The organism is Pseudomonas sp. R4-34-07, assembly GCF_003852375.1.
GTDB lineage: Bacteria > Pseudomonadota > Gammaproteobacteria > Pseudomonadales > Pseudomonadaceae > Aquipseudomonas.
The window spans coordinates 5,427,484-5,485,154 of sequence record NZ_CP027760.1 but is presented as its reverse complement, the minus strand read 5'-3'; the positions used below and the strand labels follow the sequence as shown (position 1 = coordinate 5,485,154).

Genomic DNA, 57,671 nt, shown 5'->3' with positions numbered 1-57,671 from the left:
CACGGCGGGGCTGCGGCAATCGACGGCGATGACTTTGCCGGTCAGGTGCGCAAGCCGCGCCAGGGCCGTGCTGTCCAGGCGCAAGACACGGTTGAGGCCGTGTTCGACGCTTGCCAGAAGACCTGCGAGCAACATCAGGGCTTGATACCGCGGTGCAGGGCGACGATGCCCGAGGTCATGTTGTGGTAGGTCACGCGGTCGAAACCGGCTTCCACCATCATCGACTTCAGGGTTTCCTGGTCGGGGTGCATGCGGATCGATTCGGCCAGGTAGCGGTAGCTCTCGGCGTCATTGGTGATCAGCTTGCCCATCAACGGCATGAAGGCGAACGAGTAGGTGTCGTACACCTTGGACATCAGCGCGTTGGTCGGCTTGGAGAACTCCAGCACCAACAGGCGGCCACCCGGCTTGAGCACGCGCAGCATCGAGCGGATCGCGTCTTCCTTGTGGGTGACGTTGCGCAGGCCGAAGGCGATGGTCACGCAATCGAAGTGGTTGTCGGGGAACGGCAGCTTTTCGGCGTCGGCCTGGACGAACTCGATATTGCCGGCCACGCCCTTGTCGAGCAGGCGGTCACGCCCAACCTTGAGCATCGAGCCGTTGATATCGGCCAATACTACCTGGCCGGTCGGGCCCACGAGCTTGGAAAACTTGGCCGCCAGGTCACCCGTACCGCCGGCGATGTCCAGCACGCGATTGCCGGTGCGTACGCCCGACAGTTCGATGGTGAAACGCTTCCACAGGCGGTGCATGCCGCCGGAGAGCACGTCGTTCATCAAGTCGTACTTGGCGGCTACGGAGTGGAACACCTCAGCGACTTTTTCCGCTTTCTGGCTTTCCGGGACGTTCTTGAAGCCGAAGTGAGTGGTGGGTTCGGCATCGCTGCCTTTGCGCTGATCAGTCATATCGCTGTCACCAAAAGAGAATGCGGGACATGATAATCCCCAGGGCCTGCTTTGTCTTGGCAAGGCTGAAGGTAAGATAGGTGCTTATCGAGACCTTTTGCCGCATCGAAGGTTTCCAGGCACTTATAGAGAGGAGTCATTGCAATGGCCCGTATTACCGTTGAACGTGAGCATACCCTGGGTAAAGAAGGCGCCCGGGCCAAGGCCGACCTGCTGGCGCAGAAACTCAAGGATAAATATGGCCTGGAGTCGTCATGGTCTGGCGATACCTTGAACCTCAAGCGGTCAGGCGTTAAAGGCACCGTTCTGGTCGCCGATGATTCATTGCGTATAGAGGTGGAACTGGGCCTGTTGATGTCGGCCATGAGCGGTACCCTCAAGACCGAAATCGAAAAAGCCGTGGATAAGGCCTTGGCCTGATGTGATGAAGCTTAGGGTGCCGATTCTAATTTTTCACCTTACTTTGTGCCCAAGCCCTCAACTCCTGCGGGCGGTTCCTCCACCCAATTTTGCGTGAGGTGCACCATGGCCAAAGTTATTTTGAAGAAAAAAATCGACAGTCAGACCACTGCCCTGAGTGAGGTCAAAGGCTATGTCCGCAAGATCTGGCTGGCGGGTCTTGGTGCCTACGCCAAGGTCGGCAGCGAGGGTGGCGAATACTTCAAAGAGCTCGTTAAGAGCGGTCAACGTGTTGAAAGTAAAAGCAAAAAAGTTGTGGTTGAACAACTTGATGCTGCCAACAGTCAGATTGACCAAGTAACGAGTAACGTCTCCAGCATCAGCCGCCGGGTTGAAGTGCAACTGGATAAAGTTGAAAAAGCTTTTGACACACGTGTTGCAAGTGCCTTGAATCGAATCGGCATTGCGTCTAAACATGACGTGGAGACACTCTCTGCTAAGCTCGAAGAGCTGACGGCATTGCTCGAACGTGTCGCGCGTAAACACTAAGGAGACATCGGGATGGCTGTTAAAAAAACTACTCAGAAAGAAAGCAGCTCGTGGGTCGGGGAAGTTGAAAAATATTCCCGAAAGATCTGGCTTGCTGGTTTAGGCGTGTACTCGAAGGTTAGCAGTGACGGTGGCAAATACTTCGAGACGCTGGTCAAGGACGGTGAAAAAGCCGAGAAGTTGACCAAGAGCACCGTTGGTAAAAAAGTTGATGCGGCCAAGGCCAGCGCAGGTTCTGCCAAGTCGAGCATTTCCGACACCTGGAGCAAGTTGGAAGAAACCTTCGACAAGCGTCTCAACAGTGCTATTTCGCGACTGGGCGTGCCGAGCAAAGCTGAACTGAAAACGCTGCACAGCAAGGTCGACACCCTGACCAAGCAAATCGAAAAACTCACCGGCGCGAAAGCGACTCCCGTGAAGGCGGCTGCTGCAAACCCTGTGGCCAAGCCTGCGGCTAAAACCGCTGCGGCCAAACCCGCTGCGAAAGCCGCGGCCAAGCCCTTGGTTAAAGCTGCCGCCAAACCTGCGGTGAAGGCTCCAGCCAAAGCGGCTGCAAAATCGGCCGCCAAGCCTGCGGCGAAAACTGCCGCTGCCAAGCCGGTCGCCAAGCCAGCCGCAAAACCCGTAGCCGCCAAAGCTGCCGCCAAACCTGCAGCCAAGGCCGTCGCGAAACCCGCCGCTAAGCCTGCAACTGCAAAACCCGCAGCCAAATCTGCCGCTGCCAAGCCTGCGGCAAAACCCGTTGCGAAGAAGCCAGCGGTAGCGAAAAAACCAGCGGCAGCCAAGCCTGCTGCGGCAACCGCTTCCACAGCCAACTCAGTGTCCGCACCGACCCCTGCTGCTGTGGCCCCGACTGCTACGTCGACGCCGACGCCATCCAGTCAGTCCTGAGTTTTTCCAGGACACAAAAAATGCCCGGCCTGCAGAGGTCGGGCATTTTTTATGGCGCTGCATTTTAAAGATCATTCCCACGCTCCCGCGTGGGAATGCGGCCGTGACGCTCTGCGTCACCTGTGCGCGCGGTTGGCGGACGCGGAGCGTCCCAAGAGGCATTCCCACGCGGAGCGTGGGAACGATCATCCCACGCTCCCGCGTGGGAACGATCTGTTCAGTCAGTGTTATCCAGGTATTTGAGCGCAAATCGCTCGGTCGCCTGCCGCGCCGTCGGCAGCAGATGCGGGGCCACCAGCATCATGATCTGGTAAATCACCACCTGCACCTCGCCATCACGGTCGAGAATCCGTTGGTAATCCAGGGAAAACAGCAAGGTCAGGGTGATCTGCTCCACCAGTTGCCCCAGCGCCTGGGTGTTGCTGACCAGTTGGCCGGCTGCTTTCAATCGCGCCAGTAACGAAGCCAGGGTGCGCTTGAGCGCCGTGAGCAGGCTACGAATGCCTTTCGCCAGCTTCGGCAAACGCCCGGCCAGGTTCGACAGGTCCTGGAACAGGAACCGGTAGTGGGCCATGCGCTCCACGATCAGGTGTAGGAACAACCAGTAATCCTCGGGCACAAGTTGCGCGTCGGCGGGCGGATCGAGCAAGGGCGCCAGCTCAGCCTGAAAGCGCTCGAACAACCCAAGCACCAAAGGCTCTTTGCCGTGGAAGTGGTAATAGAGATTGCCGGGGCTGATCCCCATTTCATTGGCCACTTCCATGGTCGACACGTTCGGCTCGCCCTTGTGATTGAACAACTGCAGGGCACACTCAAGGATACGGTCGCGGGTCTTCATCCAACCTTCTTAGTGGGATCGTTGAGCTCAGCGCACGCGCACGTAGGTACCTGGCGCCGCTTCCATCGGTGGGTAATTCTGGTTGCCCAGGGCGGTGAGGGTTTCGCGTTGCACGCCCGAACGTTGCTGGACCCACGCCAGCCACTGCGGCCACCAGCTGCCTTCGACGTGATGGGCGTCGTAGTACCAGGCGCGCGGGTCGCTGCTCAGCTTGGGGTTCTCGACGTAATTGGCCTTGGGGTTACCGGGCGGGTTGAGGATGCTCTGGATATGCCCGCTGTTGGACAGCACGAAACGCCGCTCACCGCCCAGCAGTTGGGTGGAGCGATACACGGCGTCCCATGGCGTGATGTGATCGTTGATGCCGGCCACGCTGAAGCTGTCTACCGTGACCTTCTGCAGGTCGACGGGGGTACCGCACACCTCCAGGCCCCCTGGATGGCTCAGCGGGTTGTGCTTGAAGAAATCCAGCAGGTCGCCATGCAACGCAGCGGGCAGGCGCGTGTTGTCGTTGTTCCAGTACAGGATGTCGAAGGCCGGCGGTTCTTTGCCCAGCAAGTAGTTGTTGACCCAATAGTTCCAGATCAGGTCATTGGGGCGCATCCAGGCGAACACCTTGGCCATGTCGCGGCCGTCCAGCACGCCTTTCTGGTAGGAGCGACGCTTGGCGGCTTCAAGGGTTTGCTCGTCGGCGAACAACACGGCCGGGCTGTCGATCTGGCTGTCCAGCAAACTCACCAGATAACTGGCGCTGGCGACGCGCCGCAGCTGGCGCTTGGCTTGCAGGTGGCCTTGCAGAGCCGCAATGGTCAGGCCTCCCGCGCAGGCACCCATCAGGTTGACCTCCCGCGCGCCGGTGATCGCGCGGCAGACGTTGAGCGCTTCCTCCAGCGCAGCAACGTAGGTGGACAGGCCCCACTCGCGATGGCGCACATCCGGGTTACGCCAACTGACCATGAAGGTCTGCAGGCCGTTTTTCAGGGCGTATTGCACGAAGCTGTTGGCCGGGCTGAGGTCGAATATGTAGTACTTGTTGATTTGCGGCGGCACCACGAGCAAGGGCTTGGCGTATTGTTTTTCGCTCATGGGCTTGTACTGGATCAGCTCCAGCAGTTCGTTGCGAAACACCACTGAGCCCGGGGTGGTGGCAACGGTCTTGCCCACTTCGAAGGCGTGCTTGCTGACCTGGCGCGGCAGCCCGTTGTTGTGCAGCAGGTCTTCGAACAAGTGACTCACGCCGCGCACCACACTGTTGCCGCCGGAATTGAGCAGTTCCTTGATCGCCAGCGGGTTGAGCAGGGTGTTGGACGGGGAGACGGCATCGTTGAGCAGGGTGAGGGCGAACTGCGCGCGAATGCGGTCATCCGCGCTGAGGGCGCTGTCATCAATCCAGTTGCGCGTCTGTTTTTGCCAGCTCAAGTAGGCCTGCAGGCTGCGCCGGTACAGGGGGTTGAGCTTCCAGGTGGGGTCGCTGAAGCGGTTGTCGTTGGGGTTGGGTTCATGCACCGTTTCACCCAGCAACACCCGGCCCAGTTGGCTGCCCAGGGCCAGGGCGTGGCGTGCGGTGTGCATCGGGTTGCGCAGGCCATGTGCCGCGACGGTGCGCAGGGTCGACAGCAGATCCTGGCCGCGCAACCCGGTGATCGCATTTTGCGCGTTGATGAACGCAGCAGGGGTAGGCGCCGGGTTCGTCACGGGTCTTTCTCGCATGAGCCAACACTCCTTCGTCAAGCCATCAAGAGGCACGCCAATTCAGAACCATAGTCGGTTCCTGGCAAGTTGCGCGGTGGTGCGATCCTTCACACCGCCGGGCGCGGATGTATCACGGCGCGCAGGCGCTCCTCCTCGAGAAATTTCATGATGATCGGCGCCACGGCTTCCGCCCGGGTGATCAGGAATAAATGGCCGTCATCGATGATGTGCAACTGCGCATTGGGGATGCGCCAGGCGAGCAGGCGCATGTTGATCAGCGGGATCAGCGGGTCGTCGTCCCCGGCCAATACCAGGGTGGGCTGGCGGATCTTGTGCAGCCAGTGAATGCTGGTCCAGCCCAGCCCCGCGAACAGTTGCCAGTAGTAGCCCAGCTTGCCGGCCGAGCGCACTTTGCTGGCATGTTCGGCGGCCAGCTTGGCGTCGCGGCGAAACGAGCCGCCATAAATCATCGGCGCAATACGCACCACATGGGACGGCTGGATATAACGCCTGGGGCTGGCCATCAGCCACAACACTTTCGGCTTGCCCGGCACCATCACCGCGCCCGCCGCCGTGGCCGCCAGGATCAGTTTTTTGCAACGTTCCGGGTAGTCATAGGCAAACTGCTGCGCCAGCGCTCCGCCCCACGACACGCCCACTGCGTTCACCTGGCCATAGTCCAGGTAATCGAGCATGCGCGCCGTCAGCTTGGCCAAGCCGGGGAAGCGATAGGGCCGGTTGGGCGTGGAGGAACCGCCTACGCCCGGCACGTCGAAGGCGATCACCTCCAGGTCCGGGTCCAGGGCCTGCACGAACGGAAACACCAACTCCAGGTTGGCGCCGATGCCGTTGAAGATCAGCAGCGGCGTCAAGTGCGGCTTGCCCGGTCGTACCGCCGTGCGGATGGCTTGGCCATCCAGGTCGATAGTGCGGAAGATGAACGGTTGCGGCATGCTCAAGCCCTGTGAAGTATTACAGGAGAAATGGGGTCAAAATGTGGGAGGGGGCTTGCTCCCGATGGCGGTGTGTCAGTCAGCACACCTGACACTGATCCATCTCTATCGGGAGCAAGCCCCCTCCCACATTTGGATCTCATTCCAATCTACCGCTCATGTACATAGGTGCCTGGCGCCGCTTCGGCGGCAGCATAGGTCTTACTGCCTAATGTCGTAGGCGCTTTTTTCAACTTACCTGCCCGCTCCGCCTGCCACACCTGCCAGTGCAGCCACCACGAATCAGTATGCTTGGTCGCGTTTTCCTGCCACTCCAGCGCAGTGCCTGCCAACCCCTCGCTGGTCTGGTAGCGCGACTTGGGGTTGCCCGGCGGATTGAGGATGCTCTGGATATGCCCGCTGCTGGACAGCACGAACTCCACCTTGCCGCCAAACAATTGCGCCGACTTGTAGCAGGACTGCCAAGGCGTGATGTGGTCATTGGTGCCCGCCAGTGAATAGATATCGGCCGTGACTTGCTTGAGGTCGATGGGCGTACCGCACACTTCCAGGGCGTTGGCGCGCACCAGCGGGTTGTTCTTGAACAGCTCGATCAGGTCGCCATGGAAGGCGGCCGGCAGGCGCGTGGTGTCATTGTTCCAGAACAGAATGTCGAACACCGGCGGCTCGTTGCCGAGCAGGTAATTGTTGACCCAGTAGTTCCAGATCAAGTCGTTGGGCCGCATCCACGCGAATACCTTGGCCATGTCGCGGCCTTCAAGCACGCCGGCCTGATAGGAATGGCGCTTTGCCGCTTCCAGCGTCTGTTCATCGACGAACAGCGCCACCTGGGTGTCCAGCGTGGTGTCCAGCACACTCACCAGCAGGGTCAGGGCGTTGACCTTCTTCTCGCCCAGCGCCGCGTAGTGGCCCAGCAGCGCGGTGCAGGTGATGCCGCCGGAGCAGGCGCCCAGCATGTTCACGTCCTCGCTGCCGGTAATCGCCCTGATCACATCCACCGCTTCCTTGAGCGCCTCGATATAGGTCGACAGGCCCCATTCGCGCTGGGCCTTGGTCGGGTTGCGCCAACTGACGATAAAGGTCTGCTGCCCATTGCGCAGGCAGAAACGCGCCAGGCTCTTCTCCGGGCTCAGGTCGAATACATAGAATTTGTTGATCTGCGGCGGCACCACCAGCAGCGGGCGTTCGTGCACCTGCTCGGTGGTCGGCTTGTACTGGATCAGTTCCAGCACATCATTGCGAAATACCACTGCGCCGTCGGTGATGGCGAGGGTCTTGCCCACTTCGAAGGCGCCCATGTTGACCTGGCTCGGCATGCCGCCGTTGTGCACCATGTCCTTTGCCAGGTGGGACAGGCCGTCGAGCAGGCTTTTGCCACCGGTTTCAAAGAAGCGTTTGACCGCCGCCGGGTTGGCTGCGCTGTTGGTGGGGGCCATGGCTTCGGTCATCAGGTTGATCACGAAGTGGCCACGGCTGATGTCCTGTTCCGACAGATTGCTGTCGCCGATCCAGTCGTGCAGTTCCTTGCGCCACGCCAGGTAAGTCTGCAGGTAGCGCTTGTAGAGCGGGTTCTGGCTCCAGGCCGGGTCGTGGAAGCGGCGGTCGTCGCTTTCCGGCACCAGCGCCGATTTGCCGAACATCACGTTCTTGAGCTCCACCCCAAAATGGGCGACATGTTTGACGCTGTGTAACGGTTGCTTGATGGCTTGGGTCAGCACCATCTTCGCCGAGGCCAATAGATCCTTTTTGCGTAACGCGATGATCGGGTTCAACCCCAGGGTGTTTTCCGAGGCCTGGCGTTTCAAGTCATCGTTATTCTTGTTACTCATCTACGACGCTCCATTGTCCGAAAGACGAGTACCGGCGATTGCTGCGCACCCATTTCGATACACGACACCAGCCTGGTACTGCGACTCGGGTGACCGTTGATACCGCATCGTCAAATGCAGGGAACTTGCCAGTTCCATTGGTTACCCGAGTTTAATTTTTTTCGCAAGCGGGCCAATCGTTGGCCGCCAGACAGGGCATTCAAGCAGATGAAATTAGAAAATGCCCTCTAAAGAGCAAGAAGCCTGGGCTAGAGCATCAGGCGCACGACCGACTGACTCGGGTCGCGGGTTTTTCCGGCAGCTTTCAGTTCGGCCAGGTAATCCGCCCACAGCGCGTCCTGACGCACGGCCAGTTGATACAGGTAGTCCCAGGTGAACAGCCCGCTGTCATGGCCGTCGTCGAAGGTCAATTTCAGTGCGTACTGGCCGGCCGGTTCCAGCTTGATCAACTTAACGTTGAGCTTGCCGAATTGCAGGATGGGTTTGCCGTGGCCCTGGACCTCGGCGGAGGGTGAGTGCACGCGCAGGAATTCGGCGGGCAACTGGTAAGCCTCGTCGGGGCCGTAGGTGAGGCCGAGGGTGTTGGAGGTTTTGTGCAGGTTTACAGCAGTAGGAAACTTGGCCATATGAGGTACTCCTGAATAAACCGGCTTAACAATGTGGGAGGGGGCTTGCTCCCGATAGCGGTGGATCAGTCAGCTTATCTGTAGCTGACCCACTGCAATCGGGGGCAAGCCCCCTCCCACATTTGAAGCAAAGCAGTTCTGTGTGAGGCTTACAGGATATACCGCGACAAGTCTTCGTTCTGCGCCAATTCGCCCAGGTGGCTGTTGACGTAATCCGCGTCGATCTTGATCGCCACGCCATTCTGCAAACCTGCCATGTCCCCGGCGCTGAACGACACTTCTTCAAGCAGGCGCTCAAGCAGCGTGTGCAGACGCCGCGCACCGATATTCTCGGTCTTCTCGTTGACCTGCCAGGCAATCTCCGCCAGGCGCTTGATTCCGTCTGCCTGGAATTCGATCCCCAGGCCTTCGGTTTTCAGCAGCTCACGGTACTGCTCGGTCAACGACGCATGCGGCTCGCTGAGGATGCGCTCGAAGTCGCCCGGAGTGAGCGCCTTGAGTTCCACGCGGATCGGCAGGCGACCTTGCAGCTCCGGCACCAGGTCGCTTGGCTTGCTCAGGTGGAACGCACCGGAGGCGATAAACAGGATGTGGTCGGTCTTGACCATGCCCAGCTTGGTGTTCACCGTGCAGCCTTCGATCAGCGGCAACAGGTCGCGCTGTACGCCTTCGCGAGACACATCGACACCACCGGAGTTGCCGCGCTTGGCGACTTTGTCGATCTCATCGATAAACACAATGCCGTGTTGCTCGACCGCTTCCAGGGCCTTGGCCTTGAGTTCTTCTTCATTCACCAGGCGCCCGGCTTCTTCGTCGCGCACCAGTTTCAGCGCTTCCTTCACCTTGAGCTTGCGGCTTTTCTTCTTGCCCTTGCCCATATTGGCGAACAGGTTCTGCAACTGGCTGGTCATTTCTTCCATGCCCGGTGGCGCGGAGATATCGACGCCGGACACCTCGGCCACTTCAATCTCGATTTCCTTGTCGTCCAGCTGGCCTTCACGCAGGCGCTTGCGAAACAGCTGACGGGTGTTGGAGTCCGACGACGGCGCGGCGTCTTCGTTGAAACCCATGCGTGCCGGTGGCAGCAAGGCATCGAGGATGCGTTCTTCGGCGGCGTCTTCGGCGCGGTGGCTGACCTTGGTCACTTCCTGCTCGCGCAGCATTTTCAAGGCGGCGTCGGCCAGGTCGCGAATGATCGATTCGACGTCGCGGCCCACATAGCCCACTTCGGTGAACTTGGTGGCTTCGACCTTGATGAACGGCGCATTGGCCAACTTGGCCAGACGCCTGGCGATCTCGGTTTTACCAACACCGGTCGGGCCGATCATCAGGATGTTCTTTGGCGTTACTTCAACGCGCAACTCTTCGGGCAGTTGCATCCGGCGCCAGCGGTTACGCAGCGCAATGGCAACGGCGCGCTTGGCATCGTCCTGGCCGATGATATGGCGATTGAGTTCATGGACGATTTCGCGGGGAGTCATGGACATAGTGTTTGGCGGCCTCAAGCGGGAATAAGCCTACGGCTTACTCGGCGAGGTCCTGCTCCTCAATGGTCTGATTGTGGTTGGTGAACACGCAAATATCGGCGGCGATACCCAGCGCGGTCTCGACGATTTCACGGGCCGACAGATCGGTTTTCTTCAACAGCGCGCTGGCCGCGGCTTGTGCATAGCCGCCGCCCGAACCCATGGCGATCAGGCCGTGTTCAGGTTCAACCACATCGCCGTTGCCGGTGATGATCAAGGACGCGTCTTTGTTGGCGACCGCCAGCATGGCTTCAAGACGGCTGAGGGAGCGGTCGGTGCGCCATTCCTTGGCGAGTTCGACGGCGGCACGCACCAGGTGGCCCTGGTGCTTTTCAAGCTGTCCTTCGAAACGCTCGAACAGGGTGAACGCGTCGGCGGTCGCGCCTGCGAACCCGGCGAGCACCTGGCCGTGGTACAGGCGACGCACTTTCTTGGCGTTGCCTTTCATCACGGTATTACCCAGGGAAACCTGGCCGTCGCCGCCCATGACGACTTTGCCGTGGCGACGTACTGAAACGATGGTGGTCAAGGGGAGAGTCTCCACGCAGCGGGGCGAAAATGCCCTGATGGAAACTGATATGGGGGTGGTGGAGGGGATTTCAACCGTAGGACGGCAGCGCGGACGAGTGGTGGACTGATCGTTCCCACGCTCTGCGTGGTAATGCCGCAATTGACGCTCTGCGTCTTCTCTTGTGACGCGGAGCATCACGGCTGCATTCCCACGCGGAGCGTGGGAACGATCATGAGGGATGATCAGCGGCTCTGGCGCTGTTGTAACAACAGGTTGCTAAACCCTGCGCCGGCCAATTGTTTCTGCGCCACGGTCAACTGCTCGCGGTTGCTGAACGGGCCTACCAGCACGCGATACCAGGTCGCGTCCTTCACCGTGCCGGATTCCACCGTCACCGCCTGACCCAACAGAATGATCTGCGCCCGCACGCGATCGGCATCCGCCTGTTTCGGGAACGAGCCCGCTTGCAGGAAGAACTTGGTCACCGGTGCGGCCTTGGTCTCTGCCACTGGAGGTGCCGGCGGCGGGGTGATACCTGCCAATGCCGCCTGGGCGCGCGCCGTGTCGATTTTCGCCGCTTCCGCAGGCGTCACCGGCGTGGTCGGCACTTGCGGCGTCGGCAGGGTTTTCTCCGGCACGGCGTCGGGCGGCACGATCACTTCCGATTCCGGCAGCAGTGTGTAGAAGTCGTACTTGGGCTTCACTGGTGCCGTCGGGCTCGGCGCGGTCTTGTTGGCCTCGGCGATCTTCGTGGCTTTCTGCTGCTCCTGTTTGACGCGCTTGACGTCATCGCCCTGGCCGGGCTCCAGCTTCATCAGAAATACCACGAATGCGCCGACCGTGAGGCCGATGGCCATCCACAGCCAGCCCGGAATCGGCTGCTTGGCCGGGGCCTGGTAGCGGCTGGCGCCGCGCTTGGGTGCAGGTTTTTTCTTGGCGGCCAACTTACATGCGCTCCAGAGTTTCCAGGCCCAACAGCTCCAGGCCTTGCTTGAGGGTCCGTCCAGCCAGTGCGGCGAGGCGCAGGCGACTGTGCTTCTGGGCTTCATCGTCGGCGCTGAGGATCGGGCAGTTCTCGTAGAAGCTGGAGAACAGGCCGGCCACTTCGTACAGGTAGGTGCAGAGGATATGCGGCGTGCCTTTCTCGCCGACGCTGTTGAGCACTTCGCCGAACTGCGCGAGCTTGGCGGCCAGTTCCTGCTCCTGGGGCGCGTCCAGCACGATCTGGCCTTGGATTTCGCTGAAGTCCTTGCCCAGTTTGCGGAACACACCGGCCACGCGGGTGTAGGCGTACAGCAGGTACGGTGCGGTATTGCCTTCGAAGTTGAGCATCAGGTCGAAGTTGAAGCTGTAGTCGCTGGTGCGATGCTTGGACAGGTCGGCGTATTTCACCGCGCCAATGCCTACCACGCGGGCGATGTTGCGCAGGTCGGCCTCGGACAGCTCAGGGTTCTTTTCCTTCACCAGGCTGTAGGCGCGTTCCTGGGCTTCGGTCAGCAGGTCGATCAGCTTGACGGTGCCGCCGTCACGGGTCTTGAACGGGCGGCCATCGGCGCCGTTCATAGTGCCGAAGCCCATGTGTTCCATGTGCATCGGGTGAGTGACGAAGCCGGCGCGGCGCGCCACTTCGAACACCTGCTGGAAATGCAGGGCCTGACGCTGGTCGACGAAATACAGCGCGCGGTCGGCCTTGAGCACGCCGCTGCGGTAGCGAACGGCGGCCAGGTCGGTGGTGGCATAGAGATAGCCGCCATCGGCCTTGACGATGATCACCGGCAGCGGTTCGCCCTCGGCGGTCTTGAATTCTTCAAGGAACACGCACTGCGCGCCGTTGCTCTCGACCAGCAGGCCTGCGGCCTTGAGGTCGTTGACCACGTTGATCAGGTCATCGTTGTAGGCGCTTTCGCCCATCACGTCGGCCATGGTCAGCTTGACGTTGAGCAGTTCGTAGATTTCCTGGCAGTGGGACAGCGAGATATCGCGGAAACGACCCCACAGTTCCAGGCATTCCTTGTCGCCCGCTTGCAGCTTGACCACCAGGCTGCGCGCGCGGTCGGCGAACTCTGCGGATTCGTCGAAGCGCTTCTTGGCGGCGCGGTAGAAGTTTTCCAGGTCGGCCAGTTCGTTGCTGGTGATCGGGTTTTCCTGCAGGTACGCCATCAGCATGCCGAACTGGGTGCCCCAGTCGCCTACGTGGTTCTGGCGGATCACGGTGTCGCCGAGAAACTCCAGTACCCGCGCCACGCCGTCGCCAATGATGGTCGAGCGCAGGTGGCCAACGTGCATTTCCTTGGCCAGGTTCGGTGCCGACAGGTCGATGACCACGCGCTGGCTGGCGCCGGCTTTGCGTGCGCCGATGCTGGCATCGGCCAGGGCGGCATCCAGGCGCGACGCCAGGGCCTGGGTGTTCTGGAAGAAGTTGATAAAGCCTGGGCCGGCGATTTCGGCCTTGGTGATACTGGCGTCGGCCGGCAGCGCCGCGATGATTTTTTCCGCCAGGTCGCGCGGCTTCATGCCCGCGGGTTTGGACAGCATCATCGCGATGTTGCTGGCGAAGTCGCCGTGGGTCTTGTCGCGAGTGTTCTCCACTTGGATCGCCGGCGACAGGCCTTCAGGCAACACACCTTCGTTGACGAGTTGGGTGAGGGCTTGCTGGATCAGCTGGCGAATGGTGTCTTTCATGGTGTTCTCTTTCGACCGCAAGCGGCGGCGCGCGATGCGCAGGTGGAAAAACTGGGCATTATCCGTGGCGAGGGCGGGCTTGCCAACCGTTCCAGACCTGTGGAGCTGTTTAAGGGCGTTGTGCCCCCTGTAGGAGCGAGCTTGCTCGCGAAAAACCCGAGGGCGCCGCGTGAAATCAGGATACCGCGTTATCGTTAACGTTTTTCGCGAGCAAGCGCGCTCCTGCAGGGGACGGCTTAATACAAATCTACCGGGTCTACATCCAGCGACCATCGCACTTGCCGGCCGCTGGGCATTTGCTCCAGGGCAAGCAACCAGCTACTTAATAGCCGATGCAGCGGTGCGCGGGACGTTGCCTGCAAGAGTAGCTGGGCCCGATACCGGCCGGCGCGGCGTTCCATGGGCGCGGGCACCGGGCCGAGCAATTCGATGCCGCTCAGACCCAGCTCCGCCAGCAAACGTTCAGCGGCGCTGCAGGCTTCGTCGAGAAAACCTTCGGCCTGGCCCGGTTTATGCGCCTCGGCGCGCAGCAGTGCCAGGTGCGAAAACGGCGGCAGCCCGGCGGCGCGGCGTTCGCTCAATGCCTGCTCGGCGAAGGCAAAGTAACCTTGCTCGGTCAGTTGAATCAGCAGCGGGTGGTCGGCCAGGTGTGTCTGGATGATCACCCGGCCCGGCTCTTCGGCGCGCCCGGCGCGGCCGGCGACCTGCACGATCAACTGCGCCATGCGCTCGCTGGCGCGGAAGTCGCCGGAGAATAAACCACCGTCGGCATCCAGGATCGACACCAGGGTCACCCGTGGGAAGTGATGCCCTTTGGCGAGCATTTGCGTGCCAACCAGAATGCACGGCTGGCCTTTCTGGATGGTGGCGAACAATTGGTTCATCGCGTCTTTGCGCGAGGTGCTGTCGCGGTCCACCCGCAGCACCGGGTAATCCGGGAACAGAATGCCCAGGCGCTCTTCGGCGCGCTCGGTGCCCGCGCCGACCGGGCGCAGATCGACCTTGCCGCATTGCGGGCAGTGGCGCGGCACCGGCTCGACATGGCCGCAGTGATGGCAGCGCAGTTCGCCGTAACGCTGGTGCACGGTCATGCGCGCATCGCAGCGTTCGCATTCGGACATCCAGCCACAGTCATGGCACAACAGCGTCGGCGCAAAGCCACGGCGATTGAGGAATACCAATACTTGCTGGCCGGCGGCGAGGGTCTGGCCGATGGCTTGCTGCATTGGGCCGGAAATACCGCTGTCCAGCGGACGGCTTTTTACATCCAGGCGCAGGAAACGCGGTTGCTTGGCGCCACCTGCGCGCTCATTCAGGCGTAGCAGGCCATACCGGCCGGTGTAGGCGTTATGCAGGCTTTCCAGGGAAGGCGTGGCCGAGCCGAGCACAATCGGGATGTCTTCCTGGCGTGCGCGTACCAGCGCCAGGTCGCGGGCGTGGTAACGCAGGCCTTCCTGCTGTTTATAGGAGCCGTCGTGTTCTTCGTCGATGATGATCAGCCCCGGATTTTTCATCGGGGTAAACAGCGCCGAGCGGGTGCCGATGATGATGTCGGCTTCGCCGTCCCGCGCCGCCAGCCACGACTCCAGGCGCTCACGGTCGTTGACCGCCGAGTGCACCAGCGCGATGCGGGCGTTGAAGCGCTGTTCGAAACGCGCCAGGGTTTGCGGGCCGAGGTTGATCTCGGGGATCAGCACCAGCGCCTGTTTACCGGCTTGCAGGGTTTCGCGGATCAACTGCAAATAGACTTCGGTCTTGCCGCTGCCGGTAACGCCGGCCAGCAGGAACGCGTGGAAGCTGTCGAACCCGGCGCGGATCGCTTCATAGGCGGCGCGCTGTTCGGGGTTCAACGGCAGCTCCGGTTGCGCCAGCCAATGTTCGTGGCGCGGGTCGGGGGCATGCTTGCGGATTTCCACCTGCACCAGGCCCTTGGCGAGCAACAGGTCGAGGCTGTCTTTGCTCAGCATCAGCTTGCTCAACAGCTGATGGGCGACGCCATGCGGGTGCTGGGCCAGGGTGGCCAGGGCTTCACGCTGGCGCGGGGCGCGGGCGATGCGCGGGTCATCCAGGCGGGCGCCGGGCGTCATCGACCAGAATCGCTCCTGGCGCGCTTCGGCCAGTTCGCCCTGGCGCAGCAGCACCGGCAGCGCCCAACTCAAGGTGTCGCCCAGGCTGTGCTGGTAATACTGCGCGGTCCACAGGCACAACTTGAATAGCGCGGGCGGCAGCGGCGGGGCGGCGTCGAGGATGGCGATGGCCGGCTTGAGTTTTTCGGCGGGCACTTCGCTGTGGTCGGTGACTTCCACCAGGATGCCGATCATTTCCCGGCGCCCGAACGGCACGCGCACGCGCATGCCTGGCTCCAGCTGCGCACGCGGCACACCGGCCGGGGCCCGATAATCGAACAGACGGCGCAGGGGCGAGGGCAGGGCTAGGCGCAAAATGGCGTCGGGCACGCGAGAAGTCTCATCTATAAAGGCAGGCGGTGGCGCAGGGGCGGGAGCCTAGCAGACCGACGGTGGAGGTGTCCCGTCTCTGCTGCAGGAAGGAGAGACTTGCGCAGGCGCCGGGATTTTCTGATGAAAGGGCGTGCTCGGCCGTCACCGCCGCTTGCGCGATTGAAAAGGTCTGTTAGAATTCGCGGCCTAATTACGTGCGGTATTCGACAATAGTGTCGAGTGGCGGCACGCTAGCCCGAGGGAGTGCCATGAAAGCCGATATCCATCCAGCGTACGAAACCATCGAAGTCACCTGCAGCTGCGGCAACAAGTTCGAGACTCGTTCGAACCTGTGCAAGCCACTGGGTACTGACGTATGCAACGAGTGCCACCCGTTCTACACCGGTAAGCAGAAAACTCTGGACACCGGCGGCCGTGTACAGCGCTTCGCAGATCGCTTTGGTGCTTTCGGCAAGAAGCCTGCTGCTACTCCAGCAGAGTAAGGCTCAAAGGCCTTATGGGCTTTTGCCAGCTGTTGAAAAAGGCGTCCCTTGTGGGCGCCTTTTTTGTGCCTGGGATTTGGCTCGGCGCCGCCCAGGCCCAGGTGTTTTGCCCGGCGCCGGCCTCCGTGGCGCGTGTAGAAGTACAGCGCGTGGTGGACGGCGACACCGTGCGCCTCAAGGATGGCCGCAGCGTGCGGATGATCGGCCTCAATGCCCCGGAAACCGGCAAGAAGGGCCGCGCTGACGAACCCTTCGCCATCGCCGCCCGCCAACGCTTGCAGGCCTTGGTGAGCGCCAGTGGAGGGCGCGTCGGCCTGGTGCCGGGTCGCGAGGCCAAGGATCGCTATGGGCGAACCCTGGCGCACCTTTACAGCGCCGACGGCAAGAACCTGGAAGCCCAATTACTGGCCGAGGGCCTGGGTTTTCAGGTGGGTGTCGCGCCCAACGTCGACCTCGTTGCCTGTCAGCAGGCGGCCGAGCACACGGCGCGGCAGGCAGGGCTGGGCTTGTGGCGGCAATCGCCAGTGCAAGGGGCGGCCCGGCTCAAGCAGTCCGGCTTCGCTCTGGTCAGTGGCCGGGTCAGCAAGATCGAACGCAATCGCGGCGGAATCTGGATCGAATTGCAGGGTTCACTGGTATTACGCGTTGCGCCCGATCTGGCCCATCAATTCGACACTGCCATGCTCGGTGGTCTGCAAGGCAAGACAATCGAGGCGCGTGGCTGGGTGCAGGATCGCTCTCGGCGGGGTGGGCACAAAAATGACCAGGCACGTTGGCTGCTGCCGATCACCGACCCCAGCATGCTCAAATTGACGCAATGATAAAAATTGTAGACATTTTTTAAGCCGATTGTGAACAGTCAAGCCCTTGTATCCCGTGGCTTTAGACTAAAGTACGCCGTCGCGGGGCCTTGACACCTGTGACCGACCAGTCTTGTAGGGGCTTTACGACACGCGTATCCTCGGCGGTCCGTCGACCAACAGTAAAAGCGGAATGCCGATATGTCTGATTTGAAAACTGCCGCTCTCGAATATCATGCCAATCCTCGTCCAGGAAAGCTGAGTGTAGAGCTCACCAAAGCCACTGCCACCGCCCGCGACCTGTCGCTGGCCTACAGCCCTGGCGTTGCCGAGCCCGTACGTGAAATCGCCCGCGACCCCGAGCTGGCGTACAAGTACACCGGCAAGGGCAACCTGGTTGCAGTGATTTCTGATGGCACCGCGATCCTGGGCCTGGGTAACCTCGGCCCACTGGCTTCCAAGCCGGTCATGGAAGGTAAGGGCGTGCTGTTCAAGCGCTTTGCCGGCATCGACGTTTTCGACATCGAAGTCGACTCTGAAAGCCCGCAGGCCTTCATCGACACCGTCAAGCGCATTTCCATCACCTTCGGTGGCATCAACCTGGAAGACATCAAGGCACCCGAGTGCTTCGAGATCGAAAAGGCCCTGATCGAACAGTGCGACATCCCGGTATTCCACGATGACCAGCACGGCACCGCGATCGTTACTGCGGCCGGCATGATCAACGCCCTGGAAATCGCCGGCAAAACCCTGAGCGAGGCGAAAATCGTCTGCCTGGGCGCCGGTGCTGCGGCCATTTCCTGCATGAAGCTGATCATCAGCATGGGCGCCAAGCTGGAAAACATCTACATGGTCGACAGCAAGGGCGTGATCCAGTCCGAGCGTACCGACCTGAACCAGTACAAGGCGATGTTCGCCCACCCGTCTTCCAAGCGCACCCTGGCGGATGCCCTCGACGGTGCCGACGTGTTCGTCGGCCTGTCCGGCCCGAACCTGCTGAGCGCCGAAGGCCTGAAGTCGATGGCGCCGAACCCGATCGTGTTCGCCTGCTCCAACCCGGACCCGGAAATCTCCCCGGAACTGGCGCACGCCACCCGCAGCGACGTGATCATGGCCACCGGCCGTTCGGACTACCCGAACCAGGTCAACAACGTGTTGGGCTTCCCGTTCATCTTCCGTGGTGCCCTGGACGTTCGCGCCAAGCGCATCAACGAAGAGATGAAGGTAGCGGCCGCCAACGCCCTGCGTGAACTGGCCAAGCTGCCGGTGCCGCAGGATGTATGCGACGCCTACGGTGGCGCCAAGCTGGAATTCGGTCGTGAGTACATCATTCCCAAACCAATGGATAAGCGCCTGATCACCCTGATCTCCGATGCCGTGGCCAAGGCTGCAATCGAGACCGGTGTGGCAACCCTGCCGTATCCGAAGAACTACCCGCTCAAAAGCGTGGATGATGTGTTCAACGGCTAAGCCGTTGTAGCGCACCAACAAAAAAGCCCCGGCTCTCGCGAGTCGGGGCTTTTTTGTGGCTGATCGTTCCCACGCTCCGCGTGGGAATGCACCCCGTGACGCTCCGCGTCACATGTGCTTGACCACAAAGCCGTGCGCGCACCCTGGACGCAGAGCGTCCAAAGCGGCGTTCCCACGCGGAGCGTGGGAACGAGCGTCATCAGAACAGATCGATCGGCGCACCTTCATCCGCCGGCAGCGGGCTGCCCGGTGCAACCCCGTTGCCCAGCTCATTGACCGACGGTGGCGTGTCTTCGCTCTTGAACAGTTCGAAGTAGGCGTTCGGCGTGCTCGGCGAGGCTGCGCGGCCGCTTACCGGGTCGATGCGCAGGCTGAGGATGCCTTCCGGTTCCGGCTGGGTGTGCAGTGGCTTGTCTTTCAGCGCCGCGCCCATGTAACTCATCCAGATCGGCAGCGCGACTGTACCGCCGAATTCGCGACGGCCCAGGCTTTCCGGCTGGTCGTAACCGGTCCATACGGTGGTCACATAGTCGCCGTTGTAGCCGGAGAACCAGGCATCCTTGGATTCGTTGGTGGTACCGGTCTTGCCGGCGATGTCCGCGCGGCCGAGGGCCAATGCGCGCCGGCCGGTACCCTTCTTGATCACGTCTTGCAGGATGCTGTTGAGGATATAGGTGGTGCGGCCGTCCACGATGCGCTCAGCCACTGCCGGTGCTTGCGGCTCGGCCGGCGCGGGGGTGTTTGCGGCAGGCGTCGCGCCTGGGGTCGGCTCGATGGTGATGCCGCCGTTGCTCGGTGCGGCAAGACCATCGGTCGCCGCCACACCATTGACCACATCGCCGGGCACCCGTGGCGGGTTGGCAGTGAACAGAGTGTCGCCGTTGCGGCTTTCGATCTTGTCGATCAGGTACGGCGAGATTTTGTAACCGCCGTTGGCAAAGGTGCTCCAGCCAGTGGCGATTTCCATCGGCGTGAGGGTGGCGGTACCCAGGGCCAGGGACAGGTTCGGCGGCAGGTCAGACTTGGCGAAGCCAAAGCGGGTCATGTAGTCGATGGTCTTGCCCACGCCCATCGCCTGCAGCAGGCGGATCGACACCAGGTTGCGCGACTTGTACAACGCCTCGCGAATGCGGATCGGGCCGAGGAAGGTGTTGGTGTCGTTCTTTGGGCGCCAGACTTTGTCCAGGTACTCATCGACAAACACGATCGGCGCGTCGTTGACCAGGCTGGCGGCGGTATAGCCGTTATCCAGCGCGGCACTGTAGACGAATGGCTTGAAGCTCGAGCCCGGCTGGCGCTTGGCCTGGGTGGCGCGGTTGTAGTTGCTCTGCTCGAAGGCGAAGCCGCCGACCAGGGAGCGGATCGCACCGTTTTGCGGGTCGAGGGACACCAGGGCGCCCTGGGCGACCGGGACCTGGCTGAATTTCAGGCTGTCATCCGCCTGGCGCTGCACGCGGATCAAATCGCCCACCTGCGCCACATCAGACGGCTGCTTGGGCATCGGGCCCATGCTGTTGGTATTCAGGAACGGGCGCGCCCATTTCATGCTTTCCCACGCCACATGCGCTTCGCCGGTGCGGGTCAGCACTTGCACGCCGTCTTTCTTCACCTGGGTGACGATGGCCGGCTCCAGGCCACTGATGGAGCGCTGTTTGCCCAGCTCGGTGGTCCAGGCGCTCAGGGTCTTGCCCGGCAGGCGCGATTCAGGGCCGCGATAGCCGTGGCGCTGGTCATAGGTGATCAGGCCTTCGTGCAGCGAATGGTTGGCAATTTCCTGCAAGTTGCTTGGAACGGTGGTAGTGACACGGAAACCTTCGGTGTAGGCCTCGCTGCCATACCGGCCGACCATCTCGGCACGCGCCATTTCGGCGATATACGGCGCATTCACTTCCGGCGTCGGCACGTGATAGCTGGCGTTCAACGGTTCGGCCACCGCGCTTTCGTAAGCCGCCTGGTCGATCTTGCCCAGCTTGTACATGCGCCCCAGGATCCAGTCGCGACGCTCCTTGCTGCGCGCCGGGTTGGCCAAGGGGTTGAAGCGCGACGGCGCTTTGGGCAGGCCGGCAATCATCGCCATCTGCGCCAGGCTGGCATCACGAATCGACTTGCCGTAGTACACCTGGGAAGCCGCCTCGATGCCGTAGGCGCGGTTGCCCAGGTAAATCTTGTTGACGTACAGCTCGAGAATTTCATCCTTGGTCAGCTGACGTTCAATCTGCAGCGCCAGCAGGATCTCGGTGGCCTTGCGCGAAAAACTGCGCTCGCTGGTGAGGAAGAAGTTCTTCGCCACCTGCATGGTGATGGTGCTGCCGCCGGATTGAATGTGTCCGCTTTTTACCAACTGCGTGGCTGCGCGTACCAGGCTGCTGGGATCGACGCCGTAGTGGTTGGCGAAATTATCGTCTTCGGCCGACAGCAACGCGCTGATGAAATTGGGTGGAATGTCGGCGAAACGGATCGGGGTGCGGCGCATTTCGCCGAACTCCGCGATCAGTTTTTCATCGCTGCTGTAGACCCGCAAGGGAATCTGCAACTGGATACTTCTGAGAGCCTCTACGGACGGCAAACCCGGACTAAGGTAAAGGTAGGCCCCGCTGAGTACGAGCAGCAGCCCGCAGACGATCGCGACAATGGAGTACCCGAAAAACTTCAGCAGACGAATCAAGGCTTTTGGATTTCCAGAGAAATGAAAGAGTTATGCGTCGGGGCATGCATGGCAAACGATGGATCGACCCGGGCAGCAGATAAAAAGCGGGAAAAAACGCTGGGCATTAAAGCATTTTCGCCTTCGGGCGTCATTCGCGCGGCTCAAACAAGTCGACCGAATGCACGCTGCCCGGCGGCAATCAGGCGGTAAGACAGGCAAAGCTTTAGGGAGTTTTATGGGAAAGGGATTTTTCAGGCGAAAACTCGATGTCGTCCTCGGCGTCGACATCAATGACCAGGGTATCAAGCTGGTCGAGCTGGGCCGTTCGGCGCAGGGTTTCAGTATTCAAGGCTATGTCACGCAGGTATTGCCGGCACATGCGATGGTCGATGGCACATTGCTTGACCTCGACGGCGTAGGGCGGGCGCTGCACCAGGCATTATCCCGCCTGCACAGTGGCACCAGGCACGCGGCCGTCGCGGTGGCGGGCCCTTCGGTCATTACGCGGGTGATCGAAATGGACACGGGCCTGGGCGACGAAGAGATGGCCTGGCAGATACAGATGGAGGCCGACCAGTACATTCCTTATCCTCTGGACGAGGTCGCCATCGATTTTCAGGTGCGCGGACCGTCGCCCCAGGAGGCGGGGCGGGTCGAGGTGTTGCTGGTGGCGTGCCTGCGTGAGCAGGTCGAGGCCCGCGAGGCGGCCCTGGCCCTGGCCGGGCTGGTGACACAGGTAGTGGATGTCGAAGCGTTTGCATTGGAGCGCGCTTGCCGTCAGGATTTTGCCAGCTTCACGCCGGGTCATCGAGTCGATGGCGCACAATGGGCCGTCGATGCCCAGGGGATGGGAGTGGCTTGCGGGTTAGCCCTGAGGAGTTTCGCTGGATGACACGAATCAATCTTTTGCCCTGGCGCCGAGCACTGGCGGAGCGGCGCCGCAAATATTTCCTGGCACTGTTGCTGGTATTTGCCTGCCTGGCGCTCGCGGCGGTGTGGTTGGCTGATCAGGTGATAGACCAGGCGATAGACCGGCAGGTCACCCGCAATGTGCGCCTGAACGGGGATGTCGCCGTGCAGGACTCACGCATCAAGACCATCGACGACCTGCAGGAGCGAAGCCAGCAATTGGCGCAGCGCATGAAGGTCGTGCAGGACCTGCACGATGCGCGCTCTTCCGGTGCTCGGCTGTTCGATCAGTTGGCTCGTGCAATGCCCGATGGCGTTCATCTGCATGAAGTGGTCGCGAGTGGCGATACGATCAGCATCCGTGGCAGTGCCGACAGCAATCAGGATATCGCCCAGTTGATGCGTCGGTTGGAGGCGTCACAGGGCGGCCACTCCGCGCGGCTCGAGCGGGTGCGCGCAGAGGGCGAGCGCGGCGATCACGAGTTTCAGCTGATGGTGCGTCAGGGGGAAACCATCGAGGCGCAACCATGAGCCTGCCCAGGCTCGACTTTTCCGCGCTCTCCTACAACGCTGCAAAATGGCCCTGGCCTGGGAAGGCCCTGCTTGGCTGTGCGCTGGCCGGTCTGGTGCTGTTGCTTGGAGAGGGGGTTTACCTGGGGGCCTCGCGGGAGCGACTGCACGGCCTCGAGGCGCGGGAACAGGCGCTGCAAGCGCAGCTCGAAGAAAAAACCGGCTTGGCCGCCGAGCTTGAGGCGTACACCGAACAAGTCAGGGCGATGGAAGAGACTGTTGCGGGCCTTCAGGGGCAGTTGCCCGGTGAGTCCGCAGTGCCGGGCTTGCTGGAAGACATCGCCCGGCTGGCGGTTGCCAAAGGCGTCTGGATCGAGGGCGTCGCGGTGCTGGATGAGGCGTCGCTGCCGTTCCATGTCGAGCAGCCCTTGAAGATTGCCGCTACGGGGGCCTATCACGACTTGGCCGCGTTCGTCAGCGCCCTGGGCGGGTTGCAGCGCATCGTCACGGTGCATGACGTGGCGGTGCGGCCTGAAGGGGCATTGTTACGTCTTGACCTGCTGGCCAAGGCCTATCGAAGTGCGTCCCCAGGCGGCAGCGCGTCCCGGGCGGTCGTCCCGGCTCCGCGCTTTGTTTATGACTCATCATCCCTGCGCGACCCGTTTCAACGCCCTGCCTTGCAGGCGGAGCACACGCCTGGGCGAGCGGCCCTTGCTCCAGACCTCACTCGGCCTCGCGGGCCGCTCGAGGGCATCGCAATCGAGCAGTTCGCCATGGTCGGTACGCTGTCGGGCGGTGGACGGACCTACGCGCTATTGCGTGCCGGACCGACAGTGCACCGGCTGGCGGTCGGTGACTACCTCGGGCCCGATCATGGTCAGGTCATGTCCATCCAGGACAGTCATGTCGAGCTGATCGAGCGCTTTCCCGATGAACAGGGCCTCTGGCTGGAGCGCCCGCGAACCCTGGTACTGAACGTCAACTCATAACGGAATCAAACCATGAAAAGGATTTTCTCGTGCTTCGGTGTGGCGCTATGGATAGCGTTCACGGCGCCGAAGGCCGCTGCTGTACCCAATCGCCTCGACCTGATCCACTTGCCGCCGCCCGAAAGCGCAGCTTCGGTCGGCTACACGGGCGACAAGCTGAATCTCAATTTCCAGAACATCGATTTGCGCGCAGCGCTGCAGCAAATCGCCGATGTCGCAGGCCTTAACCTGGTGGCCGGTGACGAGGTGCAAGGTTCGATCACCCTGCGGCTCAAGGAGGTGCCCTGGGAACAGGCGCTGGATCTGGTGCTGCAAGCCAAGGGGTTGGACAAACGGGTGAAGGCCGGCGTATTGCTGGTGGCGCCGGCTGACGAATTGGCCGCTCGCGAACTGCTGACGCTGGAGGCGCGCAAGCAGATGGCTGAGCTGGCACCGTTACGCCGGGAGCTGCTGCAGGTCAATTATGCCAAGGCAGCGGACCTGGCCAAGCTGTTCCAGTCAGTGACCGGCTTTGAAGGCGCGACCGACGAGCGCGGCTCGGTGGCGGTCGATGACCGCACCAACAATATCATCGCCTACCAGACTGGAGAGCGGCTGGAAGAACTGCGGCGGATCGTGGCGCAGTTGGACGTGCCGGTGCGCCAGGTGATGATCGAGGCGCGCATCGTCGAGGCCAATGTCGATTACGACAAAGGCCTGGGCGCGCGCTGGGGTGGGCGGCTCAATCGCGGCAATTGGAGCGCCGGCGGTATTCCCAAGCCCCAGGCGGACGGCGCGCAGCCACCAGAGAACCCACCCAGCTCACCCTTCGTCGACCTGGGTTCGCTGACCGGCACCTCGGGCCTGGGACTGGCCTTTATCACCGACAACCTGCTGCTGGACCTTGAGCTGACCGCCATGGAAAAGTCCGGCAACGGCGAAATCGTCTCACAGCCCAAGGTGGTCACCTCGGACAAGGAAACCGCGCGCATCCTCAAGGGCACCGAGATCCCCTACCAGGAATCCACGTCCCAGGGCGCAACCTCGGTGTCGTTCAAGGAAGCCTCGCTGTCGTTGGAGGTCACGCCGCAAATCACCCCCGACGATCATGTGATCATGGTGGTCAAGGTCACCAAGGACGAGCCCGACTATCTGAACAAGCTCAACGACGTTCCGCCGATCAAGAAAAACGAGGTCAATGCCAAGGTCCTGGTCAAGGATGGCGAGACCATTGTCATCGGCGGGGTTTTCTCCAATACCCAAAGCAAAGTGGTAGATAAAGTGCCATTTTTGGGCGATGTGCCGTATCTTGGCCGCCTTTTCCGGCGCGATGTGCGGGCGGAGAAAAAATCCGAGCTGCTGGTATTCCTGACTCCGCGTATCATGAATAACCAGGCGATTGCTGTGAGTCGTTGATTCTGTGCGAAATTTGATTCTTGTAGGGCCGATGGGGGCTGGAAAAAGCACCATCGGCCGTTTGCTGGCCAAAGAGCTGCGCCTGCCATTCAAAGATTCCGATAAGGAAATTGAATTGCGCACGGGTGCCAATATCCCATGGATCTTCGATAAGGAAGGCGAGCTGGGCTTTCGCGACCGCGAGCAGGCAATGATTGCCGAACTGTGCGGCTGCGATGGCGTGGTATTGGCCACCGGCGGTGGCGCGGTGATGCGCGATGAAAATCGCCGCGCCCTGCACGCCGGTGGTCGCGTGGTGTACCTGCATGCCTCGGTGGAGCAGCAGGTGGGCCGCACCGCCCGTGATCGCAATCGCCCGTTGCTGCGCACGGCCAACCCGGAAAAAACCCTGCGAGACCTGCTGGCACTGCGCGATCCGCTGTATCGGGAAATCGCCGATCTGGTGGTGCAAACCGATGAACGGCCGCCGCGAATGGTTGTGCTCGACATTCTTGAGCGCCTGCAACGGCTACCACCCCGTTAAAGCCTGGCCGCAAATGCGCTATTCTCGGCGGCGCGCCATGACCTCCCGGGGTGTGGCGTAGAGCCATCAGGCAGCGTCTGATCCAGGCGTTACCGGTCGTCAAAATATCTTCAACGCGGGGACACATGCAGACACTTAAGGTCGATCTAGGCGAGCGCAGCTACCCGATCCATATTGGCGAAGGTCTGCTGGACCAGCCCGAGCTGCTCGCACCGCATATTGCCGGTCGGCAAGTGGCGATCATCTCCAACGAAACGGTGGCGCCGCTGTATCTTGAGCGTCTGAGCCGCAGCCTGGCGGCGTACTCGGTGATCTCGGTGATCCTGCCCGACGGCGAAGCCCACAAGAACTGGGAAACCCTGCAACTGATTTTCGATGGCCTGCTGAGCGCACGGCATGACCGCCGTACCACCGTGGTCGCCCTGGGCGGCGGTGTGATCGGCGACATGGCCGGCTTCGCGGCCGCCTGCTACCAGCGTGGCGTGGACTTTATCCAGGTGCCGACCACGCTGCTGTCCCAGGTCGATTCGTCGGTGGGCGGCAAGACCGGTATCAACCATCCGCTGGGCAAGAACATGGTCGGCGCGTTCTATCAGCCGCAGGCCGTGCTGATTGACACCGCGACCCTCAACACCCTGCCACCCCGCGAGCTGTCGGCGGGCCTGGCGGAAGTCATCAAGTACGGGCTGATCTGCGACGAGCCCTTCCTGACCTGGCTGGAAGAGCACATGGATGCCTTGCGCGCCCTCGACCAGGTGGCACTCACCGAAGCGATTTCCCGCTCCTGTGCGGCCAAGGCGTTGGTGGTGAATGCCGACGAACGGGAGTCCGGTGTGCGGGCTACCCTGAACCTGGGCCACACCTTCGGCCATGCGATCGAAACGCACATGGGCTATGGTGTGTGGCTGCATGGGGAAGCCGTAGCGGCTGGCACCGTGATGGCATTGGAGATGTCGCAGCGCCTGGGCTGGATCAGCGTCCAGGAGCGTGATCGCGGTATCCGTCTGTTCCAGCGCGCCGGTTTGCCGGTGATTCCGCCGTCTGAAATGACCGAGGCGGATTTTCTGGAACACATGGCGATAGACAAGAAAGTGATCGACGGTCGACTGCGACTGGTGCTGTTGCGCCACATGGGCGAAGCGGTGGTGACCGACGATTATCCGAAAGAGATTTTACAGGCCACGCTGGGAGCGGATTACCGCGCCCTGGCCCAGCTTAAAGGTTAATAAGATCCCGATGACTAGTTTGCATGCCGACGAGGCGTTCCTCGGCCACTACCACCTGAGCCACGACCCTTTCGCGCCTCGGGTGCCCGGTTTCAAATTCTTCCCTGCACAGCGCAAGCCGGTACTGGGGCAATTGCACCATCTCGCGCGCTACAGCCAGTTGCTGCTGGTGGTGACGGGGCCGTTGGGCAGCGGCAAGACCTTGCTGCGCCAAGCGCTGGTTGCCAGCACCAACAAGCAATCGGTGCAGAGCGTCGTCGTCTCGGCCCGTGGTGCCGGTGACGCGGCCGGCGTGTTGCGCCAGGTGGCGCAGGCGTTGGACGTAGCCAACCCTGAGCCGAATGCGATTCTCAAGCAGGTGGTGCAACTGGGCCTGACCGGCCAGGAAGTCTATCTGTTGGTGGATGACGCCGAGCAGCTCGACGAATCTGCCCTGGAAGCCCTGTTGGCGCTGGCGGCGGGTACCCCGGAAGGGCGTCCCCATGTGTTCCTGTTTGGTGAGTCGTCGCTGATCGCCGATCTGGAGCAGATCAGCGGTGAACAAGAGCTGTTTCACGTCATCGAATTGCAGCCGTACGAAGAAGAAGAGACCCGCGAATACCTGGCTCAACGCCTCGAGGGCGCGGGGGCGGGTATCGAACTTTTCTCCGCTGCGCAGATCTCTGATATTCACGAAAGCTCCGATGGCTGGCCTGGCAACATCAATCAGGTTGCCCGCGATGCAATGATCGAAGCCATGATTGCCAGCCGCTCTGCGGTCAAGCGTCCAAAGATGGGGTTCACTATGCCTAAGAAGCACGTATTGGCTATTTCTGCCGTTGTCGTGGTCGCTGTTGCCGCCGCCTGGTTGATCCCGGGCCGCAGCAAGGCGCCGGCAACCGCTGGCGCGCCAACCGAACAGGCGCAGTTGCCACTGGGCAAGCCCACGCCGAACGTCGAATTCGCCAATTCCGGCCAGCCGACCAACCTGCCGATGGTCGGCCAACCTGTGATGCGCGGCCCGTTGGCCGAAGAAGCCGGTGGCATCTCTGAAGGCGACGACGGCGTGCCGGTGGAAGGCTCCAGCGCGACACCGCCAACCGTGACCACCACCGCGCCACCTGCGGGCGTGCCTGCCGGTACGCCAGCGACGCCGGTTGCACCGGTTGCGCCAGCTGCCAAGCCGACCCCGGCGCCGACGATTGCCACAGCCAAGCCTGCGCCTGCGCCGGTGACCAAGCCCGCGCCAACGCCTGCTCCAGCGGCCAAGCCTGCGGAAAAACCGGCGGCCACCGTTGCCAAGGCCGGCGCTGCCGGGAGCAGCTGGTACAGCAGCCAGCCCACCGGCAACTTCGTGGTGCAGATACTCGGCACCAGCTCCGAGGCCAACGCCCAGGCGTTCGTCAAAGAGCAGGGCGGCCAGTATCGTTATTTCAAGAAAGTGCTCAACGGCAAGCCGCTGTATGTGATCACCTACGGCAGCTTCCCAAGCCGCGCCGCAGCCGATTCCGCCATCAAGGCCTTGCCAGCGAAGGTTCAGGCTGGTAAACCTTGGCCTCGCACTGTTGCCAGCGTTCAACAAGAACTGGCAACAACTCGCTGAAGATCCGGCGGCCTTACCCAGGCCGCCCTCCCGGCACCTCAAAAAACTACAACAGCGTGCAGCCCTGAAGGCCGCGCGCTTTGTGGTGTCTGCGTCACGGTAGCTTTTGAGTCGTAGCGGTCAGAATTAAAAAAGTTTTGACTAGCACAGCATATCGCTTTAAACCTTTCATAAATGCGACATACATTTGCGACATTTCGTCGCTAAATTTGTGAGCGTCTGTGACGGTGTGTACAATGACCTCCCTTTTGCCCCCGCTAAGCCGGCGTACGTTCGGCGTGGAAGGTAACCGGTTGAATTGAAAAGAAATTTGCCTCGATATAAGAGGCAGCCTGGTGAGAAAGTGTCTATGAAAGCAGGTCTGTACCAACCCGATGAATTCAAGGATAACTGCGGTTTCGGCCTGATAGCCCACATGCAGGGCGAGCCCAGTCATACCCTTTTGCAAACGGCCATCGAGGCCCTGACCTGCATGACCCACCGCGGTGGGATCAACGCCGACGGCAAGACCGGTGACGGTTGCGGCTTGCTGATTCAAAAGCCCGACCAGTTCCTGCGCGCGGTCGCCAAAGAGCACTTCGCCGTCGAACTGCCCAAGCAGTACGCCGTGGGCATGGTGTTTTTCAACCAGGACCCGGTTAAAGCCGAAGCTGCTCGCGAGAACATGAACCGCGAGATCGTTGCTGCCGGCCTGCAACTCGTCGGCTGGCGCAAAGTGCCGATCGACACCAGCGTACTCGGCCGCCTGGCCCTGGAGCGCCTGCCGCAGATCGAACAAGTGTTCATCGCAGGCGACGGCCTGAGCGACCAGGACATGGCGATCAAGCTGTTCACGTCCCGCCGTCGTTCGTCGGTGGCCAACGCCGCCGATACCGACCACTACATCTGCAGCTTTTCCCACAAGACCATCATTTATAAAGGCCTGATGATGCCGGCGGACCTCACCGCCTTTTATCCGGACCTGAGCGATGAGCGCCTGCAAACCGCAATCTGCGTGTTTCACCAGCGCTTCTCCACCAACACCCTGCCGAAATGGCCGCTGGCCCAGCCATTCCGCTTCCTCGCCCACAACGGCGAGATCAATACCATCACCGGCAACCGCAACTGGGCCGTGGCCCGTCGCACCAAGTTCGCCAATGATTTGATGGACCTGGAAGAGCTCGGCCCGCTGGTCAATCGCGTGGGTTCCGACTCCTCCAGCATGGACAACATGCTCGAGCTGATGGTCACCGGCGGCATCGACCTGTTCCGTGGCGTGCGCATGATCATTCCGCCAGCGTGGCAGAACGTCGAGACCATGGACCCCGACCTGCGGGCGTTCTATGAGTACAACTCGATGCACATGGAACCGTGGGACGGCCCGGCCGGCGTGGTCATGACCGATGGTCGCTACGCGGTGTGCCTGCTCGACCGCAACGGCCTGCGCCCGGCGCGTTGGGTCACTACCACCAACGGTTTTATCACCCTGGCGTCGGAAATCGGCGTGTGGGACTACAAGCCTGAAGATGTGATCGCCAAAGGCCGCGTAGGCCCTGGCCAGATCCTCGCCGTGGACACCGAAACCGGGCAGATCCTCGATACCGACGCCATCGACAACCGTTTGAAGTCCCGTCACCCGTACAAGCAATGGCTGCGCAAGAACGCCCTGCGCATCCAGGCGACCATGGAAGACAACGACCACGGTTCGGCTTTCTACGACGTCGACCAGCTCAAGCAATACATGAAGATGTACCAGGTTACGTTCGAAGAGCGCGACCAGGTGCTGCGCCCGCTCGGCGAGCAAGGCTACGAGGCGGTTGGCTCCATGGGCGACGACACGCCGATGGCCGTGCTGTCCCAGCGTGTGCGCACGCCGTACGACTACTTCCGCCAGCAATTCGCCCAGGTGACCAACCCACCGATCGATCCGCTGCGCGAAGCCATCGTGATGTCCCTGGAAGTGTGTCTGGGTGCCGAGCGCAATATTTTCCAGGAATCGCCGGAGCACGCGTCCCGCGTGATCCTCAGCTCGCCGGTCGTTTCCCCGGCCAAGTGGCGCTCCTTGATGACCCTGGAGCGGCCGGGCTTCGACCGCCAGATCATTGACCTGAACTACGACGAGAGCCTCGGCCTTGAAGCCGCTGTGCGCAACGTCGCCGACCAGGCCGAAGAAGCCGTGCGCGCCGGTCGTACCCAGATCGTGCTGACCGACCGTCATATCGCCCCAGGCAAGCTGCCGATCCATGCCGCCCTGGCAACGGGCGCGGTGCACCACCGCCTGACTGAAAAGGGCCTGCGCTGCGACTCCAACATCCTTGTGGAAACCGCCACTGCCCGTGACCCGCATCACTTCGCCGTGTTGATCGGTTTCGGTGCCTCGGCTGTGTATCCGTTCCTCGCGTACGAAGTGCTCGGCGATCTGATTCGTACCGGTGAGGTGCTGGGCGACCTCTACGAAGTGTTCAAGAACTACCGTAAGGGCATCACCAAAGGTTTGCTGAAGATCCTGTCGAAGATGGGCATCTCCACCGTCACCTCCTACCGTGGCGCGCAACTGTTCGAGGCCATCGGCCTGTCCGAAGAAGTCTGCGAGCTGAGCTTTCGTGGCGTGCCGAGCCGCATCAAGGGTGCGCGTTTCGTCGACATCGAAGCCGAACAGAAAGCCCTGGCGGCCGAAGCCTGGAGCGCGCGCAAGCCAATCCAGCAGGGCGGCCTGCTCAAGTTTGTGCACGGTGGCGAATACCATGCTTATAACCCGGACGTGGTCAGCACCCTGCAAGCCGCCGTGCAGCAGGGCGACTACGCCAAGTTCAAGCTGTACACGAGCCTGGTGGATAACCGCCCGGTGTCGATGATCCGCGACCTGTTCAAGGTCAAGACCCTGGACACGCCGCTGGCCATCAGCGAAATCGAACCGCTGGAATCGATCCTCAAGCGCTTCGACTCCGCCGGTATTTCCCTGGGCGCCTTGTCGCCCGAGGCTCACGAAGCCCTGGCCGAAGCCATGAACCGCCTGGGTGCGCGTTCCAACTCCGGCGAAGGCGGTGAAGACCCGGCGCGTTACGGCACTATCAAAAGCTCGAAAATCAAGCAGGTTGCCACGGGTCGTTTCGGGGTGACCCCGGAATACCTGGTCAACGCCGAAGTGCTGCAGATCAAGGTGGCCCAGGGCGCCAAGCCCGGTGAAGGCGGCCAACTGCCCGGCGGCAAGGTCAACGGCCTGATCGCCAAGTTGCGCTATGCGGTACCCGGCGTGACCCTGATTTCACCGCCGCCGCACCACGACATCTATTCGATTGAAGATTTGTCGCAGCTGATTTTCGACCTCAAACAAGTCAATCCGCAGGCGCTGGTCTCGGTGAAACTGGTAGCAGAAGCGGGCGTGGGCACCATCGCCGCTGGCGTGGCCAAGGCCTATGCCGACCTGATCACCATCTCCGGCTACGACGGCGGTACCGGCGCATCGCCGCTTACCTCGATCAAATACGCCGGTGCACCGTGGGAACTCGGCCTGGCCGAAACCCACCAGACCCTGCGCGGCAACGACCTGCGCGGCAAAGTCCGGGTGCAGACCGACGGTGGCCTGAAAACCGGCCTCGACGTGATCAAGGCCGCCATTCTTGGCGCCGAGAGCTTCGGCTTCGGCACCGCGCCAATGATTGCCCTGGGCTGCAAATACCTGCGCATCTGCCACCTGAACAACTGCGCTACCGGCGTTGCGACGCAGAACGAGAAGCTGCGCAAGGATCACTACATCGGCACCGTCGACATGGTGGTGAATTTCTTCACCTACGTCGCCGAAGAGACCCGTGAGTGGCTGGCCAAGCTGGGCGTGCGCTCGCTGGAAGAGCTGATCGGTCGTACCGATCTGCTGGATATCCTCGAAGGCCAGACCGCCAAGCAACAGCACCTGGACCTGACGCCGCTGCTGGGCAGCGATCACATCCCGGCAGACAAGCCACAATTCTGCCAGGTAGACCGCAACCCACCGTTCGACAAGGGTCTGCTGGCCGAGAAGATGGTCGACCTGGCCGGTTCCTCGATCAACGATGCCAGCGGTGGCGAATTCGCCCTGGATATCTGCAACTGCGACCGTTCCATCGGCGCTCGTGTTTCCGGCGAAATCGCGCGCAAGCACGGCAACCAGGGCATGGCGAAAGCGCCGATCACCTTCCGCTTCAAGGGCACTGCGGGCCAGAGCTTCGGCGTGTGGAACGCCGGTGGCCTGCACATGTACCTGGAAGGCGACGCCAACGACTACGTGGGCAAGGGCATGACCGGCGGCAAGCTGGTGATCGTTCCGCCACTCGGCAGCGTCTACAAGTCGCAGGACAGCGCCATCATCGGCAACACCTGCTTGTACGGCGCCACCGGTGGCAAGCTGTTCGCCGCCGGCACTGCCGGTGAGCGTTTCGCCGTGCGTAACTCCGGCGCCCACACCGTGGTGGAAGGTACCGGCGATCACTGCTGTGAGTACATGACCGGCGGCTTTGTCGCCGTATTGGGCAAGACCGGTTACAACTTCGGTTCGGGCATGACCGGCGGTTTTGCCTACGTGCTCGACCAGGACAACACCTTCGTCGACAAGGTCAACCACGAGTTGGTCGAGATCCAGCGGATCAGCGGCGAAGCCATGGAGTCCTACCGCAACCACTTGCAGCACGTGCTGGACGAGTACGTCGAGGAAACCGGCAGCGAATGGGGGCGTAACCTCGCCGAAAACCTCGATGATTACCTGCGTCGTTTCTGGCTGGTCAAGCCCAAGGCTGCCAACCTGAAATCGTTGCTTTCCAGCATCCGTGCCAACCCGCAGTGATATGCGCCTGAACAGTTTGATGAGGTTTTAACATGGCTGAACGTCTGAATAACGACTTCCAGTTCATCGATGTCGGGCGCAAAGATCCGAAGAAGAAACTGTTGCGTCAACGCAAGAAAGAGTTCGTGGAAATCTACGAACCCTTCAAACCCCAGCACTCGGCCGACCAGGCCCACCGCTGCCTGGGGTGCGGTAACCCGTACTGCGAATGGAAGTGCCCGGTGCACAACTTCATTCCCAACTGGCTCAAGCTGGTGGCCGAGGGCAACATCCTCGCCGCCGCCGAGCTGTCGCACCAGACCAACACCCTGCCGGAAGTCTGCGGCCGGGTGTGCCCACAGGACCGTCTGTGCGAGGGTGCCTGCACCCTCAACGACGGCTTCGGCGCGGTGACCATCGGTTCGGTGGAGAAGTACATCACCGACACCGCGTTCGCCATGGGCTGGCGGCCGGACATGTCCAAGGTCAAGCCGACCGGCAAGCGCGTCGCGATCATCGGCGCCGGCCCTGCGGGCCTGGGCTGTGCCGACGTGCTGGTGCGTGGCGGCGTGACTCCGGTGGTGTTCGACAAGAACCCGGAAATCGGCGGCCTGCTGACCTTCGGCATCCCCGAGTTCAAGCTGGAAAAGACCGTACTGAGCAACCGTCGCGAAGTGTTCACCGGCATGGGCATCGAGTTCCGCCTGAACACCGAGATCGGCAAAGACATCACCATGGAGCAACTGCTCGCCGAATACGATGCGGTATTCATGGGCATGGGCACCTACACCTACATGAAGGGCGGCTTTGCCGGTGAAGACCTGCCGGGCGTGTATGACGCGCTCGACTTCCTGATCGCCAACGTCAACCGCAATCTGGGCTTTGAAAAGTCGCCGGAAGATTTCGTCGACATGAAAGGCAAGAAGGTCGTGGTGCTCGGCGGTGGCGACACCGCGATGGACTGCAATCGCACCTCGATCCGCCAGGGCGCCAAGTCGGTGACCTGTGCGTATCGCCGTGACGAAGCCAACATGCCCGGTTCGCGCAAAGAGGTGAAGAACGCCAAGGAAGAAGGGGTGAAATTCCTCTACAACCGCCAGCCGATCGCGATTGTCGGTGAAGACCGCGTCGAAGGCGTGAAGGTGGTCGAGACCCGTCTCGGCGAACCCGACGCCCGTGGCCGTCGCAGCCCCGAGCCGATCCCGGGTTCCGAAGAAATCATCCCGGCCGACGCCGTGGTCATCGCGTTCGGTTTCCGCCCAAGCCCGGCGCCGTGGTTCGAGCAGTTCGAGATCCAGACCGACAGCCAGGGCCGTGTTGTGGCCCCGGAGCAAGGCCAGTACAAGCACCAGACCAGCAACCCGAAAATCTTCGCCGGTGGCGACATGGTGCGCGGCTCTGACCTGGTGGTAACCGCGATCTTCGAAGGGCGCAATGCTGCGGAAGGGATCCTGGACTACCTGCAAGTCTGACCCTGATCCCCGCTTGAAATGGGATCAAAATGTGGGAGGGGGCTTGCTCCCGATAGCGGTGTGTCAGTTTCAGTATCTATAACTGAACCACCGCAATCGGGAGCAAGCCCCCTCCCACATTTGTTTTGTGCTGTGTTCAAGCTACCGCGACAAATTGACCCGATAGACAAAAGGCACGGCGCATTCCGTGCCTTTTGCGTCGCGCTCTGAGAAAATGCCCGCACTTTTTTTGCGGATGCCGACATGACTGCCCTCAAGAACGACCGTTTCCTTCGTGCCCTGCTCAAGCAGCCCGTAGACGTCACGCCCGTGTGGATGATGCGTCAAGCCGGTCGCTACCTGCCGGAATACCGCGCCAGTCGCGCCAATGCCGGCGACTTCATGAGCCTGTGCATGAACCCTACGTTCGCCTGCGAAGTCACGATGCAGCCGCTGGACCGCTACCCGCAGCTGGATGCGGCCATCCTCTTCTCCGATATCCTCACCATCCCGGACGCCATGGGCCAAGGCCTGTACTTCGAGACCGGCGAAGGCCCGCGTTTCAGGAAAGTCGTCAGTACCCTGGCTGATATCGAAGCCTTGCCGATCCCTGATCCGCACAAAGACCTCGGCTACGTGATGGATGCCGTCAGCACCATCCGCCGCGAGCTCAACGGCCGCGTGCCACTGATCGGTTTCTCCGGCAGCCCATGGACCTTGGCCACCTACATGGTCGAAGGCGGCTCGTCGAAAGACTTCCGCAAGACCAAGGCCATGCTCTACGACAACCCGCACGCCATGCATTTGCTGCTGGACAAGCTGGCGCAGTCGGTCACGTCCTACCTCAATGGCCAGATCATGGCCGGCGCGCAAGCGGTGCAGATTTTCGATACCTGGGGCGGCAACCTGTCGGCGGCGGCGTACCAGGAATTCTCCCTGGCCTACATGCGCAAGATCGTCAGCGGCCTGATCCGCGAACACGAAGGCCGCAAGGTGCCGGTCATCCTGTTCACCAAGGGTGGTGGCCTGTGGCTGGAAAGCATCGCCGACGCCGGTGCCGATGCCCTGGGCCTGGACTGGACCTGCGATATCGGCGAAGCCCGCCGCCGCGTTGGTAACCAGGTCGCGCTGCAAGGCAACATGGACCCGACCGTGTTGTACGCCAAGCCGGAAGCGATCCGCACCGAAGTCGGGCGCATCCTCGCCAGCTACGGCAAAGGCACCGGACACGTGTTCAACCTGGGTCATGGCATCACCCCGGAAGTGAACCCGGAGCATGCCGGTGCGTTCCTGCGCGCGGTGCACGAGCTGTCGGCGCAATATCACGAGTAACACGCAAGACCAATGTGGGAAGGGGTTGCTCCCTCCCACATTTTTTTGACCTGTGAATACATTTCAAGGCTGGGAGTGGACTTGCCCCCCGAGCGCCAGTGCAGCAGCACTGCTCATAAAGTGAACACCCGAGCCTAAAGCGCCACCTTTTAGCGCGTCGCAAATAGATAAGTAGCTCGCGAACGATTTCCCCCTCGACCACCCGTCCCCCGTGCGTTGGGTGACAGACTTCTCCTACGCCCGCAAAGCGCCTTCCCACAAGTGCTACCGATCTGCTCACGGCCCTCTGGCCTTCGGCCTCGTGCGTCATATCTCGCGTTTAATAGGCGGGCTTATATAGACGCATCAACAGGTCGTTTTCAGGATTTGTTGAATGGCCATTCAATTTCAGGCATGGCATTTGCTCTATCAATTCAAAGCCTCTCTCCCTCTCAGGAGATGAGCGCAATAACAAGAGCCTCGCCTGAGGCCATCACCCGCTTTGTGTGAGGAGATACTGCGATGACGTCGTTCAACTCAGGGGCCCAACCCCAGAACCGTGCGCCTCAATCCATCGGCTTTTTGCTGCTGGACAATTTCACGCTGATTTCCCTGGCGTCGGCCGTGGAACCGCTGCGCATGGCCAACCAGCTGTCCGGCCGCGAGTTGTATCGCTGGACCACCCTGAGTGTCGACGGCAACCAAGTATGGGCCAGTGACGGCCTGCAGATCACCCCCGACGCCGCCATGCACAAGGCCCCGGCCCTGGACACGGTGATCGTGTGCGGTGGCGTGGGCATCCAGCGCACCGTCACCCGCGAACACGTGTCGTGGCTGCAAAGCCAGGCGCGTCAATCCCGTCGTCTCGGTGCGGTCTGCACCGGCAGCTGGGCCCTGGCCTGCGCGGGCCTGCTCGACGGTTTCGATTGCAGCGTGCATTGGGAATGCCTGGCGTCGATGCAGGAAGCGTTTCCCCGCGTGGCCATGAGCACACGCCTGTTCACCCTCGATCGCAACCGTTTCACCAGCTCCGGCGGCACCGCGCCGTTGGACATGATGCTGCACCTGATCAGCCGCGACCACGGCCGTGAGCTGTCGGCCGCCATCTCCGAGATGTTCGTGTACGAACGCATCCGCAACGAACAGGATCACCAGCGTGTGCCGCTCAAGCACATGCTCGGCACCAACCAGCCGAAGCTGCAGGAAATCGTGGCGCTGATGGAAGCCAACCTGGAAGAGCCCATCGACCTGGACGAGCTGGCGGTCTATGTCGCCGTGTCGCGTCGCCAGCTGGAGCGGTTGTTCCAGAAATACCTGCACTGTTCGCCGTCGCGCTACTACCTCAAGTTGCGCCTGATCCGTGCGCGGCAGTTGCTCAAGCAAACGCCGATGTCGATCATCGAAGTGGCGTCGGTGTGCGGGTTTGTGTCCACCCCGCATTTCTCCAAGTGCTACCGCGAATACTTCGGCATTCCGCCGCGCGATGAGCGTGTAGGCTCCAATACCACCCAGCAGGTGGCGATGCTGCCGATTCCGCAGGCGCTGGTGTTGTCACCGTTGTCGGGGCCGATGTCGGCGTTGAGCCAGGCCAGGAATGAGTCGACTTTCGCCAGTGTAAGGCTCTAACTGTAGGAGCGAGCTTGCTCGCGAAAAAAGCAAGAGCGACGCGGGGTAACTGGGGCCCCGCGTCATCGTTGACGATCTTCGCGAGCAAGCTCGCTCCTACAGGGAAGGTGGCTGTCAGGCGCCGCGGTTCTGCTTGAACTGCACCAAGGCCGGCAACAACTGCTTATCGATCGCCTGACGCACCGCCGGCAGAATCGTCGCGCTGCCGCTGTACATCTGCTCAACCATACCCTTGAGCGCCTTGGCCCGTGCCTCGCTCAAACCGCGTACCGCGCACTCGCAAGCCTGCTCGGCGCTGGCACCGCTGGACACTTCGAAACCCAACGAGCGCAGTTGGCCCAGCAGGTCATCCTGGTCAATCAAATCCGCATGCATCATGACGTTTATCCTGGTGAGGGGAGCGGGGTTCGACCTCGATTCTGGTAGCCGCCCAGGCGGTCGGCAAGGGCAGAATGCGTGAATGCCTCAGATGGCTATGAGGGTGTCGTTTTCGGGCCATGCGCCAGGTGCACTTACCGGCACACTGGTCCCAGGCACGCAGCTTGATGGTTTGGTCACCCTCCGGATGCACGGCTCACACAAGGCACTCTGCCCCGATCCAGTCACGGCTGGCTCGGGGCTTTTTTTGCCGGCAAGCCAATGACACGGCCAAGCAGGGCGGGCATTGGCAGCTCGGCCTGTGCGGCGCTGATAGCCGTCAGCCTTTCCAGCGCGGCCTCGGTGAACGGCGTGGCATGCGGCCCTGCCAGGTCGACATGCAGCAGCATCTGTTCGTTGCCGGCCAGTTCCTTGTCATCGTCCACCGGGTGCAGACTGTGATAGAGATGCAGGCGCTTGGCGTCGTGGGCGATCAGTTGGGTGCGCACCTGCACCTTGGTACCCAGCTTCACTTCGTGCAGGTAGTTCAGATGCAACTCCAGGGTGAACAGCGAGTGGCCGCTGGCTTCGCGGTTATCACTGTCCAGGCCCAGCATGTCCATCAGTGCGTCGGTGGCGTAGCTGAAGATCAGCAGGTAGAACGCATCGCGCAGGTGGCCGTTGTAGTCGACCCATTTAGGCAGGATTTGAGTGGTGTAGGTTTTCAATGCGGGCATGGATCCAGACTCGGTCAAGAATGTGGGTTATTCGGCGAAGCTCATGCCGTGTTTGGCTTTAGTCACTTTGACTGCCTCCAATACCGCCAGCAGGCAATCATCACGATAGCGCTCCAGCGCCGCAATGCTGTGTTTGCCTAACTGGTCGCGGGTGCCATCGACCACATCGTCGATCAATTTGTCGGTGAGTTCCGGCGCCGGCAAATAGGTCCACGGCAACTGCAATGCCGGACCGAACTGCGCCATGAAGTGGCGCATGCCCGCATCGCCACCGGCCAGGGTGTAGGTGAGGAAGGTGCCCATGAACGACCAGCGCAGCCCGGCGCCAAAGCGAATCGCGTCGTCGATTTCGCCGGTGGTCGCCACGCCATCGTTGACCAGGTGCAGCGCCTCGCGCCACAGCGCTTCCAGCAGGCGGTCAGCAATAAACCCCGGCACTTCCTTGCGCACGTGCAGTGGGCGCATGCCGAGGGATTCATAGACCTTGATCGCGGCCTGGATCGCCTCCGGCGCGGTGTGCTTGCCGCCGACCACTTCCACCAACGGCAGCAGGTAAACCGGGTTGAACGGGTGGCCAACCACGCAACGTTCCGGGTGGGTCGAACCCTCATAAAATTCACTTGGCAATAGCCCGGACGTGCTCGAGCCGATCAACGCATTCGGCTTGGCTGCGGCGCTGATCTTGCTGTGCAAATCCAATTTCAGCTCCAGGCGTTCCGGGGCGCTTTCCTGAATGAAGTCGGCGTCCCTTACGCATTCCTCAATGGTTGCGACAAAGCGCAGGCGCGACTGGGATGCTCCCGGCGCCAGGCCTTGTTGCTCCAGGGCGCCCCAGGCGTTGGCGACACGTTTGCGCAGGGCCGTTTCGGCGCCGGGCGCCGGGTCCCAGGCCACGACGTCCAGGCCGTGGGCGAGGGCGCGGGACACCCAGCCGCTGCCGATAACGCCGCTGCCGAGGGCAGCGAAGGTTTTGATTTCGTTGATAAAGCTCATTGGCACATTCCTAAAGCGTTCGGTGATCCCTTGTGGGAGGGGGCTTGCTCCCGATGACGGTGTTTCAGTCATGCATCTTTAGGCTGATCCACCGCTATCGGGAGCAAGCCCCCTCCCACATTTTTGATTCGGTTTTGGCAGGGACTAGCCGCGTTTGGCCAGGCCCATCTTGATGCGACCTTCCGCCGGGGTCATGACTCGCGCGCCGAGGCGGCTGAGGATTTCACCGGCGCGCTCCACCAACTGCCCATTGGTGGCAAGCACGCCTTTGTCCAGCCACAAGTTGTCTTCCAGGCCGACCCGCACATTGCCGCCCAGCAGCACCGCCTGCGCCGCCATCGGCATCTGCATGCGGCCGATGCCGAAGCCGGCCCACACGGCGTCGGCGGGCAAGTTGTCGACCATGGCTTTCATGGTGGTGGTGTCGGCCGGCGCGCCCCACGGGATGCCCAGGCACAGTTGAAACAGCGGGTTGTCGAGCAGGCCTTCCTTGATCATCTGCTTGGCGAACCACAGGTGGCCGGTGTCGAAAATCTCCAGCTCGGCTTTAACGCCCAACGCCTGGATACGCTTGGCGCCGGCGCGCAATTGCGCCGGAGTGGACACGTAAATGGTGTCGCCATCGCCGAAGTTCAGGGTGCCGCAATCGAGGGTGCAGATTTCCGGCAGCAATTGCTCGACATGGGCCAGGCGCGTCAGTGGGCCGACCAGGTCGGTGTTGGGACCGAACTCCATGGGGTGCTCGCCACTGCCGATCTCCAGGTCGCCGCCCATGCCGGCGGTGAGATTGACGATGATGTCGATGTCGGCCTCGCGGATGCGCTCCATCACTTCGCGGTACAGCGCCACGTCGCGGCTGAACTTGCCGGTGTGCGGGTCACGCACGTGGCAGTGCACCACGGTCGCGCCGGCCTTGGCGGCTTCCACGGCGGCGGCCGCGATCTGTTTGGGGGTGACCGGCACATGCGGGCTTCTGGCGGTCGTGTCGCCAGCACCGGTGAGTGCGCAGGTGATGATGACGTCGTGGTTCATGAGGCGGTTCCTTACAGGCGTGGGGGTGCTGTTCGCAGCCGGTCGGGGCTGCGAAGCGGTGTCTGGAAAAGGTTATTTGACGGTCAGTTGGAGGTTGGCCGCCGCCGGCTTGCCATCGAAGGTGGTCACACCTTCCAGCCAGCGCGCCTGGTCTTGCGGGTGATCCTTGAGCCACTGCTTGGCCGACTCGATGGGGTCCTTGTGATCCAGCAAGGGCTGCATCATCCGGCTCTCGTCGGCGGCGGTGAAGGTCAGGTTGGTCAGCAGCTTGTGTACGTTGGGGCACTGCTCGGCATAGGTCGGCGAGGTGACGGTCCACACGGTCGCCCTGCCTTCATTCGGCCCCAGCGCGTCATCGCTGCCGGTGAGGTAAGTCATCGCCACGTTGACGTTCATCGGGTGCGGCGCCCAGCCGAAGAACACCACAGGCTCCTTGCGTCGTACCGCGCGGTCGACTGCAGAGAGCATGGCGGCTTCGCTGGATTCGACCAGTTGGAACTTGCCCAGGCCGAACTGGTTCTTGGCGATCATGGCCTTGATCTGGGTATTGGCGCCCGAACCCGGCTCGATGCCGTAGATCTTGCCGCCCAACTCTTTTTCGAAGCGGGCGATGTCGGCAAAGGTTTTCAGGCCCTTGTCCGCCAGGTAGGTCGGCACGGCGAGGGTGGCGCGGGCGTCTTCCAGGCTCGGTTTGTCGAGCACTTTGACTTGCTTGGCGTCGACGAACGGCGTGATGGTCTGGGTCATCAACGGGTTCCAGTAGCCCAGGAACAGATCCAGGCGCTGGTCGCGAATGCCGGCAAAGATGATCTGCTGGGACGCGCTGGTTTGTTTGGTCTTGTAGCCGAGGCCGTCGAGCAGCACTTGGGTCATGGCGCTGGTGGCGATCACGTCGGTCCAGTTCACCACGCCCAGGCGCACGTTCTGGCAGGAAGCGGCATCCGCTGCCATGACGGGGGTGCTCAAAATAGCGCTGACGCTGAGTGCAAGCACGCTGCGGCTGATCAGTCGGTTCATGGTGAATCCCTCGGCAGGTCGTTATTGTGGGGTCCGGCGTCTTTGCGCGCCGTGCAGCCAAGTTACGTACCTTGAGCAGCGCCGAAACGCACAGCGGCGACCGGCTCTTGCACTGCAGCGACCTGCGCGCTTGAATCCGCCCTTGAACGGGAGTATCACAGTGCCACGCTGGTCGTCCTACGAGAGCGCCATCATGTCCCAGGATTTTTATTTTTTGCTGATGCCGGGGTTCTCGGCCATCGGCTTTATCTCCGCCCTTGAGCCGTTGCGTGTGGCCAACCGCTTCCGTGGCGAGTTGTACCGCTGGCACATACTGAGCGCCGATGGCGGTGCGGTACTGGCGAGCAATGGCATGTCGGTCAATGCCGACGCCGCACTGGAACCGCTGAAAAAGGGTGCGACGCTGTTGGTGGTGGCCGGCTTCGAACCGCTGCAGTTCGCCACGCCGACGCTGGATCACTGGCTGCGCCGTCTTGACCACGACGGCGTGACCCTCGGCGCCATCGACACCGGCGCCTGCGTGCTGGCCGAAGCGGGCCTGCTCGACGGCCACCGCCTGACCTTGCACTGGGAAGCCATCGATGCGTTCAAGGAATCGTATCCGCACCTGAGCGTCACCCAGGAACTGTTCGAGATCGACCGCCGTCGCATCACCTGTGCCGGCGGCACCGCATCCATCGACCTGATGCTCGACCTGATCGCCCAGGCCCACGGCCCGGACCTGGCGATCCAGGTGTCCGAACAGTTCGTGCTCGGCCGCATCCGCCCGCGCCAAGACCACCAACGCATGCAAATCGCCACCCGCTACGGCATCAACAACAAAAAACTGGTGCAGGTGATCGGCGAGATGGAGCAACACACCGAGCCGCCCCTGAGTACCCTGGCCCTGGCCGACGCAATCAGGGTCACCCGGCGTCAGCTTGAGCGCTTGTTCCGCCTGCATTTGAACGACACACCGAGTAACTTCTATCTGCGCCTGCGCCTGGAAAAAGCCCGGCAACTGCTGCGCCAGAGCGATATGAGCGTGCTGGAAGTGAGTATTGCGTGCGGGTTCGAGTCGCCTTCGTATTTCACCCGCAGCTATCGGGCGAGGTTTGCGAAATGTCCGAGAGAGGATCGGCGACGGGAGGTGGTTTGATCGTTTTTTAGTCAATTATAGGCGCGACTATAATTTATAGTCGTTTCTATAATTAGGTATAAAAGCGGCCGGCACCGCGGATCAAATGTGGGAGGGGGCTTGCTCCCGATAGCAGTGGGTCAGCAGCACATGAGTGGCTGACACACCCTCATCGGGAGCAAGCCCCCTCCCACAGTAGATTTCGGTGTGGCTTATTTTTTTACCAAGGCCGAACACGCCGCCTTGTAAGCCTCATGCTGATACTTGTTCAGCGTCGCCGGCAGTTCAAAGGTGTGCTTCTTGTTTTGCGCATTGATGGTTTGCGGCGACAGCAAGGTCACCTCCACCCCCTCCAACAACTGAAACACCCCTTCAATCTTGAACGTGGTCGGGCCACCGGCGAATTCGCCTTTCTTGCTGCGCTTCTTGATCGCGATCCGGGTGATGGCGTTTGCCTGCACGAACGCCTTCACCTGGGCGGCGAAGGCTTTGACGTTGGCGGCTTCGTCGTCGTCTTCGAGGGCGATTTTCTTGGTGGCCAGGGCGACGTGGGTCAGCGCCTGGTTGTCCAGGGAAGCGACGGCGATGATGGCTTCGCTGCCTTTGATTTCGATGCCGCAGATAGTCATGAAAAGCCCTGGTTCAGAAGGAAAGTCGCAGGATTGTCGCTTATTCCTGCCCAATCGACTCCAAAAACTCCGACCGCTCGTCACTCATCCGCGCCAGGCAATCATTCAGCGCAATCGCATACGCCTTGGTCCCGGTCGCCGTCGGGAAGGTGTCCACCGCGCAATCGGCATCACGTAGTTTTTCCCACTTCTGCTGGGCATCCTTCAGACGAGCGGTAATGTCGGCGAGCTTGGTCTTGTCGCTGCCGTAGGTGGAACCCATGCGCTCCAGCAGGCCCTGATAGTTGTCTTTCAACAATTGCTCGGCGGTGGTTTTGTTGTAGGTGGCGCATTCCAGGGTTTGCTGGTCGTTCTCGATGCCGTCGCACGGCGTGCTGTCGGTGTCTTCGGCGGCGTGGACGCCGGTTGCGATGAGTGCCAAAGCCAGGAAAATCGATTTCATTGCGCCGTCTCATATCAGGTGATGCGGAATTCTGGCTCAAGCGTAAGACAAAGAACAGCCGCCAGTCAGGCATGTCTACACAGGCTTTGTCGCGGATTGACGCTTTCGGCAATTCCCCTGTCGTTTTTGCACCCGGCTCCGTCGGCCCCTGGGCATATGCTGGCCCCAAAGCGCCGGCAGACGATTCGGCGCATGAATCGCCAATAAGGGGACGCCTGATGAGCCCAGCCGAGTTGCACGCCGACAGCATCGTTATCGACGGTCTGATTATTGCCAAGTGGAACCGCGACCTGTTCGAAGACATGCGCAAAGGTGGCTTGACGGCTGCCAACTGCACGGTGTCGGTGTGGGAAGGCTTCCAGGCCACGATCAATAACATCGTCGCCAGCCAGACCCTGATCCGCGAAAACAGCGACCTGGTGATCCCGGTGAAAACCACCGCCGATATCCGTCGCGCCAAGGAGCAGGGCAAGACCGGCATCATCTTCGGCTTCCAGAATGCCCACGCATTTGAAGACCAGCTCGGCTATGTCGAGATCTTCAAGCAGCTCGGCGTCGGTGTGGTGCAGATGTGCTACAACACCCAGAACCTGGTGGGCACCGGCTGCTACGAGCGCGACGGCGGCCTGTCGGGTTTCGGGCGTGAGATTGTCGCCGAGATGAACCGCGTCGGCATCATGTGCGACCTGTCCCACGTCGGTTCCAAGACCAGCGAAGAAGTCATCCTCGAATCGAAAAAGCCGGTGTGCTATTCCCACTGCCTGCCCTCGGGCCTCAAGGAGCACCCGCGCAACAAATCCGATGAAGAACTCAAGTTCATCGCCGACCACGGCGGGTTTGTCGGCGTGACCATGTTCGCGCCGTTCCTGGCCAAGGGCATCGATTCGACCATCGACGATTACGCCGAAGCCATCGAATACACCATGAACATCGTCGGCGAAGACGCCATCGGCATCGGCACCGACTTCACCCAGGGCCATGGCCAGGATTTCTTTGAAATGCTGACCCATGACAAAGGCTACGCCCGCCGCCTGACCAGCTTCGGCAAGATCATCAACCCGCTGGGCATCCGCACCGTGGGCGAGTTTCCCAACCTCACCGAGACCCTGCTCAAGCGCGGCCATCCTGAACGCGTGGTGCGCAAGATCATGGGCGAGAACTGGGTCAATGTCTTGAAAGACGTCTGGGGCGAATAAGCCAGACACCCACCGGCAACACCACTACGAATTTTTCTGGAGTTAAGTTTCCATGGCCAAGATCGCCCCGCAATTGCCAATTGAAGTCGACAGCGAAACCGGTGTCTGGACCTCCGACGCCCTGCCGATGCTGTACGTGCCGCGCCATTTCTTCGTCAACAACCACATGGGCATCGAAGAAGTGCTGGGTGCCGACGCCTACGCCGAGATCCTCTACAAGGCCGGCTACAAGTCCGCCTGGCACTGGTGTGAAAAGGAAGCCGAATGCCACGGCCTGGAAGGCGTCGCGGTGTTCGAGCACTACATGAAGCGCCTGTCGCAACGCGGCTGGGGCCTGTTCAAGATTCAGGACATCGACCTGGATAAAGGCACCGCCAGCGTCAAGTTGGAACATTCGGCCTTCGTCTATGTGTACGGCAAGGTCGGGCGCAAAGTCGACTACATGTTCACCGGCTGGTTTGCCGGCGCGATGGACCAGATCCTTGAAGCGCGTGGCAGCAAGATTCGCACCGTCGCCGAACAAGTCTACGGAGGCTCCGAAGAGGGCCACGATGATGGTTTGTTCACCGTCAAGCCGTTGTAAGCCGAGGACCGTGCCATGGCTTTCGAAGCAATGTTCCAGCCGATCCAGATCGGCAAACTGACCATTCGCAACCGCGTGCTCAGTACCGCCCACGCCGAGGTGTATGCCACCGACGGCGGCATGACCACCGACCGCTATGTGAAGTACTACGAAGAGAAGGCCAAGGGCGGTATCGGCCTGGCGATCTGCGGCGGCTCCTCGGTGGTGGCCATCGACAGCCCCCAGGAATGGTGGAGCTCGGTGAACCTGTCCACCGACCGCATCATCCCGCACTTCCAGAACCTGGCCGACGCCATGCACAAGCATGGCGCCAAGATCATGATCCAGATTACCCACATGGGTCGTCGCTCGCGTTGGGACGGCTTCAACTGGCCGACCCTGATGTCGCCGTCCGGCGTGCGTGAGCCGGTGCACCGTGCCACCTGCAAGACCATCGAGCCGGAAGAAATCTGGCGCGTGATCGGCAACTACGCCAGCGCCGCCAAGCGCGCCAAGGCCGGTGGCCTGGATGGGGTGGAACTGTCCGCCGTGCACCAGCACATGATCGACCAGTTCTGGAGCCCGCGGGTCAACAAGCGCACCGATGAATGGGGCGGCACCTTCGAAGGCCGCATGAAGTTCGGCCTGGAAGTGTTGAAGGCCGTGCGCGCCGAAGTCGGTGACGATTTCTGCGTGGGCATGCGCCTGTGCGGCGACGAGTTCCACCCGGACGGCCTGTCCCACGAGGACATGAAGCAGATCGCCAAGTATTACGACGACACCGGCATGCTCGACTTCATCGGCGTGGTGGGCTCGGGGTGCGATACGCACAACACCCTGGCCAACGTGATCCCGAACATGAGTTACCCGCCGGAGCCGTTCCTGCACCTGGCGGCCGGTATCAAGGAAGTGGTGAAGGTTCCGGTGCTGCACGCGCAGAACATCAAGGACCCGAACCAGGCCACGCGCATTCTGGAAGGCGGCTACGTGGACATGGTCGGCATGACCCGCGCCCATATTGCCGACCCGCACCTGATCGCCAAGATCAAGATGGGCCAGATCGACCAGATCAAACAGTGCGTCGGCGCCAACTATTGCATCGATCGCCAGTACCAGGGCCTGGATGTGCTGTGCATCCAGAACGCCGCGACCTCCCGTGAATACATGGGCGTGCCGCACATTATCGAGAAGTCCACCGGGCCTAAACGCAAAGTCGTGGTGGTCGGTGCTGGCCCTGCGGGGATGGAAGCGGCGCGCGTCGCCGCCGAACGCGGCCACGAGGTGACCCTGTTCGAAAAGAAAGAATTTATCGGCGGGCAGATCACCACCGCATCGAAAGCCCCGCAACGCGACCAGATTGCCGGTATCACGCGCTGGTTCCAGTTGGAGTTGGCACGTTTGAAAGTCGATCTGCGCCTGGGCGTGGCGGCGGATGCCGAAATTATCCTCGACCTGCGTCCGGACGTGGTGGTGCTGGCCGTCGGTGGGCATCCGTTCATTGAACAGAACGAACACTGGGGCGCTGCCGAGGGCCTGGTGGTGAGCAGTTGGGACGTGCTCGACGGCAAAGTCGCACCGGGCAAGAACGTGCTGGTGTACGACACCATCTGCGAATTCACCGGCATGTCGGTGGCGGATTTCCTTGCGGACAAAGGCTGCCAGGTCGAGATCGTCACCGACGATATCAAGCCGGGCGTGGCCATCGGCGGTACGTCGTTCCCGACTTACTACCGCAGCATGTACCCCAAGGAAGTGATCATGACCGGCGACATGATGCTGGAAAAGGTCTACCGCGAGGGCGACAAGCTGGTGGCGGTGCTGGAGAACGAATACACCGGGGCCAAGGAAGAGCGGGTGGTCGACCAGGTGGTGGTGGAGAACGGCGTGCGCCCGGACGAGGCGATTTATTACGGGCTCAAGGAAGGTTCGCGCAACAAGGGCCAGATTGACGTCGAAGCCCTGTTCGCGATCAAGCCACAGCCGTGCCTGAGCGAAGCGGGTGAGGGGTACTTGTTGTTCCGCATCGGTGACTGTGTGGCCCAGCGCAATACCCACGCTGCCATCTATGACGCCCTGCGCTTGTGCAAGGATTTCTAAGCCGACACCGAGCCAAAGTGGACTCGGTCCGAATGTGGGAGGGGGCTTGCTCCCGATAGCGGTGGGTCAGCTACAGCTATATCAACTGACACTCCGCCATCGGGAGCAAGCCCCCTCCCACATTTCAAGGCCAGTTTCACAGTAGACCTGTGTGGTCTGTGGGAGCTTCACCATGTTGAACACCTTGCTGCCTATTCTTTTGTTTGCCGCCCTAGGCCTTGCCGTCCTCGGCGCCCTGCGCCGGGTGAACATGTGGCGCCGCGGCCGTGCCTCCAAGGTTGACCTGCTCGGCGGCCTTTTGGCCATGCCCAAGCGCTACATGGTCGACCTGCACCATGTGGTCGCCCGCGACAAATACATCGCCAACACCCACGTCGCTACCGCGCTGGGCTTTGTGCTGTCGGCGCTGCTGGCGATCCTGGTGCACGGTTTCGGCCTGCACAACCGCATCCTCGGCTACGCGCTGCTTTTGGCCTCGACCTTGATGTTTGTCGGCGCCATCTTCATGTACCTGCGTCGCCGCAACCCCCCCGCGCGTCTGTCCAAGGGCCCGTGGATGCGCTTGCCGAAAAGCCTGATGGCGTTCTCGGTCAGCTTTTTCCTGGTGACCCTGCCGGTGGCCGGCATCTTGCCCGCCGACTTCGGCGGCTGGCTGCTGGCTGCGTTGTTGAGCGTGGGCGTGTTGTGGGGCGTGTCTGAAATGTTCTTCGGCATGACCTGGGGCGGCCCGATGAAGCACGCCTTCGCCGGTGCCTTGCACCTGGCCTGGCACCGCCGCGCCGAGCGCTTCGGCGGTGGCCGTTCCACCGGTTTGAAACCGCTGGACCTCAGTGACAAGACCGCGCCGTTGGGCGTGGAAAAACCCAAGGATTTTACCTGGAACCAATTGCTCGGTTTCGACGCCTGCGTGCAGTGCGGCAAGTGCGAAGCCGCCTGCCCAGCGTTTGCCGCCGGCCAGCCGCTGAACCCGAAAAAACTCATCCAGGACATGGTGGTCGGCCTGGCCGGCGGCACCGATGCCAAATTCGCCGGCAGCCCCTATCCAGGTAAACCGATAGGCGAACACAGCGGCAACCCGCACCAGCCGATCGTCAACGGCCTGGTGGACGCCGAGACCCTGTGGTCATGCACCACCTGCCGCGCCTGTGTGGAAGAGTGCCCGATGATGATCGAGCACGTGGACGCCATCGTCGACATGCGCCGCTACCTCACCCTGGAAAAGGGCGCTACGCCGAACAAAGGCGCCGAAGTCCTGGAAAACCTGATCGCCACCGACAACCCTGGCGGTTTCGCACCCGGCGGCCGGCTGAATTGGGCGGCGGATTTGAACCTGCCGCTGCTCAGCGAGAAAGGCAGTGCCGACGTGCTGTTCTGGGTCGGCGACGGTGCCTTCGACATGCGCAACCAACGCACCCTGCGCGCGTTCGTCAAAGTGCTCAAGGCAGCCAAGGTCGACTTCGCTGTGCTTGGCCTGGAAGAACGCGACAGCGGCGACGTGGCGCGGCGCCTGGGCGATGAAGCGACCTTTCAGTTGCTGGCTTCGCGCAATATCCAGACCCTGGCCAAGTACAGCTTTAAACGCATCGTCACCTGCGATCCGCACAGTTTTCATGTGCTGAAAAACGAGTACGGCGCCTTCAACGGCAACTATCTGGTGCAGCACCACAGCACCTTCATGGCCGAGCTGATCGGCGAGGGCGCGCTGAACCTGGGCCAGCACAAAGGCACCAGCGTGACCTATCACGACCCTTGCTATCTGGGCCGCTACAACGGCGAGTACGAAGCGCCGCGCCAGGTGCTGCGGGCCCTGGGCATCGAGGTCAAGGAGATGCAGCGCTCGGGCTTTCGTTCACGCTGCTGCGGCGGCGGTGGCGGCGCGCCGATCACCGACATCCCCGGCAAGCAACGCATCCCCGACATGCGCATGGACGACATCCGCGAGACCGGCGCCGAACTGGTAGCTGTGGGTTGCCCGCAGTGCACGGCGATGCTCGAGGGTGTGGTCGAGCCGCGCCCGTTGATCAAAGACATTGCCGAATTGGTGGCCGACGCCTTGCTTGAAGATGCGGCACCGGCCAAGGCGCCCAACAAGCGTGAACCTGCGGAGGTGCATTGATGAGCGACATTATCCGCCGCGATCCCCGTGCCGAATGGATCGCCCGTAACCGTCTTCATCCTTTGCACGCGGCGATGCAGCCCGTACAACAGAGCTGGATGGGGCCCAACGGTGTGATCCGCAAGAACGTGCATGGTGTCGGTTTTATCGGTCCCAACGGGATCAAGCGTATCGACCGCAGCGGCGCCCAGCAGGGCGGCGCGGCCAAGCGTACGGCGGCGGTCGAGGTGCTGTTGCCGCTGCACCAGGTGCCGACGCCGGCGTTCTACATCAACGTGGTACCGGACATGGTCGGTGGCCGCTTGAGCAGTCACGACCGCGACCTGCTCGGCCTGGCCCGGCAACTGGCCGGCAGTGACGGCGCGGTACTGGCGGTGGTGTTTGGTGAACATAAGGAAAGCGCGTTTGCTACAGCGGGGGTGGACCGTCTGCTGGTGCTGGATGGTCACGAGTTCGACGGTTATTCACCGGAGCAGCGCGTCCAGGGCCTGCGGGCTGTGGATAACCAGTTCAACCCGCGTCACTGGTTGCTGCCGGACAGCCGCAGCGGCGGTGGCGAGCTGGGTCGGCGTTTTGCCGCCAGCCTCAAGGAGCGCCCGGCCACGCGGGTGTGGCAGATCAAAGGTGAGGCATGCATCGGCCGCGCCGGTGCGGGCCAGGAAGATCTGGCCCGGCCGTTGCCGCGCCTGATCCTCGCGGCCGCCGAATGTGCCGATCCGGTCAGCGACACGCGTCATGAAGTCTTGCCCGTGGAGTTATCCACAACCCTGGCGCGTAGCCTGCCACGTATCGAAGACCTCGGCGCAGTGGCGGTAGACCCGGCGGCGATTCCCATGGCCGAAGCGGAATTCATTTTTTCTGGCGGCAACGGCGTGAAGGACTGGGCGCTGTTCCACCAGACCGCCGCCGCCCTGGGCGCCACCGAGGGTGCGTCGCGGGTGGCGGTGGACGATGGCTATATGGCGCGTGATCGCCAGGTCGGCGCCAGCGGCACCTGGGTCACGGCGCGGGTGTACGTGGCCGTGGGCATTTCCGGGGCGATCCAGCACCTGCAAGGCATCGGTGCCTGCGACAAGGTGGTGGCGATCAACCTCGACCCGGGTTGCGACATGATCAAGCGTGCCGACCTGTCGGTGATCGGCGAAAGCGCCGCGATTCTGCAAGCCTTGATCGCTGCGGTCGAGGCCTACCGCAACGGCGCCAAGCGCGATGCAGCCTAGGGATATGACCATGACAACCAATGTAATCAGCCTGGTATCCGTCGGCGCCCACCCCACTTCCGGACGCCCGCGCCGTGCCGAACAAGATGCGCGTGCGGTCGAGCTAGGGCTGCAGATGGCTGGGGATAAGTTGCAGGTGCTGCACGCGGGAGACATCAGCGAGCCGACCTTGCGCAGCTACCTGGGCATGGGCCTGCCGCAACTGCATGTACTGGAACAGCCGGCGGGCGCCGATGCGTTGCCAGTGCTGAGTGACTATCTACGCGATGCCGGTGCCCAGGTGGTGCTCACCGGCAGCCAGGCGGAAACCGGCGAGGGGTCGGGCATGCTGCCGTTCCTGCTGGCCGAACAACTGGGTTGGCCGCTGATTGTCGGCCTGGCCCAGGTGGAGTCCATCGAAAGCGGCGTGGCCCACGTGCTGCAAGCCTTGCCCCGTGGCCAGCGGCGGCGCCTGAAGGTACGCCTGCCTTTTCTCGCCACTGTGGATAACGCCGCGCCCAAGCCTCGGCAGAGTGCGTACGGCCCGGCGCAACGTGGCGAGCTTGCCGCCCACGAAGTCGAGATCGAACAGGATGAGTTATTCACAGACGCGCTGCTGCAGCCGGCCAAGCCGCGACCCAAGCGCCTCAAGGTGATCAAGGCCAAGAGCGGCGCCGACCGTATGAAGGCGGCAACGGCCAAGGCCAGTGGCGGCGGTGGGCAGGTGCTCAAGGGCGTGAGCCCTGAAGAGGGCGCGCAAGCCATACTCAAATTGCTCATAGAAGAAGGCGTCGTACGCTGAACCCCTGTGGGAGGGGGCTTGCCCCCGATGGCGGAGTGTCAGTTGATATAGCTGTAACTGACCCAGCGCTATCGGGAGCAAGCCCCCTCCCACATTGGACCTGCGGTTTACCCACAATCGCTGTTGATCCGCCTGTGGATAAGATGTTCGCTGTCGGTTACAGGCCTTATAAACAAAGGCTATCCTCGAACTGCTCAAAATCTGATCAAAGGTTGTTTTTACAGTCCTGAAAGTGCTGAATCCCCCGATATATGCAGGTTTGACGCGGTTTTCCACAGCGTGAGCAAAGTTGCCCCCAAAGTCTGTTGGTGCTTCTGTGGATAAGGTGTTCGCGTTCCTCTGTAGCCCTTGAGTACCGTGGCTTACAGGCTTTAGATCAAAAAATGATCAAAGCGGGATAAAACCCCTGTCTATAAATAAGTCACGGATTTTCTTGATTTATTTCCAGAGAAAAAGACAGTTGCCCACAATTGCTGTGGGTGTCTTTGTGGATAAGTTGTTGGGCAACGGCTGGAGGGCAGGCTTTTAGCGGTCCGCGCGAGAGTTGATCAAATATTGTTCAGCGCCTGGTACAAGTATGGGAGGGGGCTTGCTCCCGATAGGGATGGATCAGCTTGCACATGCATTGGCTGATACTCCGCTATCGGGGAGCAAGCCCCCTCCCACATTTTGATCCACGGTGTGTCAGTTATTCGTGGGCGGCAACGCCTTTGAGGTAGGGCGCGGGCGCGGCACCGAGGTTATTCAGCATGCGTTCGCTGTACCAATCGACAAAGTTCACCACGCCGAACTCATAGGTCTTGGAGTACGGGCCTGGCTGGTAGGCGGTGGAGTTGATCCCGCGCTGGTTCTCTTCGGCCAGGCGACGGTCCTGGTCGTTGGTGGCGTCCCACACTTGGCGCATGCGCTCCACGTCGTAGTCCACGCCTTCCACTGCGTCCTTGTGCACGATCCACTTGGTGGTGACCATGGTTTCCTGGGCACTGATCGGCCACACAGTGAACACGATGATGTGATCGCCCATGCAGTGGTTCCACGAGTGGGGCAGGTGCAGGATGCGCATCGAGCCCAGGTCGGGGTTCTTGATCCGGCCCATCAGTTTTGCGCAGCCCTGCTTGCCGTCCAGGGTCATCGACACGGTGCCCTTGAGCAGTGGCATGCGCACGATACGGTTGCGCAGGCCAAAACTGGCGTGGGCATAAGGAATCTTCTCGGCATCCCAGGCGGCGGCGGAAGCGGCTACGTGGTCCTTGAACGCCTGGTCGGCGCGCGGGTCGGTGACGTCGTCCCATTCCAGCAAGGTTTTCAGCAGTTCCGGGTGCGACGCGTTGCAGTGGTAGCACTCGCGGTTGTTTTCCAGCACCAGCTTCCAGTTGGCTTTTTCAAACAAGGTGGTCTGGATCGCCACCTTGGTGTTCTCCATGTCGTACGGTTCCATGTAATGGTTCAGGGTCGACAGGAAGTCATCGATGGCCGGTGGGTTTTCCGCCAGGCTGATGAAAATGTAGCCGCCGGCGGTCTTCACGTTCACCGGTTTGAGGCCGTACTGCTTCATGTCGAAGTCAGCGCCCATCTCGGTGCCGGCGAACAACAGGCGGCCGTCCAGCTCGTAGGTCCACTGGTGGTAGTGGCAAACGAGCTTGGCGACCTTGCCCTTTTCGCTGGTGCACAAGCGCGAGCCACGGTGGCGGCATACGTTGTGGAAGGCGTGCACCACACCGTCGGCGCCACGGATCACGATGATCGGGTTCTTGCCCACTTGCAGGGTCAGGTAGTTGCCCTTGGTGGGGATTTCGCAGGTCATGCCGGCAATCAACCACTCTTTCTGGAAGATCTCCTGCATGTCGATATCGAACAGTCGCTCATCAGAGTAAAACGGCTGTGGCAGCGAAAAGGTGCGCTCGCGCTCTTGCAGCATCTGCGCGGTGGCCTTGCGTGCGGGTTCCAGCGGATCGCCCAGGCTTAAGGTTGCGGTGACGTCCATCGTGTATGTCCTCATGGCCATTCTGTGTGGCCGGCGAATAGTGGCTACGGTTGGTGCTGTGCAAGGCGTAAAGAAAGTGTCTTTCGTTGGGAGCGAGTGTGGGCCCGGCGTTGCGTCGAACCTTATCCATGGGCGACATGGCCCAATCTGATCCCGACGCGCAACCCCCTGTCGTTGGGGGCTGGTCGCGGTAAGTATGTGAATGTCGCAGATAGGTAAATGGCGGATTCTCGCGTTACGCAGAATCGCCACCATAAGGCCGAGCCTCGGCGGTGGAGAACAGTATGTCCAACAGCTTCCTGAATCCGGTAACCACCCAGACCTGGGCCAATGGTCGGCACATCGTCCGTTGCGTCAAAGTCATCCAGGAAACCTGGGACGTGCGCACCTTCTGCTTTATGGCCGACCAGCCGATCCTGTTCTTTTTCAAGCCCGGGCAGTTCGTCACCCTGGAGCTGGAAATCGAAGGCCAGCCGATCATGCGCTCCTACACCATTTCCAGTTCGCCCTCGGTGCCCTACAGCTTTTCGGTGACCATCAAGCGCGTACCGGGCGGCAAAGTTTCCAACTGGCTGCACGACACGCTGCATGAAGGCCAGGAGCTGGCGGTGCACGGGCCGGTGGGGCTGTTCAACGCGATCGACTACACCAATCCGAAAGTGTTGTACCTGAGCGGCGGCGTCGGTATCACCCCGGTGATGTCCATGGCGCGCTGGTTTTACGACACCAACGCCAATGTCGACATGGTCTTCGTGCACAGCGCCCGCTCGCCGAAAGACATCATCTACCACCGCGAACTGGAACACATGGCGTCGCGGATCGATAATTTCAGCCTGCACCTGATTTGTGAGAAGCACGGTCTTGGAGAACCCTGGGCCGGGTACCGCGGCTATCTGAACCACAAGATGCTGGAACTGATGGTGCCGGACTTCCTCGAGCGCGAAGTGTTCTGCTGCGGCCCGACGCCGTACATGAGCGCGGTAAAACGCCTGCTGGAAGCCGCCGGTTTCGACATGACGCGCTATCACGAAGAATCCTTCGGCGCGACGCCGCCGGAAGCGCGAGCCGACGCGGTGGAGCAGGCCGAACAAGCCGCTGATGCCCCTGAAGTCGACCTGGCGGACCTGCATCAGGTGGAATTCATTGCGTCCGGCAAGAGCATCCGCGTGGCGCCGGGCGAAACCGTGCATGCGGCGGCGGCCAAGCTTGGCCTGTTGATCCCGAAAGCATGCGGCATGGGCATCTGCGGCACATGCAAGGTGATGAAGCTGGGCGGCGAGGTGGAGATGGAGCACAACGGCGGGATTACCGAAGAGGACGAAGCCGAGGGTTACATCCTGTCATGCTGCAGTGTGCCGAAGGGCGATGTGCGCATCGAGTTCTGACCCGAGCGCTGGTGACGCGGAGCGTCCAGGGGAGGCATTCCCACGCAGAGCGTGGGAACGATCGATCTTGACCACGCTGATCGTTCCCACGCTCTGCGTGGGAACGCCTCCTGGGACGCTCCGCGTCCCGCCTCTCTTTAGAACCAAGGCTGGATGTTGATCAGCCCTTCCATCCCTGCATAGTTGCGAGCGCTGGAGTACCGCCAGTGTTCTGCGCGGTCCACATAGCCTCGTTTCACGGGGTTGTGATGGATGTAATCAAGCTTCTGACGCATGACGGCCTCGCTGTAGACCAGTTCTGCATGGGAGCCTTCCTGCCAGAGTTGATAAACACGATCTGCCTTGTGCGCACGTTTGCTGAAACGCAGGCGCTGTAACACGCGCTCCGCACCTTTGCTCTGCAGGTCGTCGATGATGGTGCGGGCAGTGAAGGATTTGAATTGGCTGACGCATTTTCCCAAGTCGGGCGCTTGGGCAACGAAGTGCAGGTGGTTTTCCAGCACGACGTAGCCAAACAGGTTTAACGCATGGTTACTTTGTTGATATCGCCAGCAATCTAAAAGATGGTCCACCAAGTAACTGCGGGTGAAGAGTGGCAGCCACTCCGTGACCGTACAGGTTAGAAAGTGCGGCTTTTCGGGCTCGGTGATGACGTAGCGGCTTCTACCCACGTGCTCATCCTTGAGTTGGGGTGGACGCGGAGCGTCCAGGGGAGGAGGCATTCCCACGCAGAGCGTGGGAACGATCAGCGGAGCGTGGGAACGATCTGGGGGTTACTGGGCGTAGATGTGGATGACGAAGTGTTGGCCTGAGGCTGTCATTTCGTAGACTTTGTCATAAATCCTGAGCGTTCTGGATGGCTCGCGGATGGTATCGCCGACTTTGGCGTGCTTCCTGAACTCGTCCCAGTCGATGACGGTGGTGCTGTCGGTGCCGTTGCTTTGCAGGGTATTGATGTTGTTTTGATATTCCATGATTAAGCTCTCCATTGGATAGGTATTTCCGGCCGATCATTCGGCAGGTAAGAGACCCGAAAGGTGGCAGGTATCGCTGCGTTTTCCTTCCGGGTTCCAAGAGGCTAGACAACGAAATCACATTGCGCTGCTGTCAGAAATATCAAAAAACAGACTCGGCAATCGGCCAGCACGGACTGGGCTGATTTCTACTTCAAGCGTTCATTACTTCCCTGATATCCGCCGCCAATTCTCTTACACGCTCTTCCTCGGTATCCCACGCGCACATGAAGCGTGCGCCGCCTTTGCCGATAAAGGTGTAGAAACGCCAGCCCTTGGCGGTCAGCGCGGCGATGGCCGGTTCCGAGAGTTGCAGGAACACGCCGTTGGCTTGCACCGGGAACATCAGCTCAACGCCGGGAATATCCGCCACCAGGCTGCTGAGCAGTTGCGCGCAGTGGTTGGCGTGGCGCGCATGCTTGAGCCAGGCGTCGTTTTCCAGCAGGCCCACCCACGGTGCCGACAAAAAGCGCATCTTCGACGCCAGTTGGCCGGCCTGTTTGCAGCGGTAGTCGAAGTCTTCGGCCAGCTTGTGGTTGAAGAACAGGATGGCTTCACCCACCGCCATGCCGTTCTTGGTGCCGCCAAAGCACAGCACGTCTACACCGGCCTTCCAGGTCAGATCGGCCGGCGAGCAGCCGAGGAAGGCGCAGGCGTTGGAGAAGCGTGCGCCATCCATGTGCAGGTTCAGGCCCAGCTCCTTGCAGGTGGCGCTGATGGCGCGGATTTCCTCTGGGGTGTAGACGCTGCCGACCTCGGTGGCCTGGGTCAGCGTGACGACGCGCGGTTTCGGGTAGTGGATATCCTGGCGCTTGAGGGCGATTTCGCGGATTGATTCCGGGGTCAGCTTGCCGTTTTCGGTGCGGGCGGTGAGCAGCTTGGAGCCGTTGGAGAAAAACTCCGGCGCGCCGCATTCGTCGGTCTCGACGTGGGCGGTTTCCGAGCAAATCACGCTATGGTAGCTCTGGCACAGCGAAGACAGCGCCAGGGAGTTGGCGGCGGTACCGTTGAAGGCGAAGAACACTTCGCAGTCGGTTTCGAACAGATTGCGGAAACCGTCGGCGGCGCGGTGGGTCCACTCATCATCACCGTAAGCGCGTTGATGGCCCTGGTTGGCTTGTTCCATGGCGGCCCAGGCTTCCGGGCAGATGCCGGAATAGTTGTCGCTGGCGAATTGTTGGCTCTTGTCGGTCATGGCCCATTCCTGTGGTCGATGTTGGTGCGCACTTTAACCAAGATTGGGAGGGGGGCGCACGCACTGTAAATGCAAAGTCGTTGGGGAATTATGCACGGTACTGAAACGATTCCTGTCGGACGTATCCGCGATGGCGCTTTGGATCTGCTCAAGTGGCTGGCACTGCTGAGCATGGTGCTGGACCACCTGCGCTATGTGGGGTTGAGTCTGGATGGGCTGTACGTGCCGGGGCGCCTGGCGTTC

49 protein-coding genes and 2 pseudogenes (2 of these 51 only partly in view) are annotated in these 57,671 nt (G+C 61.4%); 26 read left to right on the top strand and 25 right to left on the bottom strand.

Translation table 11 applies throughout. The features are described from left to right. Positions 1-135, bottom strand: the beginning of a protein-coding gene (locus C4J85_RS25295) for an SCP2 domain-containing protein (RefSeq protein WP_124410969.1). 489 nt of this gene lie to the left of the window's left edge; only the first 135 of its 624 coding nucleotides appear in the window; the start codon lies at positions 133-135; its stop codon lies off the left edge, out of view. Beyond that, a complete protein-coding gene (ubiE, locus tag C4J85_RS25290; RefSeq protein WP_003171186.1) occupies positions 135-905 on the bottom strand; it encodes a bifunctional demethylmenaquinone methyltransferase/2-methoxy-6-polyprenyl-1,4-benzoquinol methylase UbiE in 771 nt (256 codons plus the stop codon). The genes C4J85_RS25295 and ubiE overlap by 1 nt, the downstream gene beginning before the upstream one ends. Positions 906-1,049: 144 nt before the next feature. Between ubiE and C4J85_RS25285 the strand changes: the two genes are divergently transcribed. The 3 genes from C4J85_RS25285 (at position 1,050) to C4J85_RS25275 (ending at position 2,744) form a co-directional block, all read left to right on the top strand. Next, the gene (locus C4J85_RS25285) at positions 1,050-1,325 is read left to right on the top strand and encodes a polyhydroxyalkanoic acid system family protein (RefSeq protein WP_124408389.1); all 276 of its coding nucleotides are present in this window, start codon (positions 1,050-1,052) and stop codon (positions 1,323-1,325) included. A 105-nt stretch (positions 1,326-1,430) separates the two neighbouring features. After that, positions 1,431-1,853, top strand: a complete 423-nt coding sequence (locus C4J85_RS25280) for a phasin family protein (RefSeq protein WP_124410968.1) — start codon at positions 1,431-1,433, stop codon at positions 1,851-1,853. Positions 1,854-1,865: 12 nt separating this feature from the next. Then, the gene (locus C4J85_RS25275; protein ID WP_124410967.1) at positions 1,866-2,744 is read left to right on the top strand and encodes a phasin family protein; all 879 of its coding nucleotides are present in this window, start codon (positions 1,866-1,868) and stop codon (positions 2,742-2,744) included. 217 nt (positions 2,745-2,961) lie between these two features. On the opposite strand, the gene C4J85_RS25270 is transcribed toward C4J85_RS25275, so the two are convergent. From C4J85_RS25270 to C4J85_RS25225, 10 genes are all read right to left on the bottom strand, one after another. Continuing rightward, positions 2,962-3,582 carry a TetR/AcrR family transcriptional regulator gene (locus C4J85_RS25270; RefSeq protein ID WP_124410966.1) on the bottom strand — a complete coding sequence of 207 codons (621 nt, stop codon included), beginning with the start codon at positions 3,580-3,582 and terminating at the stop codon, positions 2,962-2,964. Positions 3,583-3,609: 27 nt separating this feature from the next. After that, positions 3,610-5,292: a class II poly(R)-hydroxyalkanoic acid synthase gene (phaC, locus tag C4J85_RS25265; protein WP_124410965.1), complete on the bottom strand. Its 1,683-nt coding sequence runs from the start codon at positions 5,290-5,292 to the stop codon at positions 3,610-3,612. An 89-nt stretch (positions 5,293-5,381) separates the two neighbouring features. Beyond that, a complete protein-coding gene (gene phaZ, locus C4J85_RS25260) occupies positions 5,382-6,227 on the bottom strand; it encodes a poly(3-hydroxyalkanoate) depolymerase (protein ID WP_124368646.1) in 846 nt (281 codons plus the stop codon). A 149-nt stretch (positions 6,228-6,376) separates the two neighbouring features. Further along, on the bottom strand, positions 6,377-8,056 hold the full coding sequence (gene phaC / locus C4J85_RS25255; protein ID WP_124410964.1) for a class II poly(R)-hydroxyalkanoic acid synthase: 1,680 nt from the start codon (positions 8,054-8,056) through the stop codon (positions 6,377-6,379). A 248-nt stretch (positions 8,057-8,304) separates the two neighbouring features. After that, a complete protein-coding gene (locus C4J85_RS25250) occupies positions 8,305-8,682 on the bottom strand; it encodes a gamma-butyrobetaine hydroxylase-like domain-containing protein (RefSeq protein WP_124410963.1) in 378 nt (125 codons plus the stop codon). Positions 8,683-8,831: 149 nt separating this feature from the next. Continuing rightward, positions 8,832-10,169: an ATP-dependent protease ATPase subunit HslU gene (hslU, locus tag C4J85_RS25245; protein WP_124364746.1), complete on the bottom strand. Its 1,338-nt coding sequence runs from the start codon at positions 10,167-10,169 to the stop codon at positions 8,832-8,834. Positions 10,170-10,206: 37 nt separating this feature from the next. After that, positions 10,207-10,737, bottom strand: a complete 531-nt coding sequence (gene hslV / locus C4J85_RS25240) for an ATP-dependent protease subunit HslV (RefSeq protein ID WP_124368643.1) — start codon at positions 10,735-10,737, stop codon at positions 10,207-10,209. Between the two features lie 224 nt (positions 10,738-10,961). Then, complete coding sequence (locus tag C4J85_RS25235; RefSeq protein WP_124368642.1) at positions 10,962-11,663, bottom strand: SPOR domain-containing protein; 702 nt, start codon at positions 11,661-11,663, stop codon at positions 10,962-10,964. A gap of 1 nt (position 11,664) precedes the next feature. Beyond that, the gene (gene argS, locus C4J85_RS25230; protein WP_124410962.1) at positions 11,665-13,401 is read right to left on the bottom strand and encodes an arginine--tRNA ligase; all 1,737 of its coding nucleotides are present in this window, start codon (positions 13,399-13,401) and stop codon (positions 11,665-11,667) included. A 236-nt stretch (positions 13,402-13,637) separates the two neighbouring features. Then, the gene (locus C4J85_RS25225) at positions 13,638-15,857 is read right to left on the bottom strand and encodes a primosomal protein N' (RefSeq protein ID WP_124410961.1); all 2,220 of its coding nucleotides are present in this window, start codon (positions 15,855-15,857) and stop codon (positions 13,638-13,640) included. A gap of 251 nt (positions 15,858-16,108) precedes the next feature. Between C4J85_RS25225 and rpmE the strand changes: the two genes are divergently transcribed. From rpmE to C4J85_RS25210, 3 genes are all read left to right on the top strand, one after another. Further along, on the top strand, positions 16,109-16,342 hold the full coding sequence (gene rpmE, locus C4J85_RS25220; RefSeq protein WP_005784030.1) for a 50S ribosomal protein L31: 234 nt from the start codon (positions 16,109-16,111) through the stop codon (positions 16,340-16,342). A gap of 14 nt (positions 16,343-16,356) precedes the next feature. Continuing rightward, entirely contained in the window at positions 16,357-17,163 is an 807-nt protein-coding gene (locus C4J85_RS25215) for a thermonuclease family protein (RefSeq protein ID WP_124410960.1), read from the top strand. Positions 17,164-17,343: 180 nt separating this feature from the next. Then, positions 17,344-18,612, top strand: coding sequence for a malic enzyme-like NAD(P)-binding protein (locus C4J85_RS25210; protein WP_124364741.1), 1,269 nt, complete (start codon positions 17,344-17,346; stop codon positions 18,610-18,612). 199 nt (positions 18,613-18,811) lie between these two features. Here C4J85_RS25210 and C4J85_RS25200 read toward each other — a convergent pair whose 3' ends face one another. Continuing rightward, positions 18,812-21,274, bottom strand: a complete 2,463-nt coding sequence (locus C4J85_RS25200) for a penicillin-binding protein 1A (RefSeq protein ID WP_372240639.1) — start codon at positions 21,272-21,274, stop codon at positions 18,812-18,814. 220 nt (positions 21,275-21,494) lie between these two features. Between C4J85_RS25200 and pilM the strand changes: the two genes are divergently transcribed. From pilM to C4J85_RS25140, 11 genes and pseudogenes are all read left to right on the top strand, one after another. Next, on the top strand, positions 21,495-22,151 hold the full coding sequence (pilM, locus tag C4J85_RS25195) for a type IV pilus assembly protein PilM (protein WP_256657828.1): 657 nt from the start codon (positions 21,495-21,497) through the stop codon (positions 22,149-22,151). Beyond that, positions 22,148-22,699, top strand: coding sequence for a PilN domain-containing protein (locus C4J85_RS25190; RefSeq protein ID WP_124372115.1), 552 nt, complete (start codon positions 22,148-22,150; stop codon positions 22,697-22,699). The genes pilM and C4J85_RS25190 overlap by 4 nt, the downstream gene beginning before the upstream one ends. Beyond that, the gene (locus tag C4J85_RS25185) at positions 22,696-23,667 is read left to right on the top strand and encodes a pilus assembly protein PilP (protein ID WP_124410957.1); all 972 of its coding nucleotides are present in this window, start codon (positions 22,696-22,698) and stop codon (positions 23,665-23,667) included. The genes C4J85_RS25190 and C4J85_RS25185 overlap by 4 nt, the downstream gene beginning before the upstream one ends. 141 nt (positions 23,668-23,808) lie before the next feature. Next, positions 23,809-25,062: pseudogene (locus tag C4J85_RS25180) on the top strand (type IV pilus secretin PilQ); the annotation flags it as partial. Positions 25,063-25,066: 4 nt separating this feature from the next. Continuing rightward, the gene (gene aroK / locus C4J85_RS25175; protein WP_124368633.1) at positions 25,067-25,585 is read left to right on the top strand and encodes a shikimate kinase AroK; all 519 of its coding nucleotides are present in this window, start codon (positions 25,067-25,069) and stop codon (positions 25,583-25,585) included. Positions 25,586-25,710: 125 nt separating this feature from the next. Further along, positions 25,711-26,811: a 3-dehydroquinate synthase gene (aroB, locus tag C4J85_RS25170; protein WP_124368632.1), complete on the top strand. Its 1,101-nt coding sequence runs from the start codon at positions 25,711-25,713 to the stop codon at positions 26,809-26,811. Positions 26,812-26,821: 10 nt separating this feature from the next. Next, positions 26,822-28,393 carry an SPOR domain-containing protein gene (locus C4J85_RS25165; protein ID WP_124410955.1) on the top strand — a complete coding sequence of 524 codons (1,572 nt, stop codon included), beginning with the start codon at positions 26,822-26,824 and terminating at the stop codon, positions 28,391-28,393. A 349-nt stretch (positions 28,394-28,742) separates the two neighbouring features. Further along, complete coding sequence (gltB, locus tag C4J85_RS25155; protein ID WP_124405500.1) at positions 28,743-33,188, top strand: glutamate synthase large subunit; 4,446 nt, start codon at positions 28,743-28,745, stop codon at positions 33,186-33,188. Between the two features lie 32 nt (positions 33,189-33,220). Further along, positions 33,221-34,639, top strand: a complete 1,419-nt coding sequence (locus tag C4J85_RS25150; protein ID WP_003171228.1) for an FAD-dependent oxidoreductase — start codon at positions 33,221-33,223, stop codon at positions 34,637-34,639. 243 nt (positions 34,640-34,882) lie between these two features. After that, entirely contained in the window at positions 34,883-35,950 is a 1,068-nt protein-coding gene (hemE, locus tag C4J85_RS25145) for a uroporphyrinogen decarboxylase (protein ID WP_124368627.1), read from the top strand. Positions 35,951-36,451: 501 nt separating this feature from the next. After that, positions 36,452-37,555 (top strand): GlxA family transcriptional regulator, encoded by a 1,104-nt coding sequence (locus C4J85_RS25140; protein WP_124364728.1) that lies wholly within the window; start codon positions 36,452-36,454, stop codon positions 37,553-37,555. On the opposite strand, the pseudogene C4J85_RS27795 reads toward C4J85_RS25140, so the two are convergent. The 6 genes and pseudogenes from C4J85_RS27795 to C4J85_RS25110 all read right to left on the bottom strand — a co-directional run. After that, positions 37,554-37,673, bottom strand: a pseudogene (locus C4J85_RS27795) (outer membrane lipoprotein carrier protein LolA); the annotation flags it as partial. The gene C4J85_RS25140 and the pseudogene C4J85_RS27795 overlap by 2 nt on opposite strands. Next, a complete protein-coding gene (locus C4J85_RS25130; RefSeq protein ID WP_124368626.1) occupies positions 37,670-37,933 on the bottom strand; it encodes a hypothetical protein in 264 nt (87 codons plus the stop codon). The pseudogene C4J85_RS27795 and the gene C4J85_RS25130, both read right to left, overlap by 4 nt. 224 nt (positions 37,934-38,157) lie before the next feature. Further along, positions 38,158-38,649: a thioesterase family protein gene (locus tag C4J85_RS25125; RefSeq protein ID WP_124410953.1), complete on the bottom strand. Its 492-nt coding sequence runs from the start codon at positions 38,647-38,649 to the stop codon at positions 38,158-38,160. Between the two features lie 27 nt (positions 38,650-38,676). Further along, entirely contained in the window at positions 38,677-39,642 is a 966-nt protein-coding gene (locus C4J85_RS25120; RefSeq protein ID WP_124410952.1) for an L-carnitine dehydrogenase, read from the bottom strand. Between the two features lie 144 nt (positions 39,643-39,786). Next, complete coding sequence (locus C4J85_RS25115; RefSeq protein ID WP_124372105.1) at positions 39,787-40,674, bottom strand: 3-keto-5-aminohexanoate cleavage protein; 888 nt, start codon at positions 40,672-40,674, stop codon at positions 39,787-39,789. A gap of 72 nt (positions 40,675-40,746) precedes the next feature. Continuing rightward, positions 40,747-41,691: a choline ABC transporter substrate-binding protein gene (locus tag C4J85_RS25110; protein WP_124405496.1), complete on the bottom strand. Its 945-nt coding sequence runs from the start codon at positions 41,689-41,691 to the stop codon at positions 40,747-40,749. Between the two features lie 193 nt (positions 41,692-41,884). On the opposite strand from C4J85_RS25110, the gene C4J85_RS25105 reads away from it, so the two are divergent. Further along, positions 41,885-42,829 (top strand): GlxA family transcriptional regulator, encoded by a 945-nt coding sequence (locus tag C4J85_RS25105; protein ID WP_124410951.1) that lies wholly within the window; start codon positions 41,885-41,887, stop codon positions 42,827-42,829. A gap of 191 nt (positions 42,830-43,020) precedes the next feature. Here C4J85_RS25105 and C4J85_RS25100 read toward each other — a convergent pair whose 3' ends face one another. Together C4J85_RS25100 and C4J85_RS25095 are read right to left on the bottom strand one after the other, a co-directional pair. Next, a complete protein-coding gene (locus C4J85_RS25100) occupies positions 43,021-43,437 on the bottom strand; it encodes a DUF3010 family protein (RefSeq protein ID WP_124410950.1) in 417 nt (138 codons plus the stop codon). A gap of 40 nt (positions 43,438-43,477) precedes the next feature. Next, positions 43,478-43,879 (bottom strand): lysozyme inhibitor LprI family protein, encoded by a 402-nt coding sequence (locus tag C4J85_RS25095; RefSeq protein ID WP_124410949.1) that lies wholly within the window; start codon positions 43,877-43,879, stop codon positions 43,478-43,480. Between the two features lie 218 nt (positions 43,880-44,097). Here C4J85_RS25095 and C4J85_RS25090 point away from each other — a divergent pair, with 218 nt between their 5' ends. The 6 genes from C4J85_RS25090 to C4J85_RS25065 all read left to right on the top strand — a co-directional run bounded on the left by C4J85_RS25090 (position 44,098) and on the right by C4J85_RS25065 (position 51,851). Further along, positions 44,098-45,075, top strand: coding sequence for a dipeptidase (locus C4J85_RS25090; protein ID WP_005792153.1), 978 nt, complete (start codon positions 44,098-44,100; stop codon positions 45,073-45,075). A 52-nt stretch (positions 45,076-45,127) separates the two neighbouring features. After that, entirely contained in the window at positions 45,128-45,658 is a 531-nt protein-coding gene (locus C4J85_RS25085) for a DUF5943 domain-containing protein (protein ID WP_005792152.1), read from the top strand. Between the two features lie 15 nt (positions 45,659-45,673). Further along, on the top strand, positions 45,674-47,734 hold the full coding sequence (dgcA, locus tag C4J85_RS25080; RefSeq protein ID WP_124410948.1) for a dimethylglycine demethylation protein DgcA: 2,061 nt from the start codon (positions 45,674-45,676) through the stop codon (positions 47,732-47,734). Positions 47,735-47,906: 172 nt separating this feature from the next. Further along, the gene (dgcB, locus tag C4J85_RS25075) at positions 47,907-49,850 is read left to right on the top strand and encodes a dimethylglycine demethylation protein DgcB (protein ID WP_124410947.1); all 1,944 of its coding nucleotides are present in this window, start codon (positions 47,907-47,909) and stop codon (positions 49,848-49,850) included. After that, positions 49,850-51,070 carry an electron transfer flavoprotein subunit alpha/FixB family protein gene (locus C4J85_RS25070; protein ID WP_124410946.1) on the top strand — a complete coding sequence of 407 codons (1,221 nt, stop codon included), beginning with the start codon at positions 49,850-49,852 and terminating at the stop codon, positions 51,068-51,070. Before dgcB ends, C4J85_RS25070 begins: the two co-directional genes overlap by 1 nt. A 10-nt stretch (positions 51,071-51,080) precedes the next feature. Further along, positions 51,081-51,851 (top strand): electron transfer flavoprotein subunit beta, encoded by a 771-nt coding sequence (locus C4J85_RS25065; protein ID WP_124408370.1) that lies wholly within the window; start codon positions 51,081-51,083, stop codon positions 51,849-51,851. Positions 51,852-52,539: 688 nt separating this feature from the next. Here the strand turns inward: C4J85_RS25065 and gbcA are convergent. Beyond that, the gene (gbcA, locus tag C4J85_RS25060; protein WP_124368614.1) at positions 52,540-53,835 is read right to left on the bottom strand and encodes a glycine-betaine demethylase subunit GbcA; all 1,296 of its coding nucleotides are present in this window, start codon (positions 53,833-53,835) and stop codon (positions 52,540-52,542) included. A gap of 284 nt (positions 53,836-54,119) precedes the next feature. On the opposite strand from gbcA, the gene gbcB reads away from it, so the two are divergent. Beyond that, complete coding sequence (gene gbcB, locus C4J85_RS25055; RefSeq protein ID WP_124364713.1) at positions 54,120-55,220, top strand: glycine-betaine demethylase subunit GbcB; 1,101 nt, start codon at positions 54,120-54,122, stop codon at positions 55,218-55,220. 137 nt (positions 55,221-55,357) lie between these two features. Here gbcB and C4J85_RS25050 read toward each other — a convergent pair whose 3' ends face one another. The 3 genes from C4J85_RS25050 to C4J85_RS25040 form a co-directional block, all read right to left on the bottom strand. Continuing rightward, entirely contained in the window at positions 55,358-55,891 is a 534-nt protein-coding gene (locus C4J85_RS25050) for a transposase (protein WP_124410945.1), read from the bottom strand. 102 nt (positions 55,892-55,993) lie between these two features. Beyond that, entirely contained in the window at positions 55,994-56,194 is a 201-nt protein-coding gene (locus tag C4J85_RS25045) for a hypothetical protein (RefSeq protein ID WP_124368612.1), read from the bottom strand. A 193-nt stretch (positions 56,195-56,387) separates the two neighbouring features. Next, positions 56,388-57,428: a low specificity L-threonine aldolase gene (locus tag C4J85_RS25040; RefSeq protein WP_057723604.1), complete on the bottom strand. Its 1,041-nt coding sequence runs from the start codon at positions 57,426-57,428 to the stop codon at positions 56,388-56,390. Positions 57,429-57,518: 90 nt separating this feature from the next. Here C4J85_RS25040 and C4J85_RS25035 point away from each other — a divergent pair, with 90 nt between their 5' ends. Continuing rightward, positions 57,519-57,671, top strand: the beginning of a protein-coding gene (locus tag C4J85_RS25035) for a TraX family protein (protein ID WP_124410944.1). Its footprint extends 576 nt past the window's final position; 153 of the gene's 729 nt are visible here — the first part of the coding sequence; its start codon is at positions 57,519-57,521; its stop codon lies beyond the right edge, outside the window.

Excerpts from the sequence above, each read along its gene's own strand:
- C4J85_RS25110 (WP_124405496.1), bottom strand. The coding sequence starts at position 41,691 with ATGAACCGACTGATCAGCCGCAGCGTGCTTGCACTCAGCGTCAGCGCT.
- gltB (WP_124405500.1), top strand. The coding sequence starts at position 28,743 with ATGAAAGCAGGTCTGTACCAACCCGATGAATTCAAGGATAACTGCGGT.
- phaZ (WP_124368646.1), bottom strand. The coding sequence starts at position 6,227 with ATGCCGCAACCGTTCATCTTCCGCACTATCGACCTGGATGGCCAAGCC.
- C4J85_RS25250 (WP_124410963.1), bottom strand. The coding sequence starts at position 8,682 with ATGGCCAAGTTTCCTACTGCTGTAAACCTGCACAAAACCTCCAACACC.
- C4J85_RS25045 (WP_124368612.1), bottom strand. The coding sequence starts at position 56,194 with ATGGAATATCAAAACAACATCAATACCCTGCAAAGCAACGGCACCGAC.
- aroB (WP_124368632.1), top strand. The coding sequence starts at position 25,711 with ATGCAGACACTTAAGGTCGATCTAGGCGAGCGCAGCTACCCGATCCAT.
- C4J85_RS25190 (WP_124372115.1), top strand. The coding sequence starts at position 22,148 with ATGACACGAATCAATCTTTTGCCCTGGCGCCGAGCACTGGCGGAGCGG.
- C4J85_RS25140 (WP_124364728.1), top strand. The coding sequence starts at position 36,452 with ATGACGTCGTTCAACTCAGGGGCCCAACCCCAGAACCGTGCGCCTCAA.
- C4J85_RS25125 (WP_124410953.1), bottom strand. The coding sequence starts at position 38,649 with ATGCCCGCATTGAAAACCTACACCACTCAAATCCTGCCTAAATGGGTC.
- C4J85_RS25040 (WP_057723604.1), bottom strand. The coding sequence starts at position 57,428 with ATGACCGACAAGAGCCAACAATTCGCCAGCGACAACTATTCCGGCATC.
- C4J85_RS25095 (WP_124410949.1), bottom strand. The coding sequence starts at position 43,879 with ATGAAATCGATTTTCCTGGCTTTGGCACTCATCGCAACCGGCGTCCAC.
- C4J85_RS25090 (WP_005792153.1), top strand. The coding sequence starts at position 44,098 with ATGAGCCCAGCCGAGTTGCACGCCGACAGCATCGTTATCGACGGTCTG.
- C4J85_RS25085 (WP_005792152.1), top strand. The coding sequence starts at position 45,128 with ATGGCCAAGATCGCCCCGCAATTGCCAATTGAAGTCGACAGCGAAACC.
- argS (WP_124410962.1), bottom strand. The coding sequence starts at position 13,401 with ATGAAAGACACCATTCGCCAGCTGATCCAGCAAGCCCTCACCCAACTC.
- C4J85_RS25070 (WP_124410946.1), top strand. The coding sequence starts at position 49,850 with ATGAGCGACATTATCCGCCGCGATCCCCGTGCCGAATGGATCGCCCGT.
- rpmE (WP_005784030.1), top strand. The coding sequence starts at position 16,109 with ATGAAAGCCGATATCCATCCAGCGTACGAAACCATCGAAGTCACCTGC.
- C4J85_RS25210 (WP_124364741.1), top strand. The coding sequence starts at position 17,344 with ATGTCTGATTTGAAAACTGCCGCTCTCGAATATCATGCCAATCCTCGT.
- C4J85_RS25130 (WP_124368626.1), bottom strand. The coding sequence starts at position 37,933 with ATGATGCATGCGGATTTGATTGACCAGGATGACCTGCTGGGCCAACTG.
- C4J85_RS25105 (WP_124410951.1), top strand. The coding sequence starts at position 41,885 with ATGTCCCAGGATTTTTATTTTTTGCTGATGCCGGGGTTCTCGGCCATC.
- C4J85_RS25270 (WP_124410966.1), bottom strand. The coding sequence starts at position 3,582 with ATGAAGACCCGCGACCGTATCCTTGAGTGTGCCCTGCAGTTGTTCAAT.
- phaC (WP_124410964.1), bottom strand. The coding sequence starts at position 8,056 with ATGAGTAACAAGAATAACGATGACTTGAAACGCCAGGCCTCGGAAAAC.
- hslU (WP_124364746.1), bottom strand. The coding sequence starts at position 10,169 with ATGTCCATGACTCCCCGCGAAATCGTCCATGAACTCAATCGCCATATC.
- dgcB (WP_124410947.1), top strand. The coding sequence starts at position 47,907 with ATGTTGAACACCTTGCTGCCTATTCTTTTGTTTGCCGCCCTAGGCCTT.
- C4J85_RS25100 (WP_124410950.1), bottom strand. The coding sequence starts at position 43,437 with ATGACTATCTGCGGCATCGAAATCAAAGGCAGCGAAGCCATCATCGCC.
- ubiE (WP_003171186.1), bottom strand. The coding sequence starts at position 905 with ATGACTGATCAGCGCAAAGGCAGCGATGCCGAACCCACCACTCACTTC.
- dgcA (WP_124410948.1), top strand. The coding sequence starts at position 45,674 with ATGGCTTTCGAAGCAATGTTCCAGCCGATCCAGATCGGCAAACTGACC.
- C4J85_RS25280 (WP_124410968.1), top strand. The coding sequence starts at position 1,431 with ATGGCCAAAGTTATTTTGAAGAAAAAAATCGACAGTCAGACCACTGCC.
- phaC (WP_124410965.1), bottom strand. The coding sequence starts at position 5,292 with ATGCGAGAAAGACCCGTGACGAACCCGGCGCCTACCCCTGCTGCGTTC.
- C4J85_RS25165 (WP_124410955.1), top strand. The coding sequence starts at position 26,822 with ATGACTAGTTTGCATGCCGACGAGGCGTTCCTCGGCCACTACCACCTG.
- C4J85_RS25185 (WP_124410957.1), top strand. The coding sequence starts at position 22,696 with ATGAGCCTGCCCAGGCTCGACTTTTCCGCGCTCTCCTACAACGCTGCA.
- gbcA (WP_124368614.1), bottom strand. The coding sequence starts at position 53,835 with ATGGACGTCACCGCAACCTTAAGCCTGGGCGATCCGCTGGAACCCGCA.
- C4J85_RS25215 (WP_124410960.1), top strand. The coding sequence starts at position 16,357 with ATGGGCTTTTGCCAGCTGTTGAAAAAGGCGTCCCTTGTGGGCGCCTTT.
- pilM (WP_256657828.1), top strand. The coding sequence starts at position 21,495 with ATGGGAAAGGGATTTTTCAGGCGAAAACTCGATGTCGTCCTCGGCGTC.
- C4J85_RS25150 (WP_003171228.1), top strand. The coding sequence starts at position 33,221 with ATGGCTGAACGTCTGAATAACGACTTCCAGTTCATCGATGTCGGGCGC.
- C4J85_RS25275 (WP_124410967.1), top strand. The coding sequence starts at position 1,866 with ATGGCTGTTAAAAAAACTACTCAGAAAGAAAGCAGCTCGTGGGTCGGG.
- gbcB (WP_124364713.1), top strand. The coding sequence starts at position 54,120 with ATGTCCAACAGCTTCCTGAATCCGGTAACCACCCAGACCTGGGCCAAT.
- C4J85_RS25285 (WP_124408389.1), top strand. The coding sequence starts at position 1,050 with ATGGCCCGTATTACCGTTGAACGTGAGCATACCCTGGGTAAAGAAGGC.
- C4J85_RS25065 (WP_124408370.1), top strand. The coding sequence starts at position 51,081 with ATGACAACCAATGTAATCAGCCTGGTATCCGTCGGCGCCCACCCCACT.
- hemE (WP_124368627.1), top strand. The coding sequence starts at position 34,883 with ATGACTGCCCTCAAGAACGACCGTTTCCTTCGTGCCCTGCTCAAGCAG.
- C4J85_RS25115 (WP_124372105.1), bottom strand. The coding sequence starts at position 40,674 with ATGAACCACGACGTCATCATCACCTGCGCACTCACCGGTGCTGGCGAC.
- C4J85_RS25120 (WP_124410952.1), bottom strand. The coding sequence starts at position 39,642 with ATGAGCTTTATCAACGAAATCAAAACCTTCGCTGCCCTCGGCAGCGGC.